30 protein-coding genes and 1 pseudogene (1 of these 31 running past the window's edge) are annotated in these 57,671 nt (G+C 66.9%); 20 read left to right on the forward strand and 11 right to left on the reverse strand.

From position 1 onward, the window contains the following. Positions 1-69: 69 nt before the first annotated feature. On the reverse strand, positions 70-594 hold the full coding sequence (locus ACIBK2_RS29550; RefSeq protein ID WP_357385651.1) for an Lrp/AsnC ligand binding domain-containing protein: 525 nt from the start codon (positions 592-594) through the stop codon (positions 70-72). Between the two features lie 172 nt (positions 595-766). Between ACIBK2_RS29550 and hppD the strand changes: the two genes are divergently transcribed. Both hppD and ACIBK2_RS29560 read left to right on the forward strand, forming a co-directional pair. Further along, positions 767-1,981 carry a 4-hydroxyphenylpyruvate dioxygenase gene (gene hppD / locus ACIBK2_RS29555; protein WP_396971777.1) on the forward strand — a complete coding sequence of 405 codons (1,215 nt, stop codon included), beginning with the start codon at positions 767-769 and terminating at the stop codon, positions 1,979-1,981. Positions 1,982-2,050: 69 nt separating this feature from the next. Continuing rightward, on the forward strand, positions 2,051-2,257 hold the full coding sequence (locus ACIBK2_RS29560) for a hypothetical protein (protein ID WP_396971779.1): 207 nt from the start codon (positions 2,051-2,053) through the stop codon (positions 2,255-2,257). A gap of 6 nt (positions 2,258-2,263) precedes the next feature. Here ACIBK2_RS29560 and ACIBK2_RS29565 read toward each other — a convergent pair whose 3' ends face one another. Then, positions 2,264-2,494 (reverse strand): hypothetical protein, encoded by a 231-nt coding sequence (locus ACIBK2_RS29565; RefSeq protein WP_396971781.1) that lies wholly within the window; start codon positions 2,492-2,494, stop codon positions 2,264-2,266. A gap of 330 nt (positions 2,495-2,824) precedes the next feature. Between ACIBK2_RS29565 and ACIBK2_RS29570 the strand changes: the two genes are divergently transcribed. The 6 genes from ACIBK2_RS29570 (at position 2,825) to tuf (ending at position 8,595) form a co-directional block, all read left to right on the forward strand. Continuing rightward, on the forward strand, positions 2,825-3,352 hold the full coding sequence (locus ACIBK2_RS29570) for a DUF3558 domain-containing protein (RefSeq protein ID WP_396971783.1): 528 nt from the start codon (positions 2,825-2,827) through the stop codon (positions 3,350-3,352). A 32-nt stretch (positions 3,353-3,384) separates the two neighbouring features. Beyond that, positions 3,385-3,933: a DUF3558 domain-containing protein gene (locus tag ACIBK2_RS29575; RefSeq protein ID WP_396971987.1), complete on the forward strand. Its 549-nt coding sequence runs from the start codon at positions 3,385-3,387 to the stop codon at positions 3,931-3,933. A 269-nt stretch (positions 3,934-4,202) separates the two neighbouring features. Then, complete coding sequence (gene rpsL, locus ACIBK2_RS29580) at positions 4,203-4,577, forward strand: 30S ribosomal protein S12 (RefSeq protein WP_019049359.1); 375 nt, start codon at positions 4,203-4,205, stop codon at positions 4,575-4,577. A gap of 1 nt (position 4,578) precedes the next feature. Beyond that, complete coding sequence (rpsG, locus tag ACIBK2_RS29585; RefSeq protein ID WP_150399709.1) at positions 4,579-5,049, forward strand: 30S ribosomal protein S7; 471 nt, start codon at positions 4,579-4,581, stop codon at positions 5,047-5,049. A 136-nt stretch (positions 5,050-5,185) separates the two neighbouring features. Continuing rightward, positions 5,186-7,288, forward strand: a complete 2,103-nt coding sequence (gene fusA / locus ACIBK2_RS29590) for an elongation factor G (RefSeq protein WP_396971785.1) — start codon at positions 5,186-5,188, stop codon at positions 7,286-7,288. A gap of 116 nt (positions 7,289-7,404) precedes the next feature. Continuing rightward, positions 7,405-8,595, forward strand: coding sequence for an elongation factor Tu (gene tuf / locus ACIBK2_RS29595; RefSeq protein ID WP_396971787.1), 1,191 nt, complete (start codon positions 7,405-7,407; stop codon positions 8,593-8,595). Between the two features lie 65 nt (positions 8,596-8,660). Here the strand turns inward: tuf and ACIBK2_RS29600 are convergent, their stop codons facing one another. The 4 genes from ACIBK2_RS29600 to ACIBK2_RS29615 form a co-directional block, all read right to left on the reverse strand. Then, positions 8,661-9,095, reverse strand: a complete 435-nt coding sequence (locus ACIBK2_RS29600) for a type II toxin-antitoxin system VapC family toxin (protein WP_396971789.1) — start codon at positions 9,093-9,095, stop codon at positions 8,661-8,663. After that, entirely contained in the window at positions 9,092-9,346 is a 255-nt protein-coding gene (locus ACIBK2_RS29605; protein ID WP_396971791.1) for a type II toxin-antitoxin system Phd/YefM family antitoxin, read from the reverse strand. The genes ACIBK2_RS29600 and ACIBK2_RS29605 overlap by 4 nt, the downstream gene beginning before the upstream one ends. Positions 9,347-9,407: 61 nt before the next feature. Further along, positions 9,408-10,010: a DUF4232 domain-containing protein gene (locus ACIBK2_RS29610; protein WP_396971793.1), complete on the reverse strand. Its 603-nt coding sequence runs from the start codon at positions 10,008-10,010 to the stop codon at positions 9,408-9,410. Between the two features lie 46 nt (positions 10,011-10,056). Continuing rightward, positions 10,057-10,725 carry a hypothetical protein gene (locus tag ACIBK2_RS29615; protein ID WP_396971795.1) on the reverse strand — a complete coding sequence of 223 codons (669 nt, stop codon included), beginning with the start codon at positions 10,723-10,725 and terminating at the stop codon, positions 10,057-10,059. 147 nt (positions 10,726-10,872) lie between these two features. Between ACIBK2_RS29615 and ACIBK2_RS29620 the strand changes: the two genes are divergently transcribed. Next, a complete protein-coding gene (locus ACIBK2_RS29620) occupies positions 10,873-11,703 on the forward strand; it encodes an alpha/beta fold hydrolase (RefSeq protein ID WP_396971797.1) in 831 nt (276 codons plus the stop codon). A 3-nt stretch (positions 11,704-11,706) separates the two neighbouring features. Here the strand turns inward: ACIBK2_RS29620 and ACIBK2_RS29625 are convergent, their stop codons facing one another. From ACIBK2_RS29625 to ACIBK2_RS29635, 3 genes are all read right to left on the reverse strand, one after another. Beyond that, complete coding sequence (locus ACIBK2_RS29625; protein WP_396971799.1) at positions 11,707-12,651, reverse strand: hypothetical protein; 945 nt, start codon at positions 12,649-12,651, stop codon at positions 11,707-11,709. 86 nt (positions 12,652-12,737) lie between these two features. Next, the gene (locus tag ACIBK2_RS29630) at positions 12,738-13,403 is read right to left on the reverse strand and encodes a TetR/AcrR family transcriptional regulator (RefSeq protein WP_396971801.1); all 666 of its coding nucleotides are present in this window, start codon (positions 13,401-13,403) and stop codon (positions 12,738-12,740) included. Then, positions 13,403-13,762 carry an SPW repeat protein gene (locus tag ACIBK2_RS29635; protein WP_150399702.1) on the reverse strand — a complete coding sequence of 120 codons (360 nt, stop codon included), beginning with the start codon at positions 13,760-13,762 and terminating at the stop codon, positions 13,403-13,405. Before ACIBK2_RS29635 ends, ACIBK2_RS29630 begins: the two co-directional genes overlap by 1 nt. 154 nt (positions 13,763-13,916) lie before the next feature. On the opposite strand from ACIBK2_RS29635, the gene ACIBK2_RS29640 reads away from it, so the two are divergent. From ACIBK2_RS29640 to ACIBK2_RS29650, 3 genes are all read left to right on the forward strand, one after another. Continuing rightward, positions 13,917-15,128, forward strand: coding sequence for an NAD(P)/FAD-dependent oxidoreductase (locus ACIBK2_RS29640; RefSeq protein WP_396971802.1), 1,212 nt, complete (start codon positions 13,917-13,919; stop codon positions 15,126-15,128). 107 nt (positions 15,129-15,235) lie between these two features. Beyond that, positions 15,236-15,997: a glutamate racemase gene (locus ACIBK2_RS29645; protein WP_396971804.1), complete on the forward strand. Its 762-nt coding sequence runs from the start codon at positions 15,236-15,238 to the stop codon at positions 15,995-15,997. 28 nt (positions 15,998-16,025) lie between these two features. Beyond that, positions 16,026-16,766, forward strand: a complete 741-nt coding sequence (locus ACIBK2_RS29650) for a DNA alkylation repair protein (RefSeq protein WP_396971805.1) — start codon at positions 16,026-16,028, stop codon at positions 16,764-16,766. A 7-nt stretch (positions 16,767-16,773) separates the two neighbouring features. On the opposite strand, the gene ACIBK2_RS29655 is transcribed toward ACIBK2_RS29650, so the two are convergent. Further along, positions 16,774-17,829 carry a 2Fe-2S iron-sulfur cluster-binding protein gene (locus ACIBK2_RS29655; protein ID WP_396971807.1) on the reverse strand — a complete coding sequence of 352 codons (1,056 nt, stop codon included), beginning with the start codon at positions 17,827-17,829 and terminating at the stop codon, positions 16,774-16,776. 62 nt (positions 17,830-17,891) lie between these two features. Beyond that, positions 17,892-18,515 carry a mycofactocin system transcriptional regulator MftR2 gene (gene mftR2 / locus ACIBK2_RS29660; protein WP_379281195.1) on the reverse strand — a complete coding sequence of 208 codons (624 nt, stop codon included), beginning with the start codon at positions 18,513-18,515 and terminating at the stop codon, positions 17,892-17,894. Positions 18,516-18,782: 267 nt separating this feature from the next. Between mftR2 and mftA the strand changes: the two genes are divergently transcribed. The 8 genes and pseudogenes from mftA to ACIBK2_RS29700 all read left to right on the forward strand — a co-directional run. Next, the gene (mftA, locus tag ACIBK2_RS29665) at positions 18,783-18,929 is read left to right on the forward strand and encodes a mycofactocin precursor MftA (protein WP_396971810.1); all 147 of its coding nucleotides are present in this window, start codon (positions 18,783-18,785) and stop codon (positions 18,927-18,929) included. Positions 18,930-18,944: 15 nt separating this feature from the next. After that, positions 18,945-19,139, forward strand: a pseudogene (gene mftB / locus ACIBK2_RS29670) (mycofactocin biosynthesis chaperone MftB); the annotation flags it as partial. A gap of 51 nt (positions 19,140-19,190) precedes the next feature. Beyond that, on the forward strand, positions 19,191-20,498 hold the full coding sequence (gene mftC / locus ACIBK2_RS29675; protein ID WP_396971989.1) for a mycofactocin radical SAM maturase: 1,308 nt from the start codon (positions 19,191-19,193) through the stop codon (positions 20,496-20,498). 230 nt (positions 20,499-20,728) lie between these two features. Next, positions 20,729-22,129 carry a mycofactocin biosynthesis glycosyltransferase MftF gene (gene mftF, locus ACIBK2_RS29680; RefSeq protein WP_396971812.1) on the forward strand — a complete coding sequence of 467 codons (1,401 nt, stop codon included), beginning with the start codon at positions 20,729-20,731 and terminating at the stop codon, positions 22,127-22,129. A gap of 33 nt (positions 22,130-22,162) precedes the next feature. Next, positions 22,163-23,617 carry a mycofactocin system GMC family oxidoreductase MftG gene (gene mftG, locus ACIBK2_RS29685; protein ID WP_396971814.1) on the forward strand — a complete coding sequence of 485 codons (1,455 nt, stop codon included), beginning with the start codon at positions 22,163-22,165 and terminating at the stop codon, positions 23,615-23,617. A 125-nt stretch (positions 23,618-23,742) separates the two neighbouring features. Then, the gene (locus ACIBK2_RS29690) at positions 23,743-25,104 is read left to right on the forward strand and encodes a GAF domain-containing protein (RefSeq protein WP_396971816.1); all 1,362 of its coding nucleotides are present in this window, start codon (positions 23,743-23,745) and stop codon (positions 25,102-25,104) included. A gap of 428 nt (positions 25,105-25,532) precedes the next feature. Further along, a complete protein-coding gene (locus tag ACIBK2_RS29695) occupies positions 25,533-43,250 on the forward strand; it encodes a non-ribosomal peptide synthase/polyketide synthase (protein WP_396971818.1) in 17,718 nt (5,905 codons plus the stop codon). After that, positions 43,250-57,671 carry the 5' portion of a non-ribosomal peptide synthase/polyketide synthase gene (locus ACIBK2_RS29700; RefSeq protein ID WP_396971819.1) on the forward strand. The gene runs 10,826 nt beyond the window's last position, so the window shows 14,422 of its 25,248 coding nt (coding positions 1-14,422); the start codon lies at positions 43,250-43,252; the stop codon falls past the right edge of the window. The genes ACIBK2_RS29695 and ACIBK2_RS29700 overlap by 1 nt, the downstream gene beginning before the upstream one ends.

Here is a 57,671-nt window from a genome sequence, read left to right on the forward strand (position 1 = left end):
CACCGGTCTCGCAGTCGATCTCCCGCGACGGACATCCGCACCGCCGCTCAGCGAGCGTAAACGGCCCGGCTACCTTTCGTGCGCCGCGCGATAGGCGGGCGCCTTCGTGTTCCCCGCCGGATCGAGCGTGCGCAACAGCGGCAGCGTGCGAAACGGCACCACGGTCGACAGGACGATGACACTGTGCGACCGCACCACCGACGAGGTCCGGTCGATGCTCAGCAGGACCGACTGCAGGCCGGCGTGCGAGTCCGCGCCGATCCGGCACCACACGTCGCCGGTGCCGGTGGTCGCGTAGGCCTCCAAAACCCCTGGGATCGTTTCCAGTTCGGCCGCGACCGCGTCCAGCGCGCCCTGCGCGATCTCCAGCGTGACGAACGCCTGTACGTCGAAACCCGCCGCGGTAACGTCGATCTGCGGGTCGTAGGAGGCGATGACGCCGGATTCCTCCATCCGCCCGATCCTGGACTGCACGGTCGCTCTGGCCACCCGCGTCCGGCGAGACAGCTCGAGGATGCCCGCTTTCTGGTATTCATGCATCGCGGTCAGGATCGCGAGATCGAGTTCGTCAAGTTTCGCCGGCGTTCGTGACATGGCGGCCTCCGTTCCGAGCACAGGCTGGGCTTCCAGCCATGGATAGCACCAGCCAGCTGATGCTATTCAAATTGTCCAGCATTTCGGGGTGCTTCCTAGCCGAATTCGCCAGAGTGTCTATCGAAAATCGCCGCTATTGCCTATCGGCCGACCCTGACGGTTACTTTGGTGCATGACCATCGAGCAGCTGCCGAATGCCCGGTCCAGCACGGCACCGAGTACCGACCCCACCGACACTGAGCTGCGCAAGCTCGTCGGTCTCGTGGACCACGACACCAGCGTCGACAACTTCCCGGTAACCGGTTGGGATGCCCTGGTCTGGGTCGTCGGCAACGCGACACAGACCGCGCATTTCCTGGAGTCCGCCTTCGGCATGCGCCTCGAGGCCTACTCGGGTCCCGAGACCGGCAATCGCGACCACAAATCGTACGTATTGCGTAGCGGCGGTGCCCGCTTCGTAGTCAAGGGCGCGGTCGACCCCGACAGTCCCTTGGTCGCGCACCACGATCGGCACGGCGACGGCGTCATCGACATCGCGCTCGAGGTGCCCGATGTGGATCGCTGCATCGAGTGGGCGCGCACGCACGGCGCGACCGTCGTCGTCGAACCACATGACGAGACAGACGAATTCGGCACCGTCCGGTCCGCCGCCATCGCCACCTACGGCGAGACCAGGCACACCCTGGTCGACCGTTCCGGCTACAACGGCCCGTACCTGCCCGGCTACATCACCCGTCGCGCGGGTTACCAGCCGAGGGAGGGCGCGCCCAACAGGTTGTTCCAGGCGATCGACCATGTGGTCGGCAACGTCGAGCTCGGCCAGATGGACGAGTGGGTCGAGTTCTACCGCCGCGTCATGGGTTTCACGAATATGGCCGAGTTCGTCGGCGACGATATCGCCACCGAATACTCGGCCCTGATGAGCAAGGTCGTCGCCAACGGCAACCATCGGGTGAAGTTCCCGCTCAACGAGCCCGCGGTCAGCAAGAAGAAGTCGCAGATCGACGAGTACCTCGAGTTCTATCGCGGCCCCGGCGTCCAGCACATCGCGCTGGCCACCGGCGACATCCTGACGTGTGTCGACGCACTGCGCCGCGAAGGCATCGAATTCCTCGACGCCCCCGACTCCTACTATGAGGACCCGGAACTGCGCGCCAGGATCGGTCACGTGCGCGTCCCGGTCGAAGAACTGCAGCGCCGCGGCATCCTGGTCGACCGCGACGAAGACGGCTACCTGCTGCAGATTTTCACCAAGCCGATCACCGACCGCCCGACCGTTTTCTTCGAGCTGATCGAGCGGCACGGGTCCCTCGGCTTCGGCAAGGGCAACTTCAAGGCCCTCTTCGAGGCGATCGAACGCGAACAGGACGCCCGCGGCAACCTGTGATCGGTTGTGGCGCTGAGTATCCGGCAGTACGCTCCTTGGGATTCGCCGGATGCTTAGGGGACTGCCGCAGTGCTCGAGAGATCTGCCGCCACCTTCGCACTGGCCGTCGCGCTCGCCCTCACCGCGAGCGCGGCGGCATACGCCGACCCCGCCCCCACCTATTACCCCACCCTCGACGCCTGCCTGAGCGCCATGTCGAAGTACAAGACAGGCCCGGCCCAGTGTACTTATATCGACGCGATCGAGGGCTACGAACTGCGCGTACCCGGCGGGTAGTGCTGATTAATTGCCGGTGTACAGGGTGTTGGGCCCGGTCCAATCGGCGGTTTCGGCATGGCAATGCCAGTAGTGCGCAAGAGGCCCGTCGTCGTACGCAGCTCCGGCTTTCAGGCATTCAACGAGCGTCGGATAGACGCCTAGGATGGCGTTCGACGCAGTGGCTTGCCCTGCGACGCCGAGCAATCCGAGTGCGACAGTCGTGGCGACGATAGTCGACTTGATAACCAGCTTCATGTTGCTTCCTCCATGGTCTCTCATCCGGCGATGCGGATGATCACAATCGAGGTTCGCGCTATGGATCGATGGTCCTGAATCAATCAGACACGCTGAATGACAGGTTCTTGTTTCCTGCCTATTCCCCCCATAAATGAACCCCCCGGTATGTCGAGATCATGACAGTGCGGTCATATCTCACGACACGGTCAGAATAAACCGCCGCAGTTCCTGCGGCAAGGGCACGATCCTCGTTGTGCCGCATAGTCTTTGCCACACCGACATCCAAGCCGCTGCGGCGTGATCGGCTGCGCAGGTCGCGAGGGTCGCCACGCCGGTAGAGTCTCGGGCATGCGGACCAAGTGGGCGATCGTCACGGGCACGACCTTCGCGCTGCTGCTCTCCGCGTGCGGGTCCGGCAGCGACTCGGACAACACCAGTACTCCGTTGCGCCCGCCGCCGAAGGTTGCCGCGCTCGGCCCGTTCGCCGGTGAGTGCGGGCACGTCACCGACGACGAGGTGCGTGGCCTCGCGGGCATGCTCCAGATCTCGCAGGTGATGAAGAATTCGGTCGGGTGTAATTGGCAGGCCGCCGGATATGGTTCGACCAGCGTCACCTTTGCTTCCTATCGTGGCAGCCCCATTGCTCGCGAGAAGGCGTGGGTATCCAACCAAGGGCGCAACCCGGAGACGATCGATGTCGGCGGCCGCAGCGCATTCCAAGCGCTGGACCCGAGCGGGGACATCTGTGACCTCGCGACCCAGCTCGGTGATGACTTCTTCGAATGGTCTATGGCCTTTGAGCGCTACTCGGTCCATGACAACCCCTGTGACAGAGTTCGCAAGTTGGCCGAGTTGACCGTGCAACGGCTGCAGTAGGAGGGCGCAGGATGAGACCAGGTCGTAGCTCGATGCGCGGAATACTGTGCACCGTCGCCGTGTTGACGGTTGCGGTCTCTGCAACCGGGTGTGGGCAAACGGTAAGTGGATCAGCTAATCCTGCGGGCTCGAGTACCGGCGGCACAGTCAACAGCAACTTCGACAAGTTGTTGCGAGAGTGCGAAATCGTCACGGTCGACCAGATCGGGGACGCGATCGGCGCCAAGGGACCCCCACCACCGGAGCCGTCGTTCTACGGCGCGGTCTGCATGTGGTACGCGCTCGGCGCACCCGGCGGCGGCGCCATGGTCACGCTGAACTGGTACGAGATCGGCTCGCTGAACAGCGAGAAGGCCAACAACGACAAGCTCGGCTACACCACCAACAACATCACCGTGCAGGGCCGGCGCGGGTTGGAGACACGGCGGCCGAACGATCCGGACTCCTGCGGCGTCAGCGCGGGCGCGGCGGACCAAGGCGTGATCGGGTTCTGGATCAACTATCGGGCGGGCTCCGCGCACCCGGATCCGTGCGCGGGCGCGAAGAAACTCGTAGAGTTGACGTTGAACCTGGCCAGGTAGCGGGGGCGGTAGCGACCCCGCTTTGACCCTGTGTCGCGACCACGAGTATCGTGGATCGCTGTGCCCGGAAGCATACGGGCAAGTTCGTGCGTGACCGTAGGCCAGCGAAAGCGGCTGACACCTCAAGCGTGCCCGCAATTCGGGCCCTACACCGCGCGCGACACGCCCGACCTCGGGGCACGTAAAACGTGGCCGGACGTGCGAGTGAAAGCTCGATGACAAAGACATGAAGTTCCAGACACCGCGTAACTAATAAGGAAAGCCGGTCTATGCCAACCATCAACCAGCTGGTCCGCAAGGGTCGCCGCGACAAGGTCTCCAAGACGAAGACCGCGGCGCTCAAGGGCAGCCCGCAGCGTCGTGGCGTGTGCACTCGCGTGTACACCACGACCCCGAAGAAGCCGAACTCCGCGCTGCGTAAGGTCGCGCGCGTTCGCCTGACCAGCGCGGTCGAGGTCACGGCGTACATCCCCGGCGAGGGCCACAACCTGCAGGAGCACTCGATGGTGCTCGTTCGTGGCGGCCGTGTGAAGGACCTTCCCGGTGTCCGTTACAAGATCATCCGTGGCTCGCTCGACACCCAGGGTGTGAAGAACCGCAAGCAGGCCCGCAGCCGTTACGGCGCCAAGAAGGAGAAGAGCTGATATGCCACGCAAGGGCCCCGCACCCAAGCGTCCGCTGATCAACGACCCGGTCTACGGGTCCCCGCTGGTCACTCAGCTGGTCAACAAGATCCTGCTGGACGGCAAGAAGTCCACCGCCGAGCGCATCGTCTACGGCGCGCTGGAGCAGGCGCGCGACAAGACCGGCACCGATCCGGTCGTCACCCTCAAGCGCGCGCTGGACAACGTCAAGCCCGCCCTCGAGGTGAAGCCCCGCCGCGTCGGTGGCGCCACCTACCAGGTGCCCGTCGAGGTCCGGCCCGGCCGTTCCAACACGCTGGCCCTGCGCTGGCTGGTCAACTACTCCCGCGCCCGCCGCGAGAAGACCATGGTCGAGCGTCTCGCCAACGAGCTGCTCGATGCCAGCAATGGTCTCGGTGCCTCGGTGAAGCGTCGTGAGGACACCCACAAGATGGCCGAGTCGAACCGGGCCTTCGCGCACTACCGCTGGTGACGTCTGCCCGACCCGTTGTTTCGGGTCGGGAGGCACAGTCGGCCGCGGCGGCAACCTGCCGCAGCCGGCGTTGAACAGAGACGACCACAGGGTCGTCCCCGAAAATCCCATCTAGCTACGAGCGGGGAAGATTTCCGTGGCACAGGACGTGCTCACCGACCTGAACAAGGTCCGCAACATCGGCATCATGGCCCACATTGATGCGGGCAAGACGACCACAACTGAACGCATCCTCTTCTACACCGGCATCACCTACAAGATCGGTGAAGTCCACGATGGCGCAGCCACCATGGACTGGATGGAGCAGGAGCAGGAGCGTGGTATCACCATCACCTCCGCGGCTACCACGTGCTTCTGGAAAGACAACCAGATCAACATCATCGACACCCCCGGGCACGTCGACTTCACCGTTGAGGTGGAGCGGTCGCTGCGCGTGCTCGACGGCGCCGTTGCGGTGTTCGACGGCAAGGAAGGCGTCGAGCCGCAGTCCGAGCAGGTGTGGCGTCAGGCCGACAAGTACGACGTGCCGCGAATCTGCTTCGTCAACAAGATGGACAAGCTCGGCGCGGACTTCTACTTCACCGTGCAGACCATCAAGGACCGTCTCGGTGCCAAGCCGCTGGTCATTCAGCTGCCGATCGGCGCCGAGAACGACTTCGAGGGCATCGTCGACCTGGTCGAGATGAACGCGAAGGTCTGGAAGGGCGAGACCAAGCTCGGCGAAGAGTACGAGATCGTCGAGATCCCGGCCGACCTGGCCGACCAGGCGGAGATCTACCGCCAGGAGCTGCTGGAGACGGTCGCGGAGTCCGACGAGGCGCTGCTCGAGAAGCACTTCAGCGGTGAAGAGCTCACGATCGATGAGGTCAAGGCCGCGATCCGCAAGATGACGGTCGCGTCTGAGCTCTACCCGGTGCTGTGTGGTTCCGCGTTCAAGAACAAGGGCGTTCAGCCCATGCTCGACGCGGTCATCGACTACCTGCCCTCGCCGCTGGACGTGGAGGCCACCACCGGCCACGTGCCCGGCAAGGAAGACGAGCTGCTGACCCGCAAGCCGAGCGTCGACGAGCCGTTCTCGGCCCTGGCGTTCAAGATCGCGGTGCACCCGTTCTTCGGTGAGCTCACCTACGTGCGCGTGTACTCGGGTCAGGTCGCCTCCGGCGCCCAGGTCGTCAACTCGACCAAGGGCAAGAAGGAGCGCCTGGGCAAGCTGTTCCAGATGCACTCCAACAAGGAGATGCCGGTTACCACCGCGTCTGCCGGTCACATCTACGCCGTGATCGGTCTGAAGGACACCACCACCGGTGACACCCTCAGTGACGCGCAGAACCAGGTCGTGCTCGAGTCCATGACCTTCCCGGACCCGGTCATCGAGGTCTCGATCGAGCCGAAGACGAAGTCCGACCAGGAGAAGCTCGGCACCGCGATCCAGAAGCTGGCGCGCGAAGACCCGACGTTCTCGGTCAAGCTCGACCAGGAGACCGGCCAGACCGTCATCGGCGGCATGGGCGAGCTCCACCTCGACATCCTCGTCGACCGCATGCGGCGCGAGTTCAAGGTCGAGGCGAACGTCGGCAAGCCGCAGGTGGCCTACCGCGAGACGATCACCAAGAAGGTCGAGAAGCTCGAGTTCACCCACAAGAAGCAGACGGGTGGCTCCGGCCAGTTCGCGAAGGTCATCATCGCCATCGAGCCGTTCGTCGGCGAAGACGGCGCGACCTACGAGTTCGAGAACAAGGTCTCGGGTGGTCGCGTTCCGCGCGAGTACATCCCTTCGGTGGACGCCGGTGCGCAGGATGCCATGCAGTACGGTGTGCTCGCGGGCTACCCGCTGGTGAACCTGAAGATGATCCTGCTCGACGGCGCCTACCACGACGTCGACTCGTCGGAAATGGCGTTCAAGATCGCCGGCTCCCAGGCACTGAAGGAAGCGGCTCGTAAGGCCGGTCCGGTGATCCTCGAGCCGCTGATGGCGGTCGAGGTCATCACGCCCGAGGACTACATGGGCGAAGTGATCGGCGACCTGAACTCCCGCCGTGGCCAGATTCAGGCCATGGAGGAACGCAGTGGTGCCCGTGTCGTCAAGGCGCTGGTTCCGCTCTCGGAGATGTTCGGCTACATCGGTGACCTGCGGTCGAAGACCCAGGGCCGGGCGAACTACTCCATGGTGTTCAACTCGTACGCGGAGGTTCCGGCCAACGTGTCGAAGGAGATCATCGCCAAGGCGACCGGCGAGTAATACCGATGTCGGGGCAAGTGTAAGACTTGCCCCACATCTGCCGGGAGTCAGCACGACCCCAGTAATAACCGCACTGCTGCAACTGCACGCACCAACAAGTCCAGGAGGACACCACAGTGGCGAAGGCGAAGTTCGAGCGGACGAAGCCGCACGTCAACATCGGCACCATCGGTCACGTCGACCACGGCAAGACCACGCTGACTGCAGCGATCACCAAGGTGCTGGCTGACAAGTTCCCGGATCTGAACGCGGCGTTCGCGTTCGATCAGATCGACAAGGCGCCGGAGGAGAAGGCTCGTGGTATCACGATCAACATCTCCCACGTCGAGTACCAGACGGAGAAGCGCCACTACGCGCACGTCGACGCCCCGGGTCACGCGGACTACATCAAGAACATGATCACCGGTGCGGCGCAGATGGACGGTGCCATCCTCGTGGTCGCCGCGACCGACGGCCCGATGCCGCAGACTCGCGAGCACGTGCTGCTTGCCCGTCAGGTCGGCGTGCCCTACATCCTGGTCGCGCTGAACAAGTCGGACATGGTCGACGACGAGGAAATCCTCGAGCTCGTCGAGATGGAGGTCCGCGAACTGCTGGCCGCCCAGGAGTTCGACGAGGACGCGCCGGTCGTGCGTGTTTCCGGTCTGAAGGCGCTCGAGGGCGACCCGAAGTGGACCGAGTCGATCGTTGAGCTGATGAACGCTGTCGACGAGTCGATCCCGGACCCGGTCCGCGACACCGAGAAGCCGTTCCTCATGCCCGTCGAGGACGTGTTCACGATCACCGGTCGTGGCACCGTCGTCACCGGTCGCGTCGAGCGCGGCATCGTCAACGTGAACGAGGAAGTCGAGATCGTCGGCATCAAGCCGACCTCGACCAAGACCACGGTCACCGGTATCGAGATGTTCCGCAAGCTGCTCGACCAGGGCCAGGCCGGCGACAACGTCGGTCTGCTGGTTCGTGGCATCAAGCGCGAAGATGTCGAGCGTGGCCAGGTCATCGTGAAGCCGGGCACCACCACCCCGCACACCGAGTTCGAGGGCCAGGCCTACATCCTGTCCAAGGACGAGGGCGGCCGGCACACGCCGTTCTTCAACAACTACCGTCCCCAGTTCTACTTCCGTACGACTGACGTGACGGGCGTTGTGACCCTCCCCGAGGGCACCGAGATGGTCATGCCGGGCGACAACACCGAAATGTCGGTCGTGCTGATCCAGCCGATCGCCATGGAAGAGGGCCTGCGTTTCGCGATCCGTGAAGGTGGCCGCACCGTCGGCGCCGGTCGCGTCACGAAGATCATCAAGTGATTCCCTGAATCACTGACCCGAACGGCGCCGCTCCGAAAGGAGCGGCGCCGTTCGGCGTTTCAGGACTAATCCACTGGCGAGTTGGTGTCGAATGTGGCCACGCCCAGGGACTTCCATGCTGTCAGCAAGCGGCGATCGCCAGAGGCAGCCACCAGGTCGGTATCTTCCAGCCGCTCGGCGGTGGCGCAATGGACCGCATCGTATGCACGCAGCGCGAGCTCATCGGCCAGCTCCGCCGCACGTAGTACCAGTGCTTTTTCTACCTCGATGGCCTCGACCTGCGGCCAGAATTGATCCAAGAGTCGCAGGCAACCCGCATGTTCCGCATCATCGAGACGACTCATTCGGTGGGCCTGGGCGAGCGCCGCGGCGGTCTCCACGTACAGCAATCGGCTCGAAACCACGTCATCGGCATCATCCCAGAATCGGCGGCAGGATTGACTGCTCGGTTCGTTGATCAGGAGGGGCACGAAGGCCGAGGTGTCCAGATATCCGATCAACGGCGTTGCTCGTCGATAAGGTCGCTCACGATGCCATGCCCCTGGATCGGCTCAGGTGCAGGCTGCTTGCGTACGCGTGCGGGCTCAGTGTGTCCTTCCGCGCGTAGTTGCTCCAGCCTGGTCAATCGGCCAACTGGGACGATTCGAGCGATTGGCTGGCCATGGTCGGTGACAGTGACGGTCCGTCCGGCGCGAACCTCTGCGAGATGACGGCTCAGGCCATCTCGTAGTTCGCGTATCCCTACATCCACGGTTCCTCCCAGGTGGCTATATTCCTATAGCCTATAGTAGCCACAAACTCTCAACTCGAGGCTAGTTCTCCTTGCCAGGTTTGATGGGGTCGATGTGGAGTAGGAGGTAGGCGGGTTTTACGCAGGCTTCTGCGGTGAAGGGCTGGGTTACTGCGGTCGACTGGTTTGGGGGGTGGATCAGTAGGTATTGGGCTGGGGCTCGTTCGCAGTCGTAGTTGCCGGCTTGGGAGTAGCGGAGGGTGGCGTGGGCCGACTCGGTGGGGGCGACGGTGACCGGTGGGGGTGTGGCGGGAGCGGTGTTGTCCGGTTCGGCTTCCGGGCCCAGCGGGGCCGGGGGGTTGCCTGCGGCGAGGGATACGGCGGGGTAGCCGGATAGGGCGCAGGGGGTGGGGCCGGTGTTGGTGAAGATGATGGGGACGTAGATGGAGCCTGCGGCTCCGCCCTGTTGGCCGAGGGACACGGTGAGATCACCTGTGGCGCAGAGGGGTACGCCATCGGGTGCGGCAACGACTGTGGTTGTCGGCGTGGTGGCGACGGTCGGCGTCCGGTGGCTGGACGCCGCCGCGGGTGGGGTGGTGGCCGTGGTCGATGAGTCCGGCGAGGAGGATCCGCATGCGGTCAGGGGTAGGGCCGCAGCGAGGATGACCAATGCAGTGCCGCGCATGTGGCAACCCTAGTCCCGTCGTCCGGGTTTCCGTGGGGTTCGGCGGTCAGCAGCTGAAGGATCGGCCGACGGATACCTCTCGCTCCGCGGCCGAGACTTCCTTCAGGCAGCCGAACGGGACGATGCCGTCGTCGCTCATCTGCACGCCGGTCCTGGTGGACGGGTTGACGCAGGTGAGGCCGCTGGTCGCGATGCGGCAGACGTAATTGCCGAAGGTCAGCTTGCTGTCGTACGGCAGGGTCTGCCCGTCGCCGTGGATGAAAAGGCCTGGGTCGCCGCGGAATTGGCCGACCGACAGGTGCTGGCCCGCGTAATTGACGTAGCCGCCGTCCCAGTTTCCGAAACCGTCGCCGGGCTTCGGGATCGGGTTCTTCAGTTTGACTACACAGACGAGTCCGTCGATCTGATACTCGGTTCCGGTGATGCAGCTGATCTTTCCGGAGGGACTGATGAACGCGACGTCGCTCTTCAGGTCGGCGGCGGCGCCGGAGCCGGTGCTCGCGGAATGATAATGGCTCGCATCGGCCGCGCTGCCCGCCTGGGCCCAGCTGATCCGGTCTTTCAGCTGGCTTTCCGGGCTCTGCGGGGTCGAGGAGGCAGGCGTCGAGATCGACGTGACCGGCGGTTGGTTCGGGGAGGGCTGTGGCCGACCCGAGGTGGATTGGGAGCAGGCGCTCAGCGTCAGGATTAAGGCAGCGAGTGCCGCGATTCGCATGGCCACCACACTAGTCGTTGTGTCGCAACAGAATCCGGTGGTGGTTCGGCCGCGAGGTGATTCGATGACCGCAGAGGTTATCGCGGAGCGGCGATCCACTCCGTTAGCGTCGAAAACGAGAACAAGACCAGACGATTCGGAGAACGCATGCGTAAGTCCAGCCTCGCCACCGAACTCGCCGTCACGTCGGGCGCGCTGCGCCACGGGATGCCCTACCTCGCGATGGGTGCCGGCCGACCGCTGGTGTTTCTGCGCTGGTTCACGCCGGACCACGCGAATCCGCACGGATGGATGCGCGACTCCGAGATCTCGATGCTGGCACCGTTGGCCCGGCACTTCCGGGTGTACGCGGTCGGCCGGGCGCCGGGCATGGCCGCGGGCACCACGATGGCCGATATCGCGACCGAGCACGCGGACGCATTGCGCGCCGAGTTCGGTGCACCGGTGGATGTGCTCGGCGTCTCGTCGGGCGGATCGATTGCCCTGCAGCTCGCGGCCGACCACCCGTCCGCCGTCCGCCGCGTGATCATCGCCTCGTCCGGCTACCGGCTGGATCCCCTCGCCAAGGAGAGCCAGATCCGCTACGGCGAAGCCGCATTCGCGGGTCGCCGCGCACTACATCTCATGGCATCGACCACCATCTCGTCGCCACTGCTGGCCCGCGTCGCCGGCGCCGCCATGTGGTTGATCGACCCACTCGCTCGCCCGAAGAACCCCGCGGACACCCTCGCCTTCCTCCGCGCCGAGGACGCCTTCGACCTGTCCGACCGCCTCGGCGAGATCACCGCGCCCACCCTGGTCGTCGGCGGCGAACGCGACGCGGCCTACAGCACTGAAAACTTCCGCTACACCGCGGACGGCATCCCCAACTCCCGCCTGCTCATCTATCCCGGCACCAGCCACGTCGGCGTCCTGAAGCACCCGCGCTTCGCCGCCGACGTCACCGAATTCCTCACCGCCGATTCCCCGCTGAACTAGACCTCAGACCTTCGGTGTCGAAGTCCAGTGCCCGGTGCGCTGGACGCCTGCCGCCGCATCGGCGGCAGCGCGGAGGCGTCTGATCAGATGTGCGGGATCGGCCAGGTCGGCCCAGGTCCAACGGACCACCATCCAGCCGAGGGCGCGCAACCGATCGTCGCGTTTCTGTTCCGCGGTCACCAATTGCGCAGGCAGGTGAAACTCATTGTGTTGCTCGACCCTTTCGTCGAATTCACCGATGACGCCCAGGTCGGCAAACAAGAAATCGACCCGCCCGACGCATACTTCGTCATCGGTAAAGATCCGGGCCTGCAATTCGGGCGCGGGTAACAAACCCTGCTGAATTACCACGCGGCTGCGGGATTCACCGACACTCTCGCTGCGCCCATCGAGGAAGTCGATCACCCGCGCCGCCTTTACCGATCCGCGCCGTCGCCGATGCGAGACCTGTTCGCGCAGTTCGTCGGCGGTGGTGAGACCTTGCCGCAGCGCGCTGTCGCCGATCGCGACGGCCTGTTCGAAACTCGCCGAGCGCGCGAGGTCGATGACGGTCCTCGGCACGGTCGTGACGCGCAGCCCGTTGACGAGGGTGATCTCGTCCGGCGCCAACAGCGCCGCATGCAGGACCAGCTGTCTCCTGATTCGCCCGCCGTTGCTTCGATTGCGCGTCACGTGCACCCGCTCCAGCGGCAACGACCAGGTGGGCAGCCCGTGCACTACCAGTGCCGAACAATGGCTCGCGACAACATCATCCGACATCGCTTCGCAGGTAGCGAGAGCGAGTATCAGATGGCGGCCCGCCGGAGTGAGCTCTGGCCCCGGTGCGGTCAGATAATGCCCGGCGCGCACTCGACGCCACTGCCCGGAACGGCAGAGCCGCTGCAATTCGCTATCGGATATCCCCGAGGCCAGGGCCTGGCGACGCGAGATCAGTTGCGGTGCATCCATACCGCGATCCTGAACGAAGCTGCGGCCGGAAAACACCCACCACTCGCCGAATGTGGATAACACGCCCCCTGTGGATAACTCGGATATCAGCCGAGCTGCGTCATCCCCGCGGCGACCACCTGGGCGACATTGAGGAGGTCTTCGGCGGTGGGGATGGGCACACCGTCCAGAGCGTGCAGCCGGTCGGTGCTGGCAATGGCGAACATGGCCGAAACCCAGGCGGCGGCGCAGGCGCGCAACGTACCGGGGCGGACCGGCACCGTCGCACTCGCCTGCAATACGCGCGCGGTGACATCCAGCAATTGATCACGCAGCTGGCGCAATTGGCGACGCACGTCGGGATGGGTGTCGGCCTCGCGCCACATGATCACCCGCAGCACCGAGGAGTGGTGGTCGCGCAGATTGAGCGCGGCATCGAGGGCCACCAGGCTGGCGGCCGGATCGCCGGGCGCGACCACGGTGTCGATGTCGTCGATCGGATGCGCGGGCACCCGTTCGTCCATCAGCGCCGACAGGATCGAATCCTTGGTCGGGAAGTAGTAGAAGACAAGCCCTTTCGGCACCTCGGCCGCGCCCGCGATGGCGGCCGTCGCGGTGGCGTCGAATCCCTGTGCCGCGAAGAGCTTTTCGGCGGCGTCGAGGATGAGTTGCCGGGCGTCGCCGTCCACTTTCGCGCTGCGGCGCCGCCCGGCCCTCGGTTCCTTCCCCGGTCGCTGGGCTGCTGCCCGGCGACCGGGTTTCGGCATCTGCATCAGTGGTGTGTCGCCGCGCCGTGCAGACGTCCCGACACCGTCGGCAGCGCCGCTACCGCGACCACCGCCGTCACTACCCCGACTACCCATGCGGTCCAGGATGCGCCGCGGTAATCGGTGAAGTCCATCGCCCAGGGGGAAATGAACAGCAGTACGCCGAACAGACCCATCGCGTAGTCGGCGTTCGCCCCGAGTGCGGGCCGGTACATCTGCGCGAGGCCGGTGAGCGCGATCAGCACGCCGAGCACGACCAGTGACCACATCGCTTTGTCGGTGGTCTCCAACCACAGGGGTGACAGCGCGGCGAAGATTCCGAGCACTACTGCCAGGAAATCCTGTGCGCGGCTTTCGGTGAACATGGTGTGCCTCCTTGGGCTCAGGAATTTGTCCTGTCTCTCGGTATAGACCTGATTGACCGCCCGATCAATATCGGAACGGCTACGATTGCACGGCGATTGCCGAGTGATCGGGCTCACTCGAGCACTGAACCAAGCAGACGTTAGGGTGAGCTCCGTGGCACCTTCAGCAACAGATTCCGCGCCGATCGTGATCGTCGGCGCCGGGCTCGCCGGTCTGCGTACCGCCGAGGAACTGCGCCGCGCCGGATACGAGGGAGCGCTGATCCTGGTCGGCGACGAGTCCCGCCTGCCGTACGACCGGCCGCCGCTGTCCAAGCAGTTCGTCCGCGGCGAAACCGACGACACCACTTTGCGTCCCGCAGAGTTCTTCGCCGAGAAGCAGATCGACCTGCGCCTCGACACCGCGGCGATCGGCGTCGACACCGCCGCGCACCAGGTACACCTCGCCGACGGATCGACCCTCGACTACGACCAACTGATCATCGCGACGGGCCTGCGCCCACGCCGCTTGCCGGGCCTGCCGGAACTGAAGGGCGTACACGTACTGCGCGGCCACGCCGACGCCGCCGCACTGCGCGCCGAATTGGCCGAGGCCACAACGGCACTCGTGGTCGGCGCCGGTTTCATCGGCTGTGAGCTGGCGGCCAGCTTCCGCACCCGCGGCGTCCCGGTGGTACTGGTCGAGCCGCAGCCGACCCCGCTCGCCTCGGTCCTCGGCGAACAAGTCGGCGCGCTGGTGGCCAGGATGCACCGCGACGAAGGCGTCGATCTGCGCTGCGGCACCGGCCTGGACACCCTGCTGGCCGACGGCGACCGGTTGCGCGGCGCCCTGCTCTCCGACGGCACCGAGGTCGCGGCCGACCTGGTGGTGATCGGCGTCGGCTCGCGCCCCGTCACCGAATGGCTCGCCGATTCCGGCATCGCCCTCGCCGACCCGGCGGCGGGCGGCGGGATCGTGGCCGACGAGGTGGGCCGCACCTCGGCCGAACGCGTCTGGGCGGTCGGCGACGTCGCCGCCTGGCTGCACCAGACCGGCCACCGCAAGCGGATCGAGCACTGGACCAACGCGGGCGAACAGGCGCGCCTGGTTGCTTGTGCATTGCTCGGCGCCGCTCCGCCGACCGCGGCCAGGGTCCCGTACTTCTGGAGCGACCAGTACGAGGTGAAGATCCAAGCCCTCGGCACGCCGACGGCCACCGACGACGTGCACCTCGTCGTCGACGAGGGCCGCAAATTCCTGGCCTACTACGCCAAGGACGGCAAGCTCACCGGCGTCGTCGGCGCGGGCATGACGGCCGGGGTGATGAAGACCAGAGCCAAGATCGCTGCGGGCGCTCCGGTGTCGGAACTGCTCACCCCGAGCTGAGTTCGCCACGCGCTCCGGCCCCTCGGCCGGTGCCGCGGCGGGCCGCCATGGCCCGTCGAACCGCTGCCGCGCAAATCGCGTCGGGGCACTGTAATACGGTTGTCTCTGTGATCGTCGCGCTCATCGATTCGGGGCTCGGGCTGCTGCCCACTTCCGCTTGGCTGCGCAAGCTGCGGCCGGACGTGGATCTGCTGCTGCAATTAGACCCCGACGGCGCACCGTGGGGACCCAAGCCGGACCGGTGGACGATCAACCGCGTGGTCGAAACCGCCCGCACATCGATCGAGCTGGGCGCGGAGGTGATCGTGATTCCGTGCAATACGGCAAGCGTCACCGCCTTGGAACATGTGCGTGTGGAAGTCGGTCCCGACGTACCGGTCATCGGCACCGTGCCCGCGATCAAACCCGCGGCCGCCGTCTGCCGCTCGGTGGCCGTCTGGGCGACCGCCGCGACCACCGCCAGCCGGTACCAGGCGGATCTGATCGCCAAGTTCGGCGGCGACGCGGACGTGGTCGGCGTGGCCTGCCACGGTCTGGCGGACTCGATCGATCGGGGCGATCTGGTCGCGGCGCGCGAATCCATCGCCCGCGCCGTCGAGCAGACTCCCGACGATGTCGAAGGCGTAGTGCTCGGCTGTACCCACTACCCGCTGGTGATCGACTCGATCGTCGCCGCCCTGCCCGACGGTGTCCGCCTCTTCGACAGCGCGCAAGCCGTTGCCGCACAGACCATCCGGCGGATGGACGCGCTCGGCCGACCCACTCCCGGCAACGGTGCGGTGATCGTGCGCAACAGCGGACGTCCAGGCGCGTTGCCGGCCAGTGCCGCCAGCTTCGAATCCGGCCGGATCCTGGGCGCCCAGGCGTGAACCGCCGCGTCGGAAGGGAGTTCGCTCGATGACCGAGGCCGCGCTCACCGCCGCGGACGTGCAGGCGGCCTTGCGTGCGGTCGCGAATCCCGCGGACGCGATCCATCTACAGCGGTTCTTCAAGACCGGGCCAGGCGAGTACGGCGAGGGTGATGTCTTCATCGGCGTGCGGGTACCGACGAGCCGAGGCATCGCGAAACGCTTTGCGGCACTGTCGCTCGACGAGATCGACGCATTGCTGGACAGCGCCGTGCACGAGGACCGGTTCGCCGGTCTGATCATCCTCAACGCCAGGTTCGCCAAGGCCACCAAGCCGAAGACCTTCGACGACGTGGCCCGCGCGGAGATGGTGCAGCGCTATCTGGCCGCCGTGCGCCGTAGCCGGGTGAACAACTGGGACCTGGTCGACGCGTCCGCCGAAAACATCGTCGGCCCATGGCTATTGGACAAACCGCGCGACCTGCTCTTCGAGCTGGCCGCCGCGGAATCGTTGTGGGAGCGCCGCGTTGCCCTGCTGTCCACCTTCGCGTTCATCAAATCTGGCGACGCGACAACCACTTTCGAGCTCTCCGAGCGCCTGCTCGACGACCGCCGCGACCTCATCCAGAAGGCGCTCGGCTGGATGCTGCGCGAGGTCGGCAAACGCATCGATCAGCGGCTGCTGACCGGTTTCCTGGACAAGCACGCGGCGAACCTGGGCCGCACCGCCCTGAGCTACGCCACCGAACACCTCGACGCCGAACTCCGCGCCGACTATCGCGCGCGGTAACTCCGCCTCAGAACTGGATCTTGAGGTGATCCGTCACCGGATGCGCCTGGCAGCCGAGGATATAGCCGTTCTCGATGTCCTCCGGGTCGAGGATCTCGGCGTTGTCCATTTCGACCTTGCCCTCGAGCACCGTGCACGCGCACGAACCGCATTCACCCTCCTGGCAGGAGTACGGCACGTCGAGACCCTTGGCCAGCATGATGTCCACCAGCGTCTGCTTGCGCGGCCACTTCAGCTCGTGCACCTCGCCGTCGAGTTCCACCTCGACCGTCGCCGCGCCGGCCGCGTCCTCGTCGGACACCTCGACCGGTGTCTGATCCGCGAACGGGTCTCCCGCAAGGGAATTGAACACCTCGGCGTGCGTGCGCGAGCGCGGCACACTCAGCTGGCCGAGCGCGTCGTGCACCCGATCCATGAACGGCTTCGGCCCACACATGAACGCCTCGTAGGCCTGGTACGGGGCGACCAGGGTGGCCAGCGCGTCGGCGGTCGGCAGTCCCTGCAGGTATTCCAGCCAGTGGATCACGGTCAGCCGCTGCGGATGCTTGTCCGCGAGTTCGCGCAGTTCGGCGGCGAAGATCACCGATTCATGGTCCCGATTGGCGTACACCAACACGATTCGGCCGTTGCCGCGCGCGAGCGCCGACTTCAGGATCGACATCACCGGCGTGATGCCGCTGCCCGCGCCGAACAGCAGCAGATCGGCGTCCAGGTCCTTGGGCGTGAAAACGCCTGAGGGCGGCAGTACTTCGAGTGAGTCGCCCGCTTTCAGGTTGTCGCACAACCAGTTCGAGCCGTAGCCTTCCGCCGTCCGCTTGACGGTGACCTTCGGCTGATCGTCGGTGAACGGCGAGCTGGCCAGCGAATAGCAGCGCGCCACTGAGCCGGTCCGCTCGCTGGGGATGCGCAGGGTGAGAAACTGGCCGGGGTGATAGCGGAAGCGCTCGGTCATCTCGTCCGGGACATCGAAGACCAGCGAGCAGGTATCGGCCGTTTCGGTGATGACCGCGGCAACCCGCAGCACCACGGAACGCGAGCCGTGTGGAACCTCGACTGTGGTCATGTCGTCCTCTCGAACCCAGGCCGGGGCGCTGCACCGTGCCAAAACTAGAACGTGTTTCAGTTTTATCGTACGTCGGACTCCGGCTGCCGGACAAGCTGAGCCTCCAGACCGGAGATCAGCACCTCCATGCCGAAGTCGTAGGCGTACTTACCGCGCAGGTCGGCCATGTGCTTGGTGGCGCGCTCGACCGCTTCGGGCAGCGCGACATCGGACAGCGGCGCGCGATCGCGCGGATTCACCCGGCTGCGGCCGAACAGGTAGGTGTGGATGGTGGCGTACGCGGCGAGCACGTTGCGATCGTTGAAGCCGGCTTCGAACAGGATCTCCATGATGGCAGCGATCAGGTCGAGTTGCTTGCCGAGCATCTGCTCGATCAGCACGTCGCCGAGGCCGGGGTGCTTGCGCAGCTTGTCGTCGATCTGGTCGATCAGGTCGCGCAGCCTGCGCTGCCACGGGCCGGATTCCGCTGGTGGCGTGCGTACTCCGGTCAGCGCGGCGGTGGCGACGAGGTCGAGCAGCTCGCGCTTGTCCGCGACGTAGTAGTACGGCGCCATCGGCGAGACCCCGAGTTCCCGGGAGAGCCGTCGCATCGACAACTTCTCCACGCCGTCCTCGCGGACCACCCGCAGCGCGGCCTCGACGATCTCGGACTCCGACAGGGTATTGCCGCCTCCGCTCGCCTGCATTCGTCCGACTCCCATGCCACCTCTACCACCGCGGGCGCGTGTCGCCCGTCACGTCCTGTTCAGCTGCTTTCCATCCGAAGTCTAGAGGGCGCTGCTGTCGCCGGTTCGGTGTGCGTACTACTGGGTGGAACCACGGACCTGCGTTATCTGTCCAGATCCAGTCCCAATTGGTAGAACAGGTTCCATTTTGTCAGCGAATGACGTTATCGTGTGATCGCGGCCACCGTCGGGTGGTCGTGGTCACGGATCGCTCGCTCGGAGGTAGAGATGCCGGAATACGGATCCAACGGACACACCGACACCGACCACTCGGGAACGGTCGGCACAGTCGAGGCACACGAGGACGCCACACCGCTGATCGAGGAGACCCTCATCGAAGAGGTGTCCATCGACGGCATGTGCGGCGTTTACTGACAGGCGGTGGAGACCATGCTCGATCTCGATACCCGATGGCAGCTGCATCCGAGGGTGGCCCTGCGGCCGGAACCGTTCGGTGCGCTGCTCTACCACTTCGGCACCCGCAAGCTCTCCTTCCTGAAGAGCCCGCGGATCGTCGAGATCGTGCGGTCGCTGCCGGCGCACACCTCGGCCCGCGCGGCGATCCAGGCGGCCGGCGTCACCGACGCGAATACCGCGCAGTACGTGAAAGCGCTGACACAGCTTGTCGATTCCGACATGATCATCGGTGCGCCCGCCGACGCTCCGCTGGCGCCCGCCGCCGTGCGCACCGCGCCCGCACCGTCGACGGCGGGGGTGGTCCCGCCGTCCGACGCGGCGGTGCGCCTGGTCGATCGGTTCGAAAGCGGTTTGGCCGCACCGATTTGCCTCACCTGGGAGCTCACCTACGCCTGCAACCTGTCGTGCGTGCACTGTCTGTCCTCGTCCGGTCGCCGCGATCCGCGGGAGCTGAGCACCGAGCAGTGCAAGGCGCTGATCGACGAGTTCGAGCGCATGCAGATCTTCTACGTGAACATCGGCGGCGGCGAACCGACGGTGCGCCCGGACTTCTGGGAGCTGGTCGACTACGCGACGGCCCATCACGTCGGAGTGAAGTTCTCTACCAATGGAGTTCGGATCACCCCGGAGGTGGCCGCGCGGCTGGCCGCGAGTGACTATGTCGACGTACAGATTTCGCTGGACGGCGCCGACGCCGCGGTGAACGACGCGGTACGCGGTCCCGGCTCCTACGACATGGCCATCCGCGCACTGGAAAACCTTGCGGCAGCTGGCTTCCGCGACGCGAAGGTATCCGTCGTGGCGACCAGGCACAATATCGGCCAGCTCGACGAATTCCGGGCCATCGCCGAAAAGTACGGCGCCACCTTGCGATTGACCAGGCTGCGCCCGTCCGGCCGCGGCGCGGACGTGTGGGACGACCTGCATCCGACCCAGGATCAGCAGCGGGTGCTCTACGACTGGCTGGTGCGCAACGGCGACGGCGTGCTCACCGGTGACTCGTTCTTCCACCTGTCCGCGTTCGGCCAGGCGCTGCCCGGTTTGAACATGTGCGGCGCGGGCCGGGTGGTCTGCCTGGTCGATCCGCTCGGCGATGTGTACGCCTGCCCGTTCGCCATCCACGACCGGTTCCATGCCGGAAATGTGGTGTCGGACGGTGGTTTTCGCGCGGTCTGGCACGACTCGGCACTGTTCGCCGAACTGCGTGAGCCGAGCGGCGGCGGCGCGTGCGCGTCGTGCAGCCACTACGACTCCTGCCGCGGCGGCTGCATGGCGGCCAAGTTCTTCACCGGCCTGCCCGCCGACGGGCCGGACCCGGAATGCGTCCAGGGCTACGGCGAGGCGGCGCTGGCCGACACCGCGCGGTTGATCCCGCGCTCGTCGGTGGACCACTCCCGGCGGGTGACGCCGCGGGCGGGTGCGCGCAAACCCGCGCCGGTGCCACTGACGCTGTCCGTGACGCGCCCGAGCGTATTTCCGCCTGTTCGTCCGCCGGCTCGGGCCTGTGACGAGAACCCGCTCGCCTGATGTCATGGGAGTAGCCAGTCGGATGCTGCTAGTCGCGCGGCGGTCGCCTTCCGGTTCCGACCGGCCGGTTGCCGTCGCGTTGCCGGATGCTGGTTTCGAGCGAAACTCGGCGCTTCATCGTCTGCCGCAACACGTGTCAGTGGCTCGAGCGACGCGGTTTCGTGCGGAATTCTGTCCTTTTAACCGAGCTGATGATGCTTACGCGCGAATCTCCGCCTAGCATGCCAGGAATGCGCCATGATCGCCTGCCCGACGGATTCGGGGTGCGGATTGATCCACGGGTACGCGCATACTCCGGAGGGCGGGTGCTGATCGGCGGCTCGCCCGCCCGGTTGCTGCGACTTGCCCCGGAGGCCGCCGAGATGATCGGCGACGGGTACCTCGAGGTGACCGGCCCGAAGTCCGCGACCGTTGCCAGACGGCTGCTCGACTCCGGAGTTGCCAACCCACGTCCCCGGCTGCTTCCGTCGCCCGAGGACGTGACTGTCATCGTGCCGCTGCACAACAACGCCGACGGCCTGGCCCGATTGCTCGCGGCACTGCGCGGGCACAACGTCATCGTGGTCGACGACGGCTCGGACCAACCGGTGCAGATCCCGCGCGACCGCGGCACCCGCTGCCGGGTGACCGTGCTGCGGCACGACGAGAAGCAGGGCCCCGCCGCCGCGCGCAACGCCGGATTGAAGGCCGCGACAACCGACTTCGTCGCGTTCCTCGATTCCGACGTGGTCCCGCGCAGCGGCTGGCTCGAGGTGATGCTCGGGCACTTCAGCGATCCGGAGGTGGCGCTGGTCGCCCCGCGGATCGTCGCGCTCGACCCGGAGTCCAATGCCCTGGCCCGCTACGAGCACACCCGCTCCTCGTTGGACCTTGGCAGGCGGGAGGCCGCCGTGCAGTCGCACGGACTGGTCTCCTACGTGCCGAGCGCCGCGCTACTGGTGCGCCGCCGGGCACTGCTGGCCCAGGACGGCTTCGACGAGTCGATGCTGGTCGCCGAGGACGTCGATCTGTGCTGGCGGCTCGAGCAGGCGGGCTGGCGGCTGCGCTACGAGCCCGCCGCCCATGTCGCGCACGACCACCGCATCTCCTTCCGCGCCTGGTTCGGCCGAAAGATGTTCTACGGCACGGGCGCAGCGCCGCTCGGCGAGCGCCATCCCGGCATGGTCTCGCCGCTGTCGCTGCCCTCCTGGACCATGCTGGCCGCGTTCCTGTTCGCCACGCTGTCGAAGTGGGGACTGATCGGCGGGGTGATCACCTTGGTCACCGCGCTGGTCCGACTACGCCGGGTCTTCGCGGAGCTGGACAACCCGACACGGATCGCGGCGATCTATCTGTCCCGCGGTTTCTTCGCCGGTCTGTGGCGGCTGGCCTCCGCGATGTGCAGGCACTACTGGCCGGTGACGCTGCTGGCGATGCTGGTGTCGCGGCGGATTCGGCGCATCGCGATCACCATGGCCGTCGCGGACGGCCTGGCCGACTGGTTCACCCATCGCGATGCCGGTGGCCTCGATCCGGTGCGCTACGTGGCGTACAAGCGGCTCGACGACATCGCCTACGGTACCGGCCTCTGGGTCGGCGCGTTCCGCGCGCGCAGCCCGGAATCGCTGAAACCTACTGCGCCGTCACACTGATCGGCGCGGTCACACTGATCGGACAGGGTTCGGATGACCGACACGCTCATCGTCGGGGGCGGTACCGCGGGCTGTGTGCTCGCGGCGCGGCTGAGTGAGAATCCGGACCACACTGTCCGATTGCTGGAAGCCGGGAGGCTGTGGCGCGCGCCGGACGGATTTCCCGCGGAGCTGCTCGATGCCACCAGCCTGCCGGTCGGCGCGGATGCGCCATGGCTGTGGCGCTATCCGGTCACCCTTTCTGACGCTGGGGTAGCCGGAAACATAGTGCGCGGCAAGGTGATCGGCGGGTCCGGCGCGGTCAACGGCAGTTACTTCGTGCGGGCCACCGCCGCGGACTTCGAAGCGTGGAGCCGCGAGCTGGATTCGTCGAAGATGTGGTCGTTCGATTCGGTGCTACCGGCGTACTGCCGTTCGGAACGGGACGTCGACTTCGGTGACCATCCCTGGCACGGACGATCCGGTCCGATTCCGGTGCGCCGCAGCACGAATCCGGCACCGCTGAGCGAGCAGTTCGCCACTGCCTGTGCGGCAGTTGGCTTTCCGGCTATATCCGATCTGAACGCAAGCTCAGACGCCGACGGTGTAGGCGCGGTGCCATGCAACATCGAGGACAGTCGACGGGTCAGCACCGCATCCGGCTACCTGTTGCCCGCGTTGGCCAGGCCGAACCTCACGGTCCAGGAGGCAACGACGGTGGTACGCATTCGTTTTCGCGGCACCCGCGCGGTCGGTGTCGATGTCATGCGCGACGACCGGACCGAAACCATCTGGGCAGACCACATCGTGCTCAGCGCGGGCGCGATCGAATCCGCCGCGCTGCTGCTGCGTTCCGGCATCGGCAACGCCGAACATCTTCGGGCCCTCGACATCCTGGTCGTGCGGCCCGCACCGGTCGGCGCCTGGTTCACCGACCACCCCGAGATCGGTCTCGAATACCGACTCGACGCACCCGAACAGGCAACCGTCCCACTGGAATACGTGCTGGAGCTGGACGACATCGAAATTCGGCCATACACGGTCGCTTTCACACCCGGCGTACAGCGCCTCGGCATCGCCCTGATGCGGCCCCAGTCCGCGGGCGTGTTGCGGCTGCGCTCGGCCGACGCGGCGATACCGCCGGTGATCGAGCATCGATATCTCTCGGCGGAGCACGATCGGACCCGGCTACGTGGCGCGATCGCGACGGCGGCGGAGGTGCTGCACCGGATGTCCGCACAATCACGCACCGACCCGATGCCGCAGCCGCCGAAATCCGCCGACGCCTGGCTGCACGCGAATCTGGCTACCTCGCAACATCTCTCCGGAACCTGCCGGATGGGCCGGGCGGACGACGATCGGGCGGTGGTGGACGAGTTGTGCCGAGTGCACGGCCTGACCGGTTTGTCGGTGATAGATCTCTCCGTCGTCCCGGTGCCGCTGAGCCGCGGTCCGCAGGCGACCACGGTGATGATCGCGGAAAACGTCGCGGACCATCTGGGGCGGTGAAGTGGAAGACGAGTAGGTCACATTTGTAAGGGGTGCAAACCCGGTGTGACCTGGCGGACAAACCCAGACATCCGCCGGTACCGAGGTGTAGCCGCCGGTACAGTTTGGTTCGGAAAGAAAGGCAAATGGTCAGCAACATTGCAGGTGGGCGGCCCCCACAGCACGGCGTCGAGCCCGGCACGCAACTCGGCGCGCTCGAGGCCTATGCCGCGCAGGCCCACGGATACCTTAGCGCGGGCGGCGATCAGCTCACCCAGCTTGCCGGATTGTTGCGCCCTGCCGTGGTCGAATCCTGGCTGCGCAGCGTGCGCGGCGGCGTCGATCCGATGGACCCGCTGGACGGGCGCGGACTACGCGGCGCCGATCTGCAGCGCTACCGCGAGGCACATCCGATCGCCACGCTGATGCCGCTGATCGACAAACTCCTCGTACAGGACACCGCCAGAACGGGTTTGATCGTCGTGGTGGCCGATCAGTTCGGCCGCGTGCTCTCCGTGCACGGCAATCCGGATCAGGTCGGCGCCGCCGCCGAGATCGGGCTGCGGGCCGGCGACGATCTGAGCGAGCGCCGGATCGGCACGAATGCAGTCGGTCTGGTGGTACGCACCGGCCGGGCGGCCTGGATCCACGGCCCCGAACACTTCCTGCACCGGATGCATCGGATCACCGGAGCCGCTGCGCCGGTGCATGATCCGGACGGCAGGCTGGTCGGCGTGCTGATGATCGCCGGCGGCGTCCGGGTCGCCCAGCCCGAGATTCTCGCGTTGGTCAAGGCCACCGCGACCGCCGCCGAGATGGATCTGCTGCTGACCGCGCTGCGCTCGAACCGGCACGGCCCGTCGGGCGGGCACGCGTTGGACGCGCCGTCGTCGGGCCGGTTGGGTCTGGAGGTGCTCGGTCTCGGGCAGCCGCAGTTGAGTGTCGCGGGCGACCGGGTTTCGTTGTCGCAGCGGCATGCCGAGATCCTGTTATTGCTCACCGAACATCCGGAGGGGCTCGGCGCCGATCATCTCGCGCTGCTGCTCGACGACACGGATCTGGACAACGGCACCATCCGGGCCGCCGTGTCCCGCTTGCGAACCGTGGTCGGCCCGACCGTATTCGGTTCGCGCCCTTACCGTTTGCGCGTCCATATCGCAACCGATGTGGAGGCGTTGCGCGCCGCGCTCGACTCCGGTGATGTCGATGCGGCATTGCGGCTCTACGCCGGACCGGTGCTGCCGCGCTCGACCGCGCCGGGGATTATCGATATTCGCGACGAGCTGCGGGTGCGACTGCGCACCGCGGTGTTGAGTTCGGCGGATTCCGCCGTGCTGCGCCGCTGGACCGCGGGGGCCGAGGGCCGCGACGACGCCGCCGCGTGGGCCGCCTACCGGGCGACAGTCGATCGTGATTCGCCCCTGTATGCGCAGATCGAGGCCAAGATCCGGGTGCTCGATCGGCGGCTCGGCGCCGATGCAACGTGGATGCAACGTTCCCGCTCATAGTCTGCACTTCCGAACGTGTGGTAGCTCACAAACGCGACGTCTCTGTGGTCGCGCGCACACTTCTGTCTAGAGGCTCCGGCCCTGGTAGTCGCCCTGGTCAAGCGTCCAGAAGTTTTTAAGGGAAAAAGTTCCTTTTTATTAACCGAGCGCCTAGTGTTCGCAATGCACGGATCACTCCCGTGTGACGTAGCTGACATAGCCGCGACGCCCGCCGAGCGGCAGTGAAGTTGGAGGAACGAGCGAGAGTCAAGCCGACGGCGGGCATCTGTCGGATCGCGCGCGGTGACGCCTTCGCGTTACGCGCTTTCACCGAATCGCCTGTGGTGGTCGACGCCATGCGTCCGGGATCGTCCCGCTGACGCAGCGGCTTATTCGCGCTGCCCAAAACCATTCGGCCAGCTGTTGTTTCGCCAATTTAGGAGGCTCTGGTGCACGGTACGGAGTTGGGTGGATTCAGCGCGTCGCCGCCGAATTCCGCCGCGGCCGCGGCCCCCGAATCGTTTCCGCTCACCCCCGCGCAGCTCGGCATCTGGTACGCACAGCAGCTCGAGCCGGACGTGCCGATCACTATCGCGCAGTACGTCGATGTCCGGGGCGAGCTGGATCCCGATCTGCTGCAACAGGTCTCGGTCGCGGCGGGCCGCGAGTACGAATCGGTGCTCGTGCGGCTCGGCGAATCCGGCGGCGTGCCTTACCAATGCGTCGATCCGGCGCTGACGATCGACACCCCGCTGATCGACCTGCGCACCCAGCCCGACCCGGTGGCCGCCGCGCACGAATGGATGCGCACCGACGCGAGCACGCCGATCGACCTGCTCACCGATCGCCTGTTCGCGGGCGCGGTGCTACGCATCTCCGAGCACCGGTACTTCTGGTATCTGCGGGTCCACCACATCGTCCTCGATGGCTACGGGGCGCTGACCAACATGATGCGGATCGCCGAGCGATACACCGCGCGGCTACACAGCACGGAACCCGCGGCGGTGCGGCCGAGCACGCTGGCGGCCCTGGTGGACGACGAACTCGGCTACCGAAACAGCGCCCGCCACACCACCGATCGGACGCACTGGGCCGAACGGGTGGCCGGGCTGGACGGTGCCACCAGTCTCGACGGACGCACCGCGGCGCGGGCGGCGAGCAACCTGATCGCCGGGCGGCCGCTGTCCGCCGCTGTCGTCGCGCGGCTGAACATGCTTGCGACTACCGAAGATTCGACGCCGGCGGTGGTACTGCTCGCCGCGTTCGCCGGATATCTCGCCCGGCTGACCGACCGCGACGAAGCGGTGCTCAGCCTCCCGGTCACCGCGCGCACCACGGCCGCGCTGCGCCGGTCGGCGGGCATGCTGTCGAACATCGTGCCGCTGCGACTGCCGGTCGGCACGACCACCTGGGGTGCGCTGCTGCGGGCGACCAGGGTCGAGGTGACGGGCGCGCTGCGGCATCAGCGCTACCGCCACGAGGACATCCGGCGCGACGCCGAGCAGGACGGTCGGCCCGCGCGGCGGGCGCTGTTCGGGCCGCTGGCCAACATCATGCTGTTCCGCAACGACCTCGCCCTCGGCGCTACGGTCGGCTACTACCACGTGCTGTCGACCGGGCCGGTGGAAGATCTCAGCCTGAACGTCTACTACGGCGAACGCGACAGCGTGCACGTGGATTTCGAGGCGAATCCGAATCTCTACAGCGCCGACGACATCGCCAGGCAGCACGCGCGCTTCCTCCGATACCTGGAGCGGTTGCTCGCCACCGATGTCGAAACACCGATGAGTGCGGTGCCGGTCGCGACCGAGCTGGAGCTCGCGGTCAGCACCCGGATCTGGAATGCCACCGCCTTCGACGTGGACTCGGTGCTGTCGGATCGGGGCGCGCGGGCCACGTTGGTCGCGCTGTTCGAGGCACAGGCGGCGGGCACGCCGGACGCGGTGGCGGTGCGGTACGCGGGTGCGGCGGATCTGACCTATGCCGAATTGTCCGCGCGCAGCAATCGGCTGGCGCGGCAGCTGATCTCGCAGGGTGTCGGACCGGAGTCGCTGGTCGCGGTGCACATCCGGCGTTCACCCGACCTCGTTGTCGCGATATACGCGATCCTCGCGGCGGGCGCCGCCTACGTGCCGCTGGACCCGGACCATCCGGTCGAGCGGACCGCGCACATCCTGAATATCGCGCGCCCAGCCTGTGTGCTGACGACCGAACACGACGCGGCCTCGACGGATTTCCGGACGCCGGTTCGCCACGTCGATCGGATCGACGGGACCTACGCCACGGGTCCGGTGTGGGATTGCGAGCGAACTGCCGCACTACGACCGGACCATCCGGCGTATGTGATCTTCACCTCGGGATCCACCGGTCTACCCAAGGGCGTGACGATCACCCACCGGGCGATCGTGAACCGGCTCGTATGGATGCAGACCACCTACCGGCTGAGCACCGAAGATGTTGTGCTGCAGAAGACTCCGGCCACCTTTGACGTCTCGGTCTGGGAGTTCTTCTGGCCGTTGCAGATCGGCGCGACGCTGGTGCTCGCCCACCCCGACGGACACCGCGACCCCGCCTATCTGCGCGAGGTGATCGCCGAGTACGGCGTCACCACAGCGCATTTCGTGCCGTCGATGCTCGAAGCGTTCCTGGCGAATCACGACTTCGCGCGCCGGACAACGCTGCGCTCGGTGTTCGCCTCCGGTGAGGCGCTGCCCGCCTCGCTCGCCCAGCGGCTGCGGGTGTCGACCGGCGTCCGGCTGCACAATCTGTACGGCCCGACCGAGGCCGCGGTCGATGTCACCTTTCACGAAGTGATCGACACCGATACCCTCTCGGTGCCGATCGGCGCGCCGGTGTTCAATACCCGGCTCTTCGTCCTCGATTCGCGGCTGCGGCCGGTTCCGGTCGGGGCGCCGGGTGAGCTGTATCTGTCGGGGGTACAGCTCGCCCGGGGTTATGTGGCGCAGCCGGGACTGACCGCAGCGCGATTCGTGGCCGATCCGTTCGGCGGTCCTGGCTGTCCTTCGGCGCCCGGCGCCCGCATGTACCGCACCGGCGATCTGGTCCGCTGGACCACCCGCGGGCAGCTCGAGTACCTGGGCCGCACCGACTTCCAGGTGAAGCTGCGCGGGTTGCGCATCGAACTCGGCGAGATCGAATCCGTGCTCGGCACGGTCGATTCGGTGGTCCGCGCCGTGGTCGCGGTGCGTGACGACGCCGGGATCGGCGAGCAGCTCGTTGCCTACGTGGTCGAGTCCGAGCCGGGGACCGTGCATCCGGGGCAGCTGCGCGCCGCCGCTGTGCGCGCGCTGCCCGGCTACATGGTGCCCGCCGCCTACGTGGTGCTCGACGCGCTGCCGGTCAATGCCTCCGGCAAGCTGGACCGGTCCGCGCTGCCCGCACCGGTACGGCCGAGCACGGAGTACCACGCGCCGACGACGCCCACCGAGCAGGCGGTGGCCCGCGTGTTCGGCGAGGTACTCGGTCGCGAGCGGGTCGGCCGGGACGACGACTTCTTCACCCTCGGTGGCAACAGCCTGGTGGCGACGCAGGTCGCCGCCCGGCTCGGCACCGACCTGGGCTGCCTGCTCGGGGTTCGGGAGGTGTTCACCGCGACCACGGTGTCCGAACTCGCCGAACTCATCGAGCGGGCGGGTGGATCCGGCGGCGCGCCCATGGTCGCGCGGCTGCGGGCGCGGCCACGGCCGCCGCTGGTTCCGCTTTCGCCCGCGCAGCAGCGGATCTGGTTCCTGAACCGATTCGAGCAGACGGGCGCGTACAACATGCCGTTCGTGGTCCGGTTGCGCGGCACGGTCGATATCGCCGCGCTGCGGCGCGCGCTCGACGATGTGATGGCCAGGCACGAGGTGCTGCGCACGATCTTCCCCGCGCCGCCGGCCGGCGACGACACCGGCGCGGCGGCCAGGCAGGTGGTGCTGTCGGTCGCCGCGGTGAGCGGTGCGCCCGAATCGCTCGGCGCGGACGAACTCGCCACTGTGCTGGCCGAATTCGCGGCGCGCGGGTTCGACCTGGCCCGCGAGATCCCGATCCGGGCCCGCATCTTCGCGCTCGACGACGGCAGCTGCGCGCTGGCGCTGGTGCTGCATCACATTGCCGCCGACGGTCTTTCGCTGCGGGTGCTGGCCCGCGACGTGATGAGCGCCTACACGGCACGCAGGCATGATGCCGCGCCGGACTGGGCGCCGCTGCCGGTGCAGTACGCCGACTACAGCCTCTGGCAGCGCGAACTGCTCGAATCATCGGCCGCTCCCGGCCAACTGGCATTCTGGACCGAGGCGCTGGCCGGTGCACCCGAGCAACTCGACCTGCCCACCGACCGGCCACGGCCGCCGGTCAGCTCCGGGCGTGGCGCGGTGTTCGGCTTCGAGCTGCCCGGCCCGGTGCACGCGGGCATCGCAGACCTTGCACGCGCCCAGAGCGTTTCGCCGTTCATGGTGGTGCATGCCGCCCTCGCGGCGTTGCTGGCGCGGCTGTCCGGCAGCACCGACATCGTGATCGGCACCCCGGTCGCCGGTCGAGGCGACCGAGCGCTCGACGAACTCGTCGGGATGTTTGTCAACACGCTGATGCTGCGCACCCGGATCGATGAGAATGCGCCCTTCACAACGCTGCTCGCCCGGGTGCGCGAAGTCGACCTCGCCGCCCTCGGACACGCCGAACTCCCGTTCGAGCAGCTAGTCGATGCCATCAACCCGGCACGCTCGCAAGCACGGCATCCGCTGTTTCAGGTCATGCTCGCCTTCGACAATGCCGAACCAATCGCGTTCGAACTGCCCGACATGTCGGTGCTGACCAGTACCCTGGACACCGGAGTGACCAAGTTCGACCTCCAGCTGACGGTGACCGAGCGCTCAACGGTGACTGAACGCTCGGGGGTTGCCGCTAGCTCGGCGGTCACGGAAAGCTTCGCCGGTGCCGGACTCAGGGAAGGTTCGGCACCGGCGGGGATCCGGGCGGAATTCACCTACGCCACGGATCTATTCGACGAATCCACCATTGCCGACTACGCGCAATTCTTCGTTCGTTTCCTGCGGGCGATCATCGATGATGCCGATATCCCGGTGGGCGACCTGCCGCTACTCGATGCTGCGGGCACGCGCCGGGCCATCGAATGCGGTCGCGATACGCGGGGCGCCGGTGACGGCACGCTGCTCCGGAATTTCGAGGCGCAGGTGCGCCGGACGCCGGACGCGATCGCGGTCATCGAGGGTGATCGTGCGCTGACGTACGCGGAGTTGGCGGCAGCTGTCAATCGGGTTGCGCGGGCGCTGATTGCCGCGGGCGTCGGCCCGGAAACGCTGGTGGTGCTCGGTATGCGCCGCTCTGTCGAGTTGGTAATCGGCGCGTACGCGGTGCTGACCGCAGGTGGCGGGTACGTGCCGGTCGACCCGGATCAGCCGAGCGTGCGGCTCGAGCATGTTGTCGCTGCAGCCCGCGCGGTCTGTGTGTTGACCCGTGCCGCGGATGGGTGGGCGAGCGGAAGCGATGTCCCGGTGATCGCAGTCGACGCCCTCGTGCATTCCGCATTTTCGAGCGCGCAGGTTACCGATACAGATCGGCGGGCACCACTGCGGTCGGCGAACACCGCGTATGTCATATTCACGTCCGGGTCGACTGGGCGGCCGAAAGGTGTGGCGGTTCAGCACTCTTCGGCGGTAAATCAGATCAGCTGGATCGCGGGCGAGTACGGCATCGGATCGCGCGACGTCGTGTTGTTCAAGACACCCGCGACCTTCGATGTGTCGGTGTGGGAGCTGTTCGCGCCGCTGGCGCGGGGCGCTCGCATGGTGATAGCCGAGCACGACGGGCACCGGGACAGCGCGTATCTCGCGGACATCATTGCCACCCACGGGGTCACGATGACGTCCTTTGTGCCGTCGATGCTGACCGTGTTCGCCGATGCGGCCCCGGCGGCGGCCCTTTCCTCGCTGCGCACTGTGTTCGTCGCCGGTGAAGCGATGACGGGAGAGGCTGCGGCGGCGTTCGCCGCGGTCAGCCGGGCGACGCTGTACAACCTGTACGGGCCAACGGAGTTCACGGTCCATGCCACCCACGCGCCCGTTGAGCCCGCCGTGCGCGGACCGGTGCCGATCGGTGGCCCGGTGCTCGGCAGTCAGGTACTCGTCCTCGACGGCCGGTTACGTCCCGTGCCGGACAACGTGATCGGTGAGCTGTATCTGTCCGGTGTTCAGGTTGCGCGCGGCTATCAGGGCCGGGCTGACCTGAGTGCCGAACGGTTCGTGGCGAATCCGTACGGGCCGTCCGGGGCGCGCATGTACCGCACTGGGGACCTCGTTCGGCGCAATCGGGCAGGAGCGCTGGAGTATCTGGGGCGCAGTGATTTCCAGGTGAAGCTGCGCGGGCAGCGGATCGAGCTCGGGGAGATCGAGGCTGCGCTGCTCGCGCTGACCGAGGTGCGTGCTGCGGCAGTTCGCGTATTCGACCACCCAGCAGGCGAATTGCTCGTCGCCTATGTGGTGGCGGATCGGCAGCACGAGGACGCCGCGCTCGAAGCGCAGTTGCGGGCGGTATTGCCCTCGTACATGGTGCCGTCCGCGTATGTGTCGCTCGCCGCGATGCCGCTGAGCGGTTCCGGCAAATTGGACCGCAACGCGCTGCCGGATCCGGTGATCGCCGCCAAGGCGTTTCGAGCGCCTCTTACTGCTACCGAATGGGTGGTTGCGGAGACCTTCGCGCAGGTGCTCGGTGTCGATCGGGTCGGGTTGGACGACGACTTCTTTGCCCTCGGCGGGAATTCGCTGGTGGCCACCCAGATCGCGGCGCGGATCGCCGAAAAGCTGAGCGCCGATGTGCCGGTGCGGATGCTGTTCGAGTACCCGACGGTTGGACCGCTGGCGGCGCACCTCGCTGCGTCGAGCATGGGGAGGACAAGGCGGGAGCTGACGGCGTCATCGCGGCCACTGCATGTTCCGTTGTCGTATGCGCAGCAGCGGATGTGGTTTCTGCATCAGTTCGACGCCGACTCGGTAGCGAACAATCTGGTTGCCGCGGTTCGATTGCGTGGCGGGCCCGATTGCGCGGTGTTGGCGGCTGCGGTCACCGATGTGTTCGCGAGGCATGAAGCGCTGCGGACCAGTTATCCGGCGGCTGACGGGATTCCGCGCCAAGAGGTGCTGGAGATCGATCAGGTGCGGGTCGAGTTGGCGCCTGAGCAGATCGATGAGGCCCGGCTCGATGAACGGCTCGCTGCCGCTGCGGTCGAACCTTTCCAGGTGGATCGGGAGCCGCCAGTTCGACTTACGTTGCTGCGGACAGATTCCGGCGATCATGTGCTGGTTGTCGCGTTGCATCACCTCAGTGCCGACGGGTGGTCCATCGCGGTATTGACCAGGGATCTCATGCGGGCCTATGCCGCTCGCCGTGCCGGAATCGAACCCGACTGGGCGCCGTTGCCGGTCCAGTACGCCGACTACACCCTGTGGCAGCGCGAGACATTGGGCGCTGAGGACGATCCGGAGTCGTTGCTGGCCGGGCAGATCCGGTACTGGTCGAACGAGCTCGACGGATTGCCTGACGTGCTGACCCTGCCCGCCGACCGCCCACGGCCGCCGATCGCGTCTGGTCGCGGTGCCCGCTATGCCTGCACCGTCGACGCCGTCACGCACCGGAGACTGCGGGAGATCGGCGATACCGCCAACGCCTCGTTGTTCATGGTGATGCACGCGGCATTCGCCACCATGTTGACGAAACTCGCCGGACAGCAAGATATTGCGATCGGCACACCGGTCGCCGGACGCGGTGCGCGGGCACTGGACGAGCTGGTCGGCATGTTCGTCAACACCCTCGTGTTGCGTGCCCAGGTACCGCCGGAAGTGCCGTTCACCACGCTCCTCGCGGCCGTTCGTGACTGCGATCTCGCGGCCTTCGCTCATGCCGATGTTCCGTTCGAGCGGCTGGTAGAGGTGTTGCGGCCGCAGCGATCCGCGGCGCGGCATCCGCTGTTCCAGGTCATGCTCGACTTGCAGAACACCGCGCAGGCCGACATCGAATTGGAGGGCCTCGAGGCGTCGCGGGTCGAGATCAACACGAACACAGCGAAATTCGATCTGCAGCTGACCTTGGCAGAAGTGCCCACGGGTACGGGCGGTCTCAGCGCGGTCTTCGAATACGCGACCGATCTGTTCGACGCGGCGGCGATCGAGATGTTCGCGACCCGACTGCAGTTGGTGCTCGCATCGATCGTCGAGGACCCGGCAGTGGTCGTGGGTGATATCGACCTGCTGACCGCTGATGAGCGGGACTTGCTGCGCACCTGGAACGACACCGGGCATGCGGTGGATGGTTCGGCGACGTTGGTGTCGATGTTCGAGGCGCAGGTCGCTCGGACGCCTGATGCGATCGCTGTGACGTTCGAGGGGGCGAGTCTGTCCTACGCCGAGTTCTCGGCGAGGGTTAATCGTGTTGCCCGGCATTTGATTTCGCTTGGGGTTGGCCCGGATTCGATGGTCGCGTTGGGTATGCGCAGGTCGATCGAGCTGGTCGTCGGTATGTACGCGGTGAGCGTGGCTGGTGGTGCGTATGTGCCGTTGGATCCGGATCATCCGGCTGAGCGCACTCACTACGTGCTCGATGCCGCGCGACCGGTGTGTGTGTTGACCACCGCGCGCGATGAGTTCGATGCGGGCAAGACACCTGCCGTCGAGATCGATCGCTTGAAGCTGTCGGATTACTCCGATGCACCCGTGACCGACACGGATCGTCGTGCGCCGCTGCGTGCGTCGAATACCGCGTATGTGATCTTCACGTCGGGTTCGACGGGTCGGCCGAAGGGTGTCGCGGTCAGCCATGGTGCGATCGTGAACCGTTTGGTGTGGATGCAGGCTGAGTACGGCTTGGAGCGCACTGATGTGGTGTTGCAGAAGACTCCGGCGACGTTCGATGTGTCGGTGTGGGAGTTCTTCTGGCCCTTGCAGATCGGTGCGCGCCTGGTCGTCGCGAAGCCCGATGGACATCGCGATCCGACCTATCTGGCGAGAGTCATCCACAGCGAGCGGGTGACCGTCGCGCATTTCGTGCCGTCGATGCTCGCGGTGTTCGTCGCCGATGCCGCTGCAGACCAGTGCGATTCACTGCGTCTGGTGTTCGCCTCCGGTGAGGCGTTGCCGCCCAAGCCTGCCCATCGGCTGCGTGAGCTGACCGGTGCGGCGTTGCACAACCTGTACGGCCCGACGGAAGCTGCGGTCGACGTCACCTTCCACCAGGTTGCTGACACCGACGTGGACACGGTGCCGATCGGTGCTCCGGTATTCAACACGCAGGTCCACGTACTGGATGCACGCTTGCGCCCGGTCCCGGTGGGCGTCGCGGGTGAACTGTATTTGGCAGGCGCTCAGCTGGCCCGTGGCTATGTGGGCCGACCAGATCTCACGAGTGATCGCTTCGTGGCGAATCCCTTCGCGACCGGCACTCGGATGTACCGCACCGGTGACCTCGTTACCTGGACAGCACACGGCGAGCTGGAATACCTGGGCCGCACCGACTTCCAGGTGAAGCTGCGCGGTCAGCGCCTCGAACTCGGCGAGATCGAGGCAGCGCTCACCGCGCTGGACTCGATCACGCAGGCGGTCGTCGTGCTCCGCGCGGACAGCCCGGCGGGCGAGCAACTGGTCGCGTACATCGTCACCGCGGCAAGTGCCGCATCAGATCTCGATGCGCTGAAAGCCGATCTCGCCCGCCGTTTACCCGCCTACATGGTGCCGACGGCCTACGTGGTTCTCGATGCGCTGCCGGTCAACGCCTCCGGCAAGCTGGACCGTAAAGCCCTGCCGATTCCCGTATTCGAAGCAGCGGAGTTCCGCGCGCCGGTCACTCCCGCGCAGCGGATCGTCGCGAGCATCTATGCCGACCTGCTCGGTGCGGAGCGCGTCGGTTTGGACGACGACTTCTTCGCCCTCGGCGGTAACTCGCTGACCGCCACCCAGGCGGTGGCCAGGCTCGGCGCGGCCATGGACGCGCACCTGGCCGTGCGCGCGGTGTTCGATGCGCCGACCGTCGCGGCACTGGCCGAGCACGCCGAAGCTCAGCGCGGCTTGGGTGGACGTGCGGCGCTCGCACCACGTCCTCGGCCGGACCGGATCCCGCTCTCGCCCGCCCAGCAGCGCATGTGGTTCCTCAACCGGTTCCTCGCGGATGAGCGAACCGGCCCAGGTGACGCTGTCGACAACATCCCCATCGCGCTCCGCTTGACCGGAGTTCTCGATATCGCCGCCTTGGCAGCCGCACTCGCCGACGTAGTACACCGCCACGAGACACTGCGAACCGTCTACCCAGACGGACCCGATGGCCCCGAGCAAGTGATTCGCTCAGTGTCGCCAGCCGTTCCGGATCTACCGGCTGAGCCGATCACCGAAGACGAACTGGCCGAGCGACTCACCGAGCTGGCCATGGGCGCCTTCGACCTCACGTGCGAAACCCCCATGCGAGCAGCGTTGTTCGAGGTCTCCGGCACCGAGCACGTGCTAGCGCTTGTGCTGCATCATATTTCGGCGGACGGCTTCTCGCTCGGCCCCTTGGCCTGCGACCTGATGACCGCCTACACGGCCCGGCAAGGAGGTACTGCACCGACGTGGGACGCGCTGCCGGTGCAGTACGCCGACTACACGCTGTGGCAGGCCGAGTTCGCGCACACGGATCGCCAGCTCGCATTCTGGCGCCACGCCCTCGACGGCCTACCGGAACAACTCGATCTCCCCGCCGACCGACCGCGACCGGCAGTCGCGTCGCATCGTGGCGCGACGCACCGGCTACGCATCGATTCCGACTTGCACAGTGAGCTGGGCGAATTGGCCCGCAAGCGCGAGACGACCCTGTTCAGTACCGTGCACGCCGCGCTGGCGGTGCTACTCGCCCGGCTCTCCGGCAGCACCGACATCGCGATCGGTACCCCGGTGGCGGGTCGCGGTGTCGCCGCGCTCGATCAGCTCGTCGGCATGTTCGTGAACACCCTCGTATTGCGTACCCAGGTCGACTCCAGGGCCCGGTTCGAGACCGTGCTGGATGCCGTGCGCGACCAGGACATCGACGCGCTCTCGCAGGCGGATGTCCCGTTCGAGCGCCTCGTCGAGCTGCTCGCACCCGCCCGCGCGCAGAGCCGCCACCCGCTGTTCCAAGTGGCGCTGACCTTCCAGAACTTCACCATGCCCCGGTTCGAGGTGGCGGGCCTGCGCGCGCGACCTTGCGAATTCGATGCGGCCGCAGCCAAATTCGACCTCCAGTTCACGGTGGTCGAGGCCATCGATCAGGGTGGCCGGGCCGACGGCATGGACATCGAGATCACCTACGCGACCGATCTTTTCGACCCGGCGACGATCGCGGTGCTCGGCCGCCGGTTCACCCAGGTGCTGGCCGCCATCGCGGCCGACCCGACCGTGGTGCTCGGCGACATCCAGTTGCTCAGCGCCGAGGAGCAGCAGCGTGCGCTCTACCAATGGGCGAGCTCCGGCGCGGACGAGGCTGTCGCCGACGGCACCCTCGCGGATCGGTTCGCGGCGGCCGCCGCACTCGACCCGGCGGCCGCCGCGGTTCGCGCAGGGCGACGCACGCTGAGCTATGCCGAGCTCGACGAGTGGTCCAACCGCCTGGCTCGCCGCCTCATCGCCGCGGGCGTCGGTCCGGAAACGCTGGTGGCGGTGGCACTGCCACGGTCGGCGGAGCTCGTCGTCGCGCTGCTCGCGGTGATCAAATCAGGGGCCGGGTATCTCCCGATCGATCCGAACTATCCCACCGATCGGATCGAGTACATCCTGGACGACGCTCGTCCGATCTGCGCGGTCACCAGTGCCACCACAGAATTGGCCAGAGGCTGGTTCGGTGGACCGGTGATCGACATCGACGCCACGCTGTCGGCCACTATCGATGGCTCGCCCGTGACCGAGGCCGATCGACGCGCGCCACTGCACCCGGCGCAGGTCGCGTATGTCATCTACACCTCGGGCTCGACCGGGCAGCCCAAAGGCGTTGTCGTCCCGCATCGCAACGTGCTGCGCCTGCTCGACAACACCCAGCGGCAGTTCGGCTTCGGCCCGTCCGATGTGTGGACGCTGTTCCACTCCTACGCGTTCGACTTCTCGGTGTGGGAGCTATGGGGCGCGCTGCTGCACGGCGGGACGCTCGTCGTGGTCGATTACTACACCTCCCGCTCGCCTCAGCAGTTCCGCGAACTACTGATCGCCGAGCGGATCACGGTGCTCAATCAGACCCCCTCGGCGTTCTATCAGTTGATCGCCGCAGAACTTGCCGAAGAACACGCTGCCGGATTTGCCCTGCGGCACGTGGTTTTCGGTGGCGAGGCGCTGGAGCCGCAGCGCCTAGCGGGGTGGTTGAGCCGCTATCCCAACGGTCCGCGGCTGGTGAACATGTACGGCATCACGGAGACAACGGTGCACGTCTCCTACCGGCACATCGTTGCGGCCACGGGATCGGCAAGCGTAATCGGCAGTGCCATACCGGGATTAGCGGTTCGGGTGCTCGATGACCGGTTGCGGCCGGTGCCGGTCGGAGTGCCCGGCGAGATCTATGTCTCCGGCGGGCAACTCGTGCGCGGCTACCTCGGCCGCCCCGCATTGACCGCGAGCCGGTTCGTCGCCGATCCCTACGCCGCCGACGGCGCACCGGCCTACCGATCCGGCGACCTGGCCCGCTGGACCGCCGACGGCGATCTGGAGTACCTCGGCCGCGCCGATCAGCAGGTGAACCTGCGCGGCTTTCGCATCGAACTCGGCGAGATCGAAGCCGCACTGCTCGACGCTTCGGCGATTCGTGAGGTGGCCGTTGTCGTTCGCGCCGATCTGGTCGACGAAGCACGCATCGTGGCCTACGCGGTGGCCGACGAAGACCTAGATATCGCGGGACTGCGACAGGCGCTCGGGCTACGACTACCGGAGCACATGGTGCCTGCCGCGATTGTCCGGGTGGACCGAATCCCGTTGACGGTCAATGGAAAGCTCGATCGCACCGCTCTGCCTGCGCCGGTCTTCGAGTCGACCGTCTACCGCAAACCTGTCACGATCGCCGAGCAGATCGTTGCCGCGGTCTTCGCCGAAGTACTCGGATCGGACGCGGCGGTGGGCGCGGACGACGACTTCTTCGCCCTCGGTGGCAGCTCGTTGCTGGCGGCCAAGGCCGTCGCGCGAATCGGCACGGCCCTGGACCGAACCGTAGGCGTCCGCGCGTTATTCGAAGCGTCCCGTGTCGCCGACCTCGCGGCACTCGTGCACGCCACCGCAGCGGGCGATACCCGGCCTGCACTGGTCGCGGGCCCGCGCCCGGACAAGATCCCGCTGTCACCCGCGCAGCATCGAATGTGGTTTCTGAATAGATTCGATCGAAACTCCGTCGCCTACAACATCCCACTGGCCCTTCGCCTATCCGGCCAATTGGATGTCGCGGCGCTGCAGGCCGCCATCGGGGACGTGATCGGCAGGCACGAATCCCTGCGGACGCGCTATCCGGAGCTCGACGGCGCTCCGGTACAGCTGATCCTGCCTGCGGCCCAGGCTGTTCCGTCACTGTGGCCGATCGATGTGTTCGAATCCGAATTGCCACAACGAATTCGCGAGCTCGCCGACACCACATTCGATGTGACCACCGAGGTGCCGGTCCGAATGCGCCTGTTCCGCATCGGCGACCCCGCCCAGACCGACGGCGAGTTCGTGCTTGCCGCGGTCCTGCACCACATCGCCGCGGACGGCTCATCTGTCGCGCCGTTCGTCCGCGATCTACTGGTCGCCTACACCGCGCGGTCGGCCGACAGCGCGCCCGGCTGGGCGCCGATCGCGGTGCAGTACGCGGACTACGCGCTCTGGCAGCGCGCGCTGCTCGGCGCGCCGGATGACGCGGAATCGGTTGGTGCGCAACAGCTCCAGTTCTGGACCGAAACACTGACCGGCCTGCCGGAACAATTGACGGTGCCGACGGACTATCCGCGTCCCGCTCGCCAGAGCTTGCGTGGCAACAAGGTTTGGTTCACGGTGGACGCCCAACTGCACACCGACCTCGTCGCACTCGGCCGGAAGCACGGCGCGACCCTGTTCATGGTGGTGCACGCGGCCTTCGCGGCGCTGCTCGCGCGGCTGTCCCGCACCGGGGATATCGCCGTCGGAACGCCGATCGCGGGGCGCGGGATGGCCGAACTCGACGACGTCATCGGAATGTTCGTCAACACACTGGTATTACGAGCCGACGTCAGGGGCGACGAGCCGTTCGATGGGCTGTTGCGGCGCGTGCGAGCCGCGGATGTCGCGGCGTTCTCGCATGCGGACGTGCCGTTCGAACGACTTGTCGAAGAGCTCAATCCAACCCGATCGACGGCGCGCCATCCGCTGTTCCAGGTCGGCTATTCGTTCCAGAACCACGATCGCGGGACCTTCCGACTACCCGGCCTCGAGGTGCGCGAGCTCGAATTCGACAGCGAGGTCGCGCAATTCGATCTGCATCTGTTCGCCGTCGATCAGTACGGCTCCGATGGCACACCCGAAGGCCTCGACCTGGTACTCGGTTACGCGACGGACCTGTTCGAACCGCGCACCGCCGAGCGGATCGTCGCGCAACTGCGCCGGGTGCTCGAATCCGTGGTGGCCCGGCCGGAAGTCGTCGTCGGTGACATCGATGTGCTCGGTGCCGAACGAGATCAGGTGCTCCAGCAGTGGAACCGCACCGCGCACCCGGTCGAGTCGGTGACGCTGGCGGATCTGATCGATGCTCAGGTCGCGCGTACGCCGCAGGCGGTCGCATTGGTCGACGCCGCGACCGAGCACGAGCTCACCTACGCGGAATTCGACGCGCGGGTGAATCGGTTGGCGCGCAGGTTGATCGCCCGCGGGGTCGGCCCGGAGACGACCACGGTGCTCGCGATGCGGCGTTCCATCGACCTGGTCGTCGCCATGTATGCCGTGATCCGCGCCGGCGGCGCCTACGTTCCCATCGATCCCGACCACCCCGTGGACCGGATTATCTACACCGTAGATACTGCGGCGCCCGCAGCAATTCTCACCACCGCCCGGGATGGCCTGCCGATCGAAACACCGGTTCCCACGCTGGAAGTCGACCGCCTCGACCTCACCGGCATGGCGGCGACAGCGATCGACGACGCGGCGCGAATCCGTCCATTGCGCCCCGACCATCCGGCCTACGTCATCTTCACCTCCGGCTCGACCGGCCTGCCCAAGGGCGTCACCGTCTCGCACTCGGCGATCGTGCACCAACTCGCCTGGCTACGCGCCTTTTTCGCCCTCGGTCCGGCCGACCGCGTGCTGCTGAAGACCCCGGCCACCTTCGACCTGTCCGTCTGGGAGTTCTGGTCTCCGCTGGTGACCGGTGGCCGCCTGATCATCACCGAGCCAGGCGCCGAACGAGATCCGGATCGGCTGCGCGCCCTCATCGAACGTCACGGCGTCACGGTGCTGCACGCGGTGCCCTCGCTGATCGGCATGCTGCTGGCTGCCCCGCTGCCGATTTCCCTGAACAAGGTGCTCGCCATCGGCGAGGCGCTGCCACCGGCTACCGCGATCGAGTTCCGTCGCCGCACGTCGGCGCGACTGTTCAATCTCTACGGCCCGACCGAGACCGCGGTGTCGATCACGGCCTTCGAGGTGGACACCGATCCACTGCACACGGTGCCGATCGGCTCGCCTGCCTGGAACAGCCGGGTGTACGTGCTCGACTCGCGGCTTCGGCCGGTACCGGTCGGCGTTCCGGGTGAATTGTATTTGGCAGGTGCGCAGTTGGCCCGCGGCTATCAGAACCGAGCGGGGCTGACCGCGGATCGGTTTGTAGCCGACCCGTACGCGAGCGGCCGGATGTACCGGACCGGTGACATCGTGCGCTGGCGGCCGGATGGCACGCTCGAGTATCTGGAGCGCGCCGACTTCCAAGTGCAGATCGGCGGATTCCGGATCGAGCTCGGCGAAGTCGAGACCGCGCTGCGGCGGCAGCCGGGGGTGCGGGCGGCGGTCGCGGTGGCCAGGGAGGATGAGCGAGCCGGCGTCCGGCTCATCGCGTATGTCGCTGTATCCGCGCCGGATTCAGCTGAGCTTGCGTCCGGCTTGCGAAGCGCTCTCGCGAGTGAGCTGCCCACGTACATGGTGCCCGCCGCAGTCGTTGTGCTGGAAGCATTGCCGCTCAACGCGAATGGCAAAGTCGATCGCGCCCGGCTACCGGAGCCGATGTTCGCCGAGGCGGCTTTCCGTCCTCCCATGACGGAGCTGGAGAAGGTGGTCGCGGCGACCTTCGGCGACGTGATCGGCACCGCGACCGCCGGACTCGACGACCACTTCTTCGCCATGGGCGGCAATTCGCTGATGGCCACGCGCTTAGCTGCCAGGCTGAGTGCGGCGCTGGGCATCCTGGTGCCGGTGTCCGCGGTCTTCGAGGAACCGACGGTCGGCGGGCTCGCCGAGCACCTCGCGGCCTTGGACGGCACCGGCGCTCGTCCCGTGCTGATGCGGCGAACCGACCCTGGGCCTGCGGCGTTGTCGCCCGCACAGCAACGGATGTGGGTGGTCAACCGGCTGGCACCGGATTCGGCGGCGTACAACATCCCGATGGCGCTGCGTCTCACCGGCGCGCTGGACGTGGCCGCGTTGACCGCGGCGATCCAGGACATCCTCGACCGCCATGATGCGCTGCGCACCAGATATCCGGACACCGCGGATGGACCGGTGCAGGAGCTGGTCCCGATCACCGAGCTGTCCTTTGATCTCACCCCGATAGCGGTGCCGAAGGCAGACATCACGAGCCGTATCAGCGAATTCGTCGCCGCTCCTTTCGATATCACGGTGACGCCACCGGTACGAGCGGCGCTGCTCGCAGTGGATACCGCGGAATACGTGCTCGTCGTCGTGCTGCACCACATCAGTGCCGACGGGTACTCGGTGGCTCCGATGATTCGGGACCTGGTGCGCGCCTACGTCGCTCGATCGGCAGGTCGAACACCCGGCTGGGTGCCGCTGGACATCCAGTACGCGGACTACAGCAGTTGGCAGCGGGACCTCCTCGGCTCCGAGCACGATCCGGACAGCCTGGCATCGCGCCAACTCGCCTATTGGACACGGGAATTGGCCGGGGCTCCCGAACTGATCGCGGTGCCGACCGATCGACCACGGCCTGCCCGCCGCGACACACGCGGCGCGACCATCGAATTCGACGTCGACGCCGAACTCACCGCACGGTTGGACGACCTCGCGCGGGCGCACAACACGACGTTGTTCACCGTGCTCCACGCCGCGTTCGCGGTATTGCTCGCCAAACTGGCCGGGACAAACGACATCACCATCGGGGCCCCGGTCGCTGGACGTGGAGCGCGCGAACTCGACGACATGATCGGGATGTTCGTCAACACGGTGGTGCTGCGCACCGAGGTCGACCCGCGCGCCCCTTTCCACGACCTGCTGCGCCAAGCACGGGAGCGGGACCTGGCGGCGCTCTCCCACGCGGACGTCCCCTTCGAGCAGGTGGTCGAAGCAGTCGGCCGCCCTAGATCCAGTGCCTACCCGCCGCTGTTTCAGGTGCTCTTCACCTTCCAGAACATGCCGAGCGGCACCGTCGCGCTACCCGGCCTCGACGTCGAGGCACTCGACCTCAGCCTCGACGAGGCGAAATTCGATCTTCAGCTCACCGCCGTCGAGCGGTTCGGCACCGACGGCGCACGAAACGGGCTGAACATGCGGTTCGGTTACGCGACAGACATTTTCGACGCCGCGACAGTCCGCTCCTTCGCGGCACGGCTGCTGCGGGTGTTGGCCGCGGTGGCCGCCGACCCCGCGACCGCGATCCGCTCGATCGATATCCGCTCCGCGACGGAACAACAACCGCTGCCTGCCCCTGCCGACCTGCCTTCGCTCATCGCCGCCGCGGCCCGCGCCGTACCGGACGCGATCGCATTCACCCACGGCGACCGGGCGATCTCCTATCGCGAACTCGACGCGAAGCTGACCGTGGTCGCCAGGGCGATGGGTGCCGCGGCGAAACCCGAAGCCCTGATCAATGTCTCGCTCGCCGGGCTGGTGCCCGGCATTCTCGCCGCCCTCGGCGGCGGTGGTCTCGCGGCACTGCTGCGGACCCTGCTGGCCGAGGTGCGTGCGGTGCTCGCCGACTCGGTGTCGGTGGTCGACTCGGAAGGAAACAGCTGATGTCCCACAAAGATTCGGTCACACCCGACGGGCTCGGCTCCAGGTCAGGGCTCGATGATCCCGCACTGCGTCGTGCCTACGGAGTAGGCGACCTGCCCGGGCTGATCGCGACCGTTGCCCAGCTGGCACCGGAACGAGTTGCCCTGCGCCACCACGACGTGACCATCACCTACGAGGTGCTCGCTCTCGAACTGACGGTGCTGGCCGAAGCCATGGGCGATAGCCTCGGCCCGGATGCCTTGGTGCAGGTCGTGGTGTCGAGTCAGCTTCCCGCGCTGCTGGAATCGGCCGATGGGGCACTGGGTGCGGTGCTGATCGAATTGCTGGACGACGCGCTCACCGCGCTCCGGCATATGCTGCCCGTCGACTTCGCGCCCGTCGAGACGCTGGTCAGTGAATTCGAGCAGCAGGTGCGGCGCACCCCGGACGCGGTGGCGCTCGAGTGCGCGGGCGACACTCTGACCTACGCCGAGTTCGACGGCAGGGCGAATGCGCTTGCCTATCGCTTGATCTCGCTGGGTGTCGGCCCGGACGTCTTGGTGGGGCTGGCTGTTCGCCGCTCGTTCGACCTGCTGATCGGCATGTACGCGATCTTGAAGGTGGGTGGCGCGTATGTACCGATCGATCCCGACCACCCCGCCGAGCGCATCGCCTACCTACTCGAGGTCGCCCGCCCGGTCCTGGTGCTCACCACGACGCGCGATCAGCCAGAGCTCGGCGAGGCCCGCGCGCTTCGCATCGATGAATGCCGTGGCTCTGTAACCGAATCGCCGACTGCCGACGAATCCTTGCCGCGGCTGTGCGCGGACAACACCGCGTACGTGATCTTCACCTCGGGGTCGACCGGCCGCCCCAAGGGCGTCGCCGTCTCGCATCGCTCGATCTTGGCCAATCTGCGCTGGCGGCAGCGGCTGTATCGATTGCGGGCGGACGACGTCGTTCTGCAGAAGACGCCGTTCACCTTCGACGTCTCGGTCTGGGAGTTCTTCTGGCCGTTGCAGATCGGTGCCCGACTGGTCATCGCGGCACCGGACGGGCATCGCACACCCGCTTACCTCGCCGAGGTCATCGCCGAAAGCCGGGTCACCGTCGCTCATTTCGTGCCCTCGATGCTTGCGGTGTTCGCTGGCGAGCCAGGGGCGCAGGCTTCGGTGGAATCGCTGCGCTTGGTCTTCGCATCAGGCGAGGCGCTTCCGGCCGCGACCGCCGCCACCTTCCGCGATATCAGCGGCGCGACGCTGCATAACCTGTACGGCCCCACCGAGGCCGCGGTCGACGTGACCGCGCACGAGGTAACCGCCGCGGACGTGCTGAGCGTGCCGATCGGGACACCCGCGGACGACACCGATCTGAAGGTGCTGGACGACAATCTGCGCCCGGTGCCCACCGGTGTGGTCGGTGAGCTCTACCTCGCCGGTGTGCAGCTGGCCCGCGGCTACGTCGCCCGTCCCGGCCTGACGGCCGAGCGGTTCGTCGCCAGCCCGGATGGGCCGGCGGGTGAGCGGATGTACCGCACCGGTGATCTGGTGCGCTGGGTGCGCGACAACGGCGGCGGGCCGGATGAACTGGAATACCTGGGCCGCACCGACTTCCAGGTGAAGTTGCACGGACTGCGGATCGAGCTGGGCGAGGTCGAGGCGGCACTGCTGCGGCAATTTCGGGTGACCCAGGCGGCGGTCACGTTGCACCGGCAGCAGAACGGCGATCATCTCGTCGGCTACGTGGTGGGCAGCGGCACGATCGACCCCGCTGCGCTGCTGACGTCCGTGCGGCGGGAGCTGCCGGAGTACATGGTGCCGTCGCTGGTCATGGTGCTGGAGGCGATGCCGTTGAACGCCAACGGGAAGCTGGACCGCCGTGCCTTGCCGGAGCCCGAATTCGGTTCCGGCGCCGCCGCATACCGTCCACCGGAGACCGCCAACGAGGTGACGGTCGCCGAGATATTCGCCGAGTTGCTTGGCCTCGACCACGTCGGCACCGAGGACGATTTCTTTGCTCTCGGCGGGAATTCGCTCATCGCGACCAGGGCCATCGCCCGCATCTCCGCCGCACTCGGCGTCACGATCGACGTCCGTGACTTCTTCGACCGGCCGACGGCGGGTGCGGTCGCGGCCCTGTCGGAGCACGGCATCGAGCGCCCGCTGTTGGCGGCAGGACCGCGGCCGGAGCACATTCCGCTGTCGCCGCCGCAGCGGCGGATGTGGTTCCTGAACCGATTCGGCACCGACGCGGAGTCGGCCCGCGAATTCGACACCGCAGCCGTGGACAACATTCCGGTGGCGCTGCGGCTCCGTGGTGAGCTCGACGTACCCGCCCTCTCCGCGGCCATCACCGATCTCGTTGCGCGACATGAAGTCCTGCGCACCGTCTACCCGCAGACGGTGGCCGGGCCCGCGCAACTGATCCGCCGGGTGCACGCGGTGTTCGACCTGACACCGTCCGAGGTGCCCGAGCACAAGCTTGCGGCCGCGGTCCGCGTGGTCGCCGCCCAGGGTTTCGATGTGGCCGAGGAGATTCCGGTTCGCGTGCGCCTGTTGCGTTGCGGGCCTGCGGATCACACGCTGGTGCTCGTTGTCCATCACATCGCCGCCGATGGTGTCTCGCTCGGCCCACTCGTGCGCGACCTCGGCACCGCATACGCCGCCCGGCGCGCTGGGCGTCCGCCCGGGTGGTCTCCGCTCGCGGTGCAATACGCGGATTACGCGCTCTGGCAGCAGCGGGTCCTGGGCGACGAGGCCGACCCCGATTCGGCCGCAGCCCGGCAGTTGGCGTTCTGGCATGCCGAATTGACCGACCTGCCAGCAGAGTTGGCGTTGCCCGCTGATCGGCCGCGACCTGCGCGAGCCACCTATCGCGGCGCCACGCACGAGTTCCGCCTCGACGCCGCGCTGCGGACGGCGATCGACGACGTTGCCGCCCGGTGTCACGCAACGCCGTTCATGGTCCTGCACGCCGCGCTGGCCGCGCTGCTGGCCCGATTGTCGGGCACGACCGACATCGCGATCGGTACACCGGTGGCGGGCCGTGGTGATGCGGCGCTCGACGACCTGGTCGGGATGTTCGTCAACACCCTTGTATTGCGCACCGAGGTGCGGGGCGCGGCCACCTTCGCCGAGTTGATCGCGCACGCTCGCGACCGCGACCTGCGTGCGTTCGCCCACGTGGACATCCCGTTCGAGCGCCTGGTCGAGGTGCTGAATCCGGCACGGTCCCAGGCGAGGCATCCGCTGTTCCAGGTGGCGCTGTTCATGCAGAACCTCGGACTGGTCACCCCGGAGCTGCCGGATCTCGGCACCGAACTGGTCGACTTCGACCCTGGCTTCGCGAAATTCGATCTGCAGCTGACGATCTCGGATCACGACACGGAATGCCGTGCCGAATTCACCTACGCGACCGATCTGTTCGACGCGCCGACCGTGCGTGAGTTCGCGGCCAAGTTCCTCCGGTTGCTCCGTGCGGCGGTGGCCGAACCGGAGGCGCCGGTCGGCGATATCCCCCTGCTCGACGCGGGTGAACTCGACTACGTCACCGCGAGCTGGAATGCCAGCGGCCACAAGGTCGCCGACCGGTTCCTGCACGAGGGATTCGACAACCAGGTTCGCCGCACTCCGAATGCCGTTGCCCTGGCGACCGATTCGTTGACTCTGACGTACACCGAGCTCTCCGATCAGGCCAACCGCATGGCCAGAGTGCTCATCGACTCCGGCGTCGGACCGGAATCCCTCGTTGTGCTGGCGATGCCGCGCTCGATCGAGCTGGTCGTCGCCATGTACGCGGTCGCGCGGGCGGGTGGCGCCTACGTGCCGGTCGATCCCACGCATCCGGCCGAGCGGATCGGGCACATTCTCGATACCGCACGCCCGCACTCGGTACTCACCACGCGGTCTACCGGATTCACACTCCCCACAACGGTTCCCGACACGGTGAGCGTCCATTATGTGGATGAGGTCGACCTGTCGGTGTACTCGGCCGCCAAGATCGGCGACCGTGAGCGTCGCACTCCGCTGCATCCGGATCACCCCGCCTATGTCCTCTTCACGTCCGGCTCGACCGGCAAGCCCAAGGGCGTGTCGGTCAGTCATCGCGCCATTGCGAACCAGTTGGCGTGGATGCACGCCGAATACCGTCCACGTACCGGCGATGTCTATCTGCAGAAAACGGCGACCACCTTCGACGTCTCGCTCTGGGGCTACTTCCTGCCGCTGCGCGCGGGTGCCACGCTGCTGCTCGCCGCACCGGACGGCCATCGCGATCCGCGCTATCTCGCGGAAATCATTGCCCGCCAAGGCGTCACGCTCACCGACTTCGTGCCCGCCATGCTTTCCGTCTTCGCCGCGCATGCCGCGCCGGGCGAACTCGATTCCCTCCGAGACGTTTTCGTCATCGGTGAGGCGCTCCCATCGGAGACGGTGGCCGCGTTCCAAGCGGTGAGCGATGCCGGGCTGCACAACCTCTACGGACCCACCGAGGCCGCCGTGTCGATCACCTACCGTGAGGTGACCGCCGAGGACACCACGGTCGTGCCGATCGGTGAGCCGGAGTGGAATTCCCAGGTGTATGTGCTGGACGCCCGCCTGCGGCCGGTCGCGATCGGCGTGCCGGGGGAGCTGTACCTGGGCGGGAACCAGTTGGCTCGCGGCTATCACGGCAGGGTGGACCTCACCGCGGATCGCTTCATTGCGAATCCGTTCGGGAATACCGGCGAACGGATGTACCGGACCGGTGATCTGGTGTGGTGGAGCCAGGATGGTGAGCTGGTTTATCTGGGCCGCACCGACTTTCAGGTGAAGTTTCGCGGCCAGCGCATCGAACTGGCGGAGATCGAGACGGCATTGCTGGCAGCGCCCGAAGTGAGCCAGGCCGCAGCGCGACTCGTCACCGGTGCGTCCGGCGACTACCTCGCAGGTTATGTAGTCCGGACGCCAGGAGCCGAGCTGGATCCGGCTGCTCTCAAAGCCGTTTTGGCGCAGCTTCTTCCCGCTTACATGGTGCCGACCGCGCTGGTAGAGCTCACCGAGTTCCCGCTGGGCAGCAGTGGCAAGTTGGATCGTGCGGCGCTGCCTGTTCCGGTACTCGAAGTCGAGCGGTTCCGTGCCCCCGTCGACGCCGCGCAACGTCTGGTCGCCTCCGTGTTCGCCGAGGTGCTCCGCGTCGATCGAGTCGGTCTGGACGACGACTTCTTCGCGCTCGGCGGCAGTTCGCTGGACGCCACTCAGGTGACCGCCCGGGTGGGCGAAGCCATCGGCGTGCGAGTTCCGTTGCGGGCCTTGTTCGAAGCCGTCACCGTCGACGGCTTTGCCGCCGCCGTGGCCGCATTGAGCACTGCGGGGGAGCCCCGGCCCGCGTTGACGCGACGGACCCGGCCCGAGCGAGTGCCGCTTTCGCCTGCGCAGCAACGGCTGTGGTTCCTCAACCGCGTGGAGACTCAGGATGGGTCGACCAGCGTCTACAACCTGCCGGTCGTGCTCCGGCTCACCGGTCGCCTCGATGTCGCCGCGCTGTCGCGGGCGGTGCTGGATGTGCTGGTCAGACACGAGTCGTTGCGGACCCTCTATCCCGACACCGAATCGGGTCCCTACCAAGTGATCCTGGACAGCGGAGACATTGGGCTCTCCCTCAGCCCCATGCCGGTCGAGCGGGCCGCAGTGGCGTCGGCAGTCACGGCGATCGCTGAGGCCGGAATCGATGTCACGGCCGAACTTCCCTCGCGTGTGGCGCTTTTGCTGATCGACCGAGCAGACGCTGCACGCGGTGTCATCGGCGACGAGTACGTCCTGGTGTTCGTGGTTCACCACATTGCCGCCGACGCCCTGTCGATGCCGCCGTTGGTCACTGATCTGGTTCGGGCCTATCTCGCCCGGCTGATCGGGCACGCGCCGGACTGGGCTGACCTTCCGGTGCAGTACGCGGACTACAGCCTGTGGCATCGGGAATTGCTTGGTGCGGAGGATGTTCCGGGTGATCCGGCCTACCAGCAGCTGCGATTCTGGCGCGCTGTCCTCGGTGGTGCACCGGCACAGACCGCCTTGCCGACCGACCGGCCGCGACCGGCTGTGCCGTCGAACCATGGAGCGGCAGTTGATTTCACGGTCGAGGCCGCAGTAGTCGCGAGCCTGCGCGTCATCGCGCAACGCACCGGGGCGACCCTGTTCATGGTGCTGCACGCCGCGTTCGCGGCCACGTTGGCACGGCTGAGCGGTAGCGATGACATCGTGATCGGTGCACCCACCGGCGGCCGCGGCGAACGTGAACTCGACGCTCTCATCGGCATGTTCGTCAATACGCTGGTGCTGCGGACGCCGGTCGCTGCGGACTCCTCGTTCAGCGAACTGGTCCGGCAGGTGCGGGATACCGATCTGGCCGCGTTCGCCAACGCCGACCTGCCGTTCGAGCGTTTGGTCGACGCCATGGCCGTCGATCGCGGCGCCGGTGCTCATCCGCTGTTCCAGGTGATGTTCAGCTTCGGTGAGACGCAGCCTGCGCTACGTACCGGCGCGGTGGAGGTGCCGTGGCTGGCGATAGAGCCGGTCGAGATCGATGACACCGGAGCCAAATTCGACTTGCATTTGGTGGTCAACGAGCGCCACGACAGCACCGGTCTGACGACCAGCCTGCGCTATGCCACCGATCTGTTCGACGCGGCGACCATCGAATCGTTCGTAGCCCGTTTCCGGCGAATGCTTACCGCGGTCGCGGTGGACTCAGAGGTGACGATCGGCGACGTCGAGCTGCTCGCCGACCACGAACGCGAGCTCGTACTGCAGCGGTGGAACGCGACCGCGCATACCGTTGATGAGAACTGCACGCTCGCTTCGCTATTCGCCGAACAGGCAGCCCGTACCCCAGAAGCTACCGCCCTCACTGTCGAGGGGACAAGTCTGTCTTACGCCGAGTTTGCGAGCCGAGTGAATCGGTTGGCTCACTGGCTCGTCGGGCAAGGCGTCGGCTCGGATTCGGTGGTGGCGCTGGGTATGCGGAGGTCATTCGATCTCGTAGTCGGCATGTATGCAGTGATCACCGCAGGCGGCGGATACCTGCCGCTGGATCCGGATCATCCGGCCGAGCGCACGGCGCACATCCTCGACACAGCGGCACCGGCCTGCGTGCTCACTTCGGGCTTCGATCTGAATTCCGCTGTAGTGCAAGTGCGTATCGATCGGCTGGACCTGTCCGGCTACTCGGACGCGCCACTGACCGACGCCGACCGGCGGTCACCGCTGCGTGCCGCGAACATCGCGTACGTCCTCTTCACGTCCGGCTCGACCGGGCAACCGAAGGGCGTGGCGATGAGTCACGCGGGCATCGTGAATCGGCTGCGCTGGATGCAGTCGGCGTATGTCGCGCTCGGTGCCGACGATGTGCTGCTGCAGAAGACGCCGGCCACCTTCGATGTGTCGGTGCCGGAGTTCTTCTGGCCGTTGCAGGTCGGCGCGCGGCTCGTGCTCGCCAAGCCTGACGGCCATCAGGACCCGGCCTACCTGGCGGAGCTGATCCGTCGGGAAGGCGTGACCGCGGCGCACTTCGTGCCGTCGATGCTGTCGGTGTTCGTCGCGGACGAGCTAGAGGTACCCACGCTGCGTGACGTGTTCTGTTCCGGCGAGGCCCTGCCCGCCGCGACAGCTCAGCGGATGCGCGCGCTGACCGGCGCGCGGGTGCACAACGGCTACGGCCCCACCGAGGCCGCGGTCGAGGTGACATTCCACGAGGTCACCGACGCGGATACCCGGACGGTGCCGATGGGCGCACCGATCTGGAACACCCGGACGTATGTGCTCGACGCGCGGCTGCGGCCCGTGCCGGTGGGTGTGCCCGGCGAGTTGTATCTGGCGGGCGCGCAGTTGGCTCGCGGATATTGGGGACGAACGGAGTTGACCGGCGCTCGGTTTGTGGCCGACCCGTTCGATCCGGCAGGCGGCCGGATGTACCGCACCGGCGATCTGGTGGCCTGGACAGCTGTCGGTGAGCTGGAGTTCTTGGGCCGCACCGACTTCCAGGTGAAGATCCGCGGCCTGCGGATCGAGCTGGGCGAGATCGAAACGGCGCTGCTGGACATGCCTGCCGTCGGCCAAGCTGTTGTCCTCGTCCGGGACGACCATGAGACTGGTGATCACCTGGTGGCTTATCTAGTGACGGAAGGCCCGGCCGAGCTCGACGAACTACGTGCCGAATTGGCCACGCGACTACCGGGATACATGGTGCCGCACGCCTTCGTCACACTCGACCGCCTCCCGGTCAATTCCTCCGGCAAACTGGACCGAAAAGCCTTGCCCGCGCCCGTCCTACCGCCCACTGAATTCCACGAGCCCACCGGCCCGGCCGAATCCCTTGTCGCCGAGACATTTATCGCGCTGCTCGGCACCGAGCGAGTCAGCGCGCACGACGACTTCTTCGCACTCGGCGGGAACTCGCTGATCGCTACCCAACTCGCCGCCCGCCTCGGGCAGGCGACCGGCACCGAGGTCCCGGTGCGCACGATCTTCGACGCGTCCACCGTGCGCGCGCTGGCCCGGCGGCTGACGGCCGACACCGAACCCGCTGCCTTGCCGCCCCTCACGGCGCAGGAACGCCCCGACCCGATCCCGCTGTCGATAGCCCAGCAGCGCATGTGGTTCCTCAACCGGTTCGACACCACGAGCAGCGGCTACAACATTCCCTTCGCGCTGCGGCTCACCGGCGCGCTGAACGTCCCCGCGCTCGAAGCGGCCATCGTCGACGTCATCGCCCGGCACGAGACGCTGCGCACGATCTACCCCGAACACGACGGTGCCGCGACACAGGTGGTGCTGCCCGCCGAGACGAAGCTGGTCGATCTGGTGGCCCGCCCGGTGCGCTCCGGGGAGCTGCCCGACCTCATCGCCACCGCGGCGTCGAGCGGGTTCGATGTCACGGCGGAAGTCCCGCTGCGAGTTCGGTTGCTGCGCTTGGACGATAGCGAGCCGTCGATATCGCAGGGCAGCCGAGCGGTGCGGCGCGTGCACATCCTGCTGTTCGTCGTGCACCACATCGCCGCCGACGGTTGGTCTTTCGCGCCGTTGACGCGCGACCTGGCCGCCGCGTACGTCGCCCGATGCGCGGACACGATCCCGGCGTTGGGTCCGCTCCCGGTGCAGTACGCCGACTTCGCGGTGTGGCAGCGCACTGCGCTCGGCTCGGCCGAAGACCCACGCTCGGTGCTGTCGCGTCAGCTGCGGTTCTGGACGGACGAACTCACAGGCATCCCCGAGGTGCTGACATTGCCGTCGGACCGGCCACGGCCCGCGGTCGCCACCAACCGCGGTGGAGCCATTACCGGGCGACTGGATCCGCTGCTGCATCAAGAGATTCAAGACCTGGCCGCGACCCACCGGGTGACGCCGTTCATGGTGTTGCACGCCGCACTGGCGGTCGTGCTGAGCCGCTACGCCGGGACCGCCGACATCGTGATCGGAGCGCCTGTCGCGGGCCGAGGAGACGCGGCACTCGACGATCTCGTCGGCATGTTCGTCAACACCTTGGTGCTGCGCACCGAGTCTCGGCCGGACGCGACCCTGGCCGAGTTGCTGGCGACCGTCCGGGCGGCCGACCTCGCCGCCTTCGACCATGCGATGGTGCCGTTCGAGCAACTCGTCGACGCACTGAATCCGGTCCGTTCGCAGGCACACTCGCCGCTGTATCAGGTCGCGCTCACCCTGCAGAACCAGGCGGAGCCGGACTTCCAACTGCACCGGCTGAACATCGCCGCACTCGAGGTCGGCCCGGCACCGATCCAGCTGGACCTGGACTGGACGCTGACCGACCGCTACGACGCGGACGGTGGGCCCGCCGGCATCGATGTCCACCTGCACTACGCACTCGACCTGTTCGACGAGCACACCGTGTTCGGCTTCCTGGCCGCCTTCGAGCGGGCTTTGCAGGCGATGGTGCGTGACACTCGCACGTTGGTCGGGAATGTCGACCTGATGTCGGTCGCCGAACGCGGCCTGCTGCTGTGCGATCGCAACGCCACCGCCCGAGCACTGCCACCGGAGACACTCGACGACCTGCTCAGCACGCGGGCCGAAGCAAGTCCTGACGAGATCGGCGTGTACTACGAGGGCATCTCCGTGACGTACGCCGAGCTCGCGTCACAGGTGAATCGCCTTGCCCGCTGGCTGATCGCGGCGGGCGTCGGCCCGGAGACGATCGTCGGCCTGGCGGCACTGCGATCCGTCGACATGCTCGTCGCCATGTTCGCGATCGTGCGCGCGGGCGGCGCCTACCTGCCGATCGATCCAGCGCACCCCGCCGACCGGATTGCCCAGGCCATCGACGGCGCCGCAGCGGCATTGGTGCTGACAGTCGGCGGTGCGGTGCTGCCGGAACTCGACGGCGTCCGGGTGGTCGAGCTCGCTGACCTCGCCCTCGCCGACCTGTCCGACGCTCCGGTTGCCGACGCGGAACGGAGAGTGTCGCTGCGCCAGGACAATACGGCGTACGTGCTGTTCACCTCCGGCTCTACCGGCCGCCCGAAGGGCGTTGCCGTCACCCACCGCGCCATCATGAATCAGCTGCGCTGGCTGGAATTCCGCTACGAGGTGACCGTCGCCGACCGGATCCTGCAGCGTGCGCCGCTGACCTTCGACGTGTCGGTGTGGGAATGCTTCCTGCCGATCGCGGTCGGCGCGCCACTGGTGATCGCCCGTCCCAGCGGGCACCTCGACCTGGCGTACCTCGCGGATCTTGTTCGTACGCAACACATCACCATCGCCGAGTACGTGCCGTCGGTGCTCGCCGCGCTGATCGGTGAGGGTATGGGCGACGCGTTGCGATCCTTCCGGCACCTGCACTGCGGCGGCGAGGCGCTCACCCCGGATCTGCTCGCCTCGCTGCGAGCTACCTTCGACGGTGCGGTGCACAACGCCTACGGGCCGACGGAGGCGGCGATCTCGGCCGTCTTCCACGAGTTCACCGAGGCCGACGTCGACTCCGGTCGGGAACTGGCGATCGGCCGTCCCTGCTGGAACACCCGCGCCTACGTGCTCGACTCCCGATTGCGACCCGTGCCGATCGGGGTCACCGGCGAGCTGTATCTGGCGGGCGACCAGCTGGCTCGCGGCTACCAGGGACGTCCAGGGCTGACCGCGGAGCGGTTCACCGCCGATCCGTTCGGCGTACCGGGACGGCTGATGTATCGCACCGGCGACCTGGTGCGCTGGAACCGCGACGGCGATCTGGTGTACCTGGGCCGCAACGATTTCCAGATCAAGCTGCGCGGTCAGCGGATCGAGCTCGGCGAGATCGAATCGGTGCTGGCCGGGGTGGCAGGGGTGACCAACGCCGCCGTGCTGCTCGCTCGGGACACCTCCGGATATGAGTGCCTGGTCGGCTATGTCACCGGCACCGGCCTGACCCCCGACTCGGTACTCACCGAGACGCGGGATCGGTTGCCCGCGTACATGGTTCCCGCGCACCTGATCGTGCTCGACGAGATGCCATTGACGACGGCAGGCAAGCTGGACCGCGCGGCGCTGCCTGCCGCCGAATTCAGCGGCACTGCCACGGAATTCCGCGCCCCGCGCGAAGGTGTCGAGTCGGTGCTCGCCGCGTTGATCACGGACCTGGTCGGTGTGGCGGAGAACCGGATCGGCGCGGACGACGACTTCTTCGCTCGCGGCGGCAACTCATTGCTCGCCATGCGGCTCGTCGCCAGGGCCAATGCGACATTCGGTTGCGCGTTGACGGTGCGTGCGGTGTTCGAGGCGCCGACGGTGGCCGAACTCGCCACTCGGATCGCGCATTCCACCCAGCCTGCTTCTGACATCCCACGCCCGGTGCTGGCCGTTCGCGAGCGACCGGCTCGTATTCCCTTGTCACTCGCGCAGACTCGGATGTGGCTGCTGAATCGCCTCGATCCGCGATCGGGCGTCTACAACATCCCGATCACTATCAGGCTCACCGGAACACTGCACACCGGCGCACTGCGGGCAGCTTTGGGCGATGTCATCGACCGGCACGAATCGCTGCGCACCGTATTCCCTTCGGACCAGGCAGGTCCCACGCAAGTAGTGCACACCGTCGACGAGGCAGCCGAGCTGGACCTGCGTCCCGTCGACGTGACCGAAGCAGACCTCGCATCATCGGTGCCGGCGGTGACCGCCGCCGGCTTCGATCTGCGCACTGAGATGCCGGTGCGGGCCAGCCTGTTCCGCGTCTCGCCGGATAACCACGTGCTGGTCGTCGTCGTGCATCACATCGCTGCGGATGGTGTCTCGACCGCGCCACTCGCGCGCGATCTCATGATCGCCTACACCGCAAGGACTTCGGGTGCCGCCCCGCAATGGCGTCCGCTGCCGGTCCAGTACGCCGACTTCACCCTGTGGCAGCACGAGGTGCTCGGCGCGGCCGACGATCCGGATTCGCTGCTGGCCGGGCAGATCGCGCACTGGCGAACGGAACTCGCCGGGCTCGCCCCGGTTCTCGAACTGCCCGCCGACCGCCCGCGGCCGCCGGTGTCCTCCGGGCGCGGTGCCGCCGTCGAATTCACGGTGTCCGCCGCGCTGACTGATGCGGTCTCGGAGCTGGCAGGCAGACATGGTGTTTCGTCGTTCATGGTCATCCACGCCGCCTTCGCGACGGTGCTGGCCCGGCTTGCCCGAGTGGACGACGTGGCCGTCGGCACTCCGATCGCGGGGCGGTCCGAGGCGGCATTGGACGACCTGGTCGGCATGTTCGTGAACACGCTCGTGCTGCGCTCCCGCGTGGCGCCCGGTATGTCGTTCGCCGAACTGCTGCGGGATGTCCGCGACACCGATGTGCGCGCGTTCGCGCACGCCGACCTGCCCTTCGAGCGGCTCGTCGATGAACTGAATCCGGCACGCGCGCAGTCGCATTCCCCGATCGTGCAAACGCTGCTCACCTACGAGCATCGCGACGACACCGTGCTGCGGCTGCCGGGGCTCGAGGTGTCGGCCTACCCGATGGACAGCCAGGTCGCACAATTCGATCTGGCCCTCGAACTCACCGAATACCGCGCCGATGCGGGTACCGCGCTGCTCGCCGTGATGCGCTACGCGACAGACCTTTTCGATCGCGGCACCGTCGAGTCGTTCGCGGCAAGGTTCGTACGTGTGCTCGAGACCGCGGTGACGACCCCGTCCGTGCGGCTCGGCGATATCGAACTCCTGGACGCTGCAGAACGTGCGCGCGTGCTCGAACACTGGAACGACACAGCGCATCCCGTGGCTGCCGAACACACGCTGGCCTCTCTGTTCGAGGCGCAGGTGGTCAGGACGCCGGAGTCGATCGCGCTCACCTTCGAGGGAACCAGTCTGTCGTATGCGGACTTCGCGGCCCGGGTACATCGTCTGGCGCGATGGCTCATCGATCAGGGCGTTGGCCCGGATTCGCTAGTGGCGCTGGGTATGCGGCGGTCAATCGATCTGGTAGCCGGCATGTACGCGATCACCGTCGCGGGTGGCGCGTATGTGCCGATCGATCCCGATTATCCCGCCGAGCGCATCGACCACGTGCTCGCGACGGCCAGACCGGTCTGCGTGCTCACCTCCGGACAGGACCTGGATGATCTTGCGGCCCAGCAGATCCGGATCGACCGGCTCGATCTCACCGGCTACGCGCCGACCCCGCTGACACAGGTGGACCGGATCGGCGCGCTGACCTCGGCGCACACCGCCTACGTCCTCTTCACCTCCGGCTCGACCGGCCGCCCCAAGGGTGTCGCCGTACCGCATGCCGCCATCGTGAACCGGCTGCTGTGGATGCAGCACACCTACCGGCTGTCCGCCGACGACGTGGTGCTGCAGAAGACACCGGCCACCTTCGACGTTTCCGGGTGGGAATTCTTCTGGCCGTTGCAGGTTGGCGCGCGGCTTGTCATCGCCCGGCCCGATGGCCACCGTGACCCTGCCTACCTGGCCCGATTGATCATCGAGGAGCGGGTCACCACCGTCCATTTCGTGCCCGCCATGTTGTCGATGTTCATTCTCGAGCGAAGGGCAAACGAGTGCATTACGCTCCGCAACGTATTCGCCTCCGGTGAGGCATTGCCCGCGCTGGCCGCGCAGCGGGCGCGTGAGGTGATCGGAGCGCGGGTGCACAACCTGTACGGACCGACGGAGGCCACCGTCGACGTCACTTTTCACGAGGTGACCGATGCCGATGTCGTGTGCGTGCCGATCGGCCGACCGGTGTTCAATACCCAACTGCTGGTGCTGGATTCGCGGATGCGGCCGGTACCCGCCGGGGTGCCCGGGGAGCTGTATCTCGCCGGCGCGCAACTGGCGCTCGGCTACCTCGCTCGACCGGAACTGACGGCGGACCGGTTCGTCGCCAATCCATTCGTCGCCGGCGAGCGGATGTACCGCACCGGCGATCTCGTGAAGTGGACGGCCGATGGCGAAGCGGAGTACTTGGGTCGCACCGATTTTCAGGTGAAACTGCGCGGTC

This window comes from Nocardia sp. NPDC050175 (assembly GCF_044459885.1).
GTDB lineage: Bacteria > Actinomycetota > Actinomycetes > Mycobacteriales > Mycobacteriaceae > Nocardia.

Excerpts from the sequence above, each read along its gene's own strand:
- ACIBK2_RS29550 (WP_357385651.1), bottom strand. The coding sequence starts at position 594 with ATGTCACGAACGCCGGCGAAACTTGACGAACTCGATCTCGCGATCCTG.
- hppD (WP_396971777.1), top strand. The coding sequence starts at position 767 with ATGACCATCGAGCAGCTGCCGAATGCCCGGTCCAGCACGGCACCGAGT.
- ACIBK2_RS29565 (WP_396971781.1), bottom strand. The coding sequence starts at position 2,494 with ATGAAGCTGGTTATCAAGTCGACTATCGTCGCCACGACTGTCGCACTC.
- ACIBK2_RS29570 (WP_396971783.1), top strand. The coding sequence starts at position 2,825 with ATGCGGACCAAGTGGGCGATCGTCACGGGCACGACCTTCGCGCTGCTG.
- ACIBK2_RS29575 (WP_396971987.1), top strand. The coding sequence starts at position 3,385 with ATGCGCGGAATACTGTGCACCGTCGCCGTGTTGACGGTTGCGGTCTCT.
- rpsL (WP_019049359.1), top strand. The coding sequence starts at position 4,203 with ATGCCAACCATCAACCAGCTGGTCCGCAAGGGTCGCCGCGACAAGGTC.
- rpsG (WP_150399709.1), top strand. The coding sequence starts at position 4,579 with ATGCCACGCAAGGGCCCCGCACCCAAGCGTCCGCTGATCAACGACCCG.
- ACIBK2_RS29610 (WP_396971793.1), bottom strand. The coding sequence starts at position 10,010 with ATGCGCGGCACTGCATTGGTCATCCTCGCTGCGGCCCTACCCCTGACC.
- ACIBK2_RS29615 (WP_396971795.1), bottom strand. The coding sequence starts at position 10,725 with ATGCGAATCGCGGCACTCGCTGCCTTAATCCTGACGCTGAGCGCCTGC.
- ACIBK2_RS29620 (WP_396971797.1), top strand. The coding sequence starts at position 10,873 with ATGCGTAAGTCCAGCCTCGCCACCGAACTCGCCGTCACGTCGGGCGCG.
- ACIBK2_RS29625 (WP_396971799.1), bottom strand. The coding sequence starts at position 12,651 with ATGGATGCACCGCAACTGATCTCGCGTCGCCAGGCCCTGGCCTCGGGG.
- ACIBK2_RS29630 (WP_396971801.1), bottom strand. The coding sequence starts at position 13,403 with ATGCAGATGCCGAAACCCGGTCGCCGGGCAGCAGCCCAGCGACCGGGG.
- ACIBK2_RS29635 (WP_150399702.1), bottom strand. The coding sequence starts at position 13,762 with ATGTTCACCGAAAGCCGCGCACAGGATTTCCTGGCAGTAGTGCTCGGA.
- ACIBK2_RS29650 (WP_396971805.1), top strand. The coding sequence starts at position 16,026 with ATGACCGAGGCCGCGCTCACCGCCGCGGACGTGCAGGCGGCCTTGCGT.
- ACIBK2_RS29655 (WP_396971807.1), bottom strand. The coding sequence starts at position 17,829 with ATGACCACAGTCGAGGTTCCACACGGCTCGCGTTCCGTGGTGCTGCGG.
- mftR2 (WP_379281195.1), bottom strand. The coding sequence starts at position 18,515 with ATGCAGGCGAGCGGAGGCGGCAATACCCTGTCGGAGTCCGAGATCGTC.
- mftA (WP_396971810.1), top strand. The coding sequence starts at position 18,783 with ATGCCGGAATACGGATCCAACGGACACACCGACACCGACCACTCGGGA.
- mftC (WP_396971989.1), top strand. The coding sequence starts at position 19,191 with ATGATCATCGGTGCGCCCGCCGACGCTCCGCTGGCGCCCGCCGCCGTG.
- mftF (WP_396971812.1), top strand. The coding sequence starts at position 20,729 with ATGCGCCATGATCGCCTGCCCGACGGATTCGGGGTGCGGATTGATCCA.
- mftG (WP_396971814.1), top strand. The coding sequence starts at position 22,163 with ATGACCGACACGCTCATCGTCGGGGGCGGTACCGCGGGCTGTGTGCTC.
- ACIBK2_RS29690 (WP_396971816.1), top strand. The coding sequence starts at position 23,743 with ATGGTCAGCAACATTGCAGGTGGGCGGCCCCCACAGCACGGCGTCGAG.